General features: G+C 60.9%; 57 protein-coding genes. 28 read left to right on the forward strand and 29 right to left on the reverse strand.

The genetic code is table 11. The features are described 5' to 3' along the window. Nucleotides 1-85: 85 nt before the first annotated feature. Nucleotides 86-982, reverse strand: a complete 897-nt coding sequence (locus CAG46_RS15875) for a LysR family transcriptional regulator (protein ID WP_085616145.1) — start codon at nucleotides 980-982, stop codon at nucleotides 86-88. Between the two features lie 118 nt (nucleotides 983-1,100). Here CAG46_RS15875 and CAG46_RS15880 point away from each other — a divergent pair, with 118 nt between their 5' ends. After that, a complete protein-coding gene (locus CAG46_RS15880) occupies nucleotides 1,101-2,027 on the forward strand; it encodes a transporter (RefSeq protein WP_085616147.1) in 927 nt (308 codons plus the stop codon). A gap of 243 nt (nucleotides 2,028-2,270) precedes the next feature. Here the strand turns inward: CAG46_RS15880 and CAG46_RS15885 are convergent, their stop codons facing one another. Both CAG46_RS15885 and CAG46_RS15890 read right to left on the reverse strand, forming a co-directional pair. After that, nucleotides 2,271-3,059 (reverse strand): formate/nitrite transporter family protein, encoded by a 789-nt coding sequence (locus CAG46_RS15885; protein WP_085616149.1) that lies wholly within the window; start codon nucleotides 3,057-3,059, stop codon nucleotides 2,271-2,273. A gap of 213 nt (nucleotides 3,060-3,272) precedes the next feature. Beyond that, nucleotides 3,273-4,994, reverse strand: coding sequence for an amidohydrolase (locus tag CAG46_RS15890; RefSeq protein WP_085616151.1), 1,722 nt, complete (start codon nucleotides 4,992-4,994; stop codon nucleotides 3,273-3,275). Between the two features lie 245 nt (nucleotides 4,995-5,239). Here CAG46_RS15890 and CAG46_RS15895 point away from each other — a divergent pair, with 245 nt between their 5' ends. From CAG46_RS15895 to CAG46_RS15910, 4 genes are all read left to right on the forward strand, one after another. Further along, on the forward strand, nucleotides 5,240-6,169 hold the full coding sequence (locus CAG46_RS15895) for a LysR family transcriptional regulator (protein WP_085616154.1): 930 nt from the start codon (nucleotides 5,240-5,242) through the stop codon (nucleotides 6,167-6,169). A 117-nt stretch (nucleotides 6,170-6,286) separates the two neighbouring features. Further along, nucleotides 6,287-7,357, forward strand: coding sequence for a C45 family peptidase (locus CAG46_RS15900; RefSeq protein ID WP_085616156.1), 1,071 nt, complete (start codon nucleotides 6,287-6,289; stop codon nucleotides 7,355-7,357). 53 nt (nucleotides 7,358-7,410) lie between these two features. Continuing rightward, nucleotides 7,411-8,745 (forward strand): MFS transporter, encoded by a 1,335-nt coding sequence (locus CAG46_RS15905; protein ID WP_085616159.1) that lies wholly within the window; start codon nucleotides 7,411-7,413, stop codon nucleotides 8,743-8,745. 667 nt (nucleotides 8,746-9,412) lie between these two features. Then, nucleotides 9,413-10,027 carry a hypothetical protein gene (locus CAG46_RS15910; protein ID WP_085588354.1) on the forward strand — a complete coding sequence of 205 codons (615 nt, stop codon included), beginning with the start codon at nucleotides 9,413-9,415 and terminating at the stop codon, nucleotides 10,025-10,027. A 387-nt stretch (nucleotides 10,028-10,414) separates the two neighbouring features. Here the strand turns inward: CAG46_RS15910 and CAG46_RS15915 are convergent, their stop codons facing one another. After that, nucleotides 10,415-10,645 carry a hypothetical protein gene (locus tag CAG46_RS15915; RefSeq protein WP_003257675.1) on the reverse strand — a complete coding sequence of 77 codons (231 nt, stop codon included), beginning with the start codon at nucleotides 10,643-10,645 and terminating at the stop codon, nucleotides 10,415-10,417. A 292-nt stretch (nucleotides 10,646-10,937) separates the two neighbouring features. On the opposite strand from CAG46_RS15915, the gene CAG46_RS15920 reads away from it, so the two are divergent. Together CAG46_RS15920 and xth are read left to right on the forward strand one after the other, a co-directional pair. Next, nucleotides 10,938-11,180 (forward strand): hypothetical protein, encoded by a 243-nt coding sequence (locus tag CAG46_RS15920; protein WP_003257678.1) that lies wholly within the window; start codon nucleotides 10,938-10,940, stop codon nucleotides 11,178-11,180. Continuing rightward, nucleotides 11,177-11,971, forward strand: a complete 795-nt coding sequence (gene xth, locus CAG46_RS15925; protein ID WP_025339516.1) for an exodeoxyribonuclease III — start codon at nucleotides 11,177-11,179, stop codon at nucleotides 11,969-11,971. Before CAG46_RS15920 ends, xth begins: the two co-directional genes overlap by 4 nt. 18 nt (nucleotides 11,972-11,989) lie before the next feature. On the opposite strand, the gene CAG46_RS15930 is transcribed toward xth, so the two are convergent. The 8 genes from CAG46_RS15930 to CAG46_RS15960 form a co-directional block, all read right to left on the reverse strand. Next, nucleotides 11,990-12,325, reverse strand: a complete 336-nt coding sequence (locus CAG46_RS15930; protein WP_178080706.1) for a hypothetical protein — start codon at nucleotides 12,323-12,325, stop codon at nucleotides 11,990-11,992. A gap of 107 nt (nucleotides 12,326-12,432) precedes the next feature. After that, nucleotides 12,433-13,542, reverse strand: a complete 1,110-nt coding sequence (locus CAG46_RS15935; RefSeq protein WP_085616163.1) for a mechanosensitive ion channel family protein — start codon at nucleotides 13,540-13,542, stop codon at nucleotides 12,433-12,435. Nucleotides 13,543-13,628: 86 nt separating this feature from the next. Further along, nucleotides 13,629-13,772: a hypothetical protein gene (locus CAG46_RS28765; protein ID WP_158090797.1), complete on the reverse strand. Its 144-nt coding sequence runs from the start codon at nucleotides 13,770-13,772 to the stop codon at nucleotides 13,629-13,631. Between the two features lie 45 nt (nucleotides 13,773-13,817). Then, nucleotides 13,818-14,063, reverse strand: coding sequence for a hypothetical protein (locus CAG46_RS15940; protein ID WP_025339513.1), 246 nt, complete (start codon nucleotides 14,061-14,063; stop codon nucleotides 13,818-13,820). After that, nucleotides 14,063-14,527, reverse strand: coding sequence for a hemerythrin domain-containing protein (locus CAG46_RS15945; protein ID WP_025339512.1), 465 nt, complete (start codon nucleotides 14,525-14,527; stop codon nucleotides 14,063-14,065). The genes CAG46_RS15940 and CAG46_RS15945 overlap by 1 nt, the downstream gene beginning before the upstream one ends. Before the next feature lie 148 nt (nucleotides 14,528-14,675). Continuing rightward, on the reverse strand, nucleotides 14,676-15,119 hold the full coding sequence (locus CAG46_RS15950) for a DUF421 domain-containing protein (protein WP_025339511.1): 444 nt from the start codon (nucleotides 15,117-15,119) through the stop codon (nucleotides 14,676-14,678). Between the two features lie 9 nt (nucleotides 15,120-15,128). Then, a complete protein-coding gene (locus CAG46_RS15955) occupies nucleotides 15,129-15,635 on the reverse strand; it encodes a hypothetical protein (protein WP_075045506.1) in 507 nt (168 codons plus the stop codon). A gap of 35 nt (nucleotides 15,636-15,670) precedes the next feature. After that, nucleotides 15,671-16,174, reverse strand: a complete 504-nt coding sequence (locus tag CAG46_RS15960; protein ID WP_075045505.1) for a CinA family protein — start codon at nucleotides 16,172-16,174, stop codon at nucleotides 15,671-15,673. 186 nt (nucleotides 16,175-16,360) lie between these two features. On the opposite strand from CAG46_RS15960, the gene CAG46_RS15965 reads away from it, so the two are divergent. Next, nucleotides 16,361-16,594, forward strand: coding sequence for a PLDc N-terminal domain-containing protein (locus tag CAG46_RS15965; RefSeq protein ID WP_004376302.1), 234 nt, complete (start codon nucleotides 16,361-16,363; stop codon nucleotides 16,592-16,594). A gap of 288 nt (nucleotides 16,595-16,882) precedes the next feature. Here CAG46_RS15965 and CAG46_RS15970 read toward each other — a convergent pair whose 3' ends face one another. Continuing rightward, on the reverse strand, nucleotides 16,883-18,103 hold the full coding sequence (locus CAG46_RS15970) for a zinc-dependent alcohol dehydrogenase (protein ID WP_075045504.1): 1,221 nt from the start codon (nucleotides 18,101-18,103) through the stop codon (nucleotides 16,883-16,885). 84 nt (nucleotides 18,104-18,187) lie between these two features. Between CAG46_RS15970 and CAG46_RS15975 the strand changes: the two genes are divergently transcribed. Continuing rightward, nucleotides 18,188-19,009: a DUF2238 domain-containing protein gene (locus tag CAG46_RS15975; RefSeq protein ID WP_256575094.1), complete on the forward strand. Its 822-nt coding sequence runs from the start codon at nucleotides 18,188-18,190 to the stop codon at nucleotides 19,007-19,009. Between the two features lie 348 nt (nucleotides 19,010-19,357). Further along, nucleotides 19,358-19,843 (forward strand): glycine zipper domain-containing protein, encoded by a 486-nt coding sequence (locus tag CAG46_RS15985; RefSeq protein ID WP_025339507.1) that lies wholly within the window; start codon nucleotides 19,358-19,360, stop codon nucleotides 19,841-19,843. Between the two features lie 145 nt (nucleotides 19,844-19,988). On the opposite strand, the gene CAG46_RS15990 is transcribed toward CAG46_RS15985, so the two are convergent. The 7 genes from CAG46_RS15990 to CAG46_RS16020 all read right to left on the reverse strand — a co-directional run bounded on the left by CAG46_RS15990 (nucleotide 19,989) and on the right by CAG46_RS16020 (nucleotide 25,977). Continuing rightward, nucleotides 19,989-20,348: a cupin domain-containing protein gene (locus tag CAG46_RS15990; RefSeq protein WP_085588129.1), complete on the reverse strand. Its 360-nt coding sequence runs from the start codon at nucleotides 20,346-20,348 to the stop codon at nucleotides 19,989-19,991. Continuing rightward, nucleotides 20,345-20,938 (reverse strand): GNAT family N-acetyltransferase, encoded by a 594-nt coding sequence (locus CAG46_RS15995; protein ID WP_178080707.1) that lies wholly within the window; start codon nucleotides 20,936-20,938, stop codon nucleotides 20,345-20,347. The genes CAG46_RS15990 and CAG46_RS15995 overlap by 4 nt, the downstream gene beginning before the upstream one ends. A gap of 504 nt (nucleotides 20,939-21,442) precedes the next feature. Next, nucleotides 21,443-22,687, reverse strand: coding sequence for an organoarsenical effux MFS transporter ArsJ (arsJ, locus tag CAG46_RS16000; RefSeq protein WP_085616169.1), 1,245 nt, complete (start codon nucleotides 22,685-22,687; stop codon nucleotides 21,443-21,445). A 9-nt stretch (nucleotides 22,688-22,696) separates the two neighbouring features. After that, on the reverse strand, nucleotides 22,697-23,701 hold the full coding sequence (locus CAG46_RS16005; protein ID WP_085616171.1) for an ArsJ-associated glyceraldehyde-3-phosphate dehydrogenase: 1,005 nt from the start codon (nucleotides 23,699-23,701) through the stop codon (nucleotides 22,697-22,699). Between the two features lie 23 nt (nucleotides 23,702-23,724). After that, complete coding sequence (gene arsH / locus CAG46_RS16010) at nucleotides 23,725-24,441, reverse strand: arsenical resistance protein ArsH (protein WP_085588137.1); 717 nt, start codon at nucleotides 24,439-24,441, stop codon at nucleotides 23,725-23,727. 4 nt (nucleotides 24,442-24,445) lie between these two features. Next, the gene (gene arsB, locus CAG46_RS16015) at nucleotides 24,446-25,507 is read right to left on the reverse strand and encodes an ACR3 family arsenite efflux transporter (protein ID WP_085616173.1); all 1,062 of its coding nucleotides are present in this window, start codon (nucleotides 25,505-25,507) and stop codon (nucleotides 24,446-24,448) included. A gap of 113 nt (nucleotides 25,508-25,620) precedes the next feature. After that, entirely contained in the window at nucleotides 25,621-25,977 is a 357-nt protein-coding gene (locus CAG46_RS16020; protein WP_085616175.1) for a metalloregulator ArsR/SmtB family transcription factor, read from the reverse strand. A 384-nt stretch (nucleotides 25,978-26,361) separates the two neighbouring features. Between CAG46_RS16020 and CAG46_RS16025 the strand changes: the two genes are divergently transcribed. The 3 genes from CAG46_RS16025 to tcuB all read left to right on the forward strand — a co-directional run bounded on the left by CAG46_RS16025 (nucleotide 26,362) and on the right by tcuB (nucleotide 30,047). Then, nucleotides 26,362-27,282, forward strand: a complete 921-nt coding sequence (locus tag CAG46_RS16025; protein ID WP_025339500.1) for a LysR family transcriptional regulator — start codon at nucleotides 26,362-26,364, stop codon at nucleotides 27,280-27,282. A gap of 148 nt (nucleotides 27,283-27,430) precedes the next feature. Then, nucleotides 27,431-28,885 carry an FAD-dependent tricarballylate dehydrogenase TcuA gene (tcuA, locus tag CAG46_RS16030; RefSeq protein ID WP_085616177.1) on the forward strand — a complete coding sequence of 485 codons (1,455 nt, stop codon included), beginning with the start codon at nucleotides 27,431-27,433 and terminating at the stop codon, nucleotides 28,883-28,885. Continuing rightward, nucleotides 28,866-30,047, forward strand: a complete 1,182-nt coding sequence (gene tcuB, locus CAG46_RS16035) for a tricarballylate utilization 4Fe-4S protein TcuB (protein WP_085616179.1) — start codon at nucleotides 28,866-28,868, stop codon at nucleotides 30,045-30,047. Before tcuA ends, tcuB begins: the two co-directional genes overlap by 20 nt. A gap of 60 nt (nucleotides 30,048-30,107) precedes the next feature. Here the strand turns inward: tcuB and CAG46_RS16040 are convergent, their stop codons facing one another. Continuing rightward, nucleotides 30,108-31,001 carry a LysR family transcriptional regulator gene (locus tag CAG46_RS16040; protein WP_013972231.1) on the reverse strand — a complete coding sequence of 298 codons (894 nt, stop codon included), beginning with the start codon at nucleotides 30,999-31,001 and terminating at the stop codon, nucleotides 30,108-30,110. Nucleotides 31,002-31,148: 147 nt separating this feature from the next. On the opposite strand from CAG46_RS16040, the gene CAG46_RS16045 reads away from it, so the two are divergent. The 4 genes from CAG46_RS16045 (at nucleotide 31,149) to CAG46_RS16060 (ending at nucleotide 36,355) form a co-directional block, all read left to right on the forward strand. After that, on the forward strand, nucleotides 31,149-32,228 hold the full coding sequence (locus CAG46_RS16045; protein ID WP_085616181.1) for a 4-oxalomesaconate tautomerase: 1,080 nt from the start codon (nucleotides 31,149-31,151) through the stop codon (nucleotides 32,226-32,228). A 73-nt stretch (nucleotides 32,229-32,301) separates the two neighbouring features. Then, a complete protein-coding gene (gene dctA / locus CAG46_RS16050) occupies nucleotides 32,302-33,615 on the forward strand; it encodes a C4-dicarboxylate transporter DctA (protein ID WP_025339496.1) in 1,314 nt (437 codons plus the stop codon). A 123-nt stretch (nucleotides 33,616-33,738) separates the two neighbouring features. Further along, complete coding sequence (locus CAG46_RS16055) at nucleotides 33,739-35,043, forward strand: CitMHS family transporter (RefSeq protein WP_085616183.1); 1,305 nt, start codon at nucleotides 33,739-33,741, stop codon at nucleotides 35,041-35,043. A gap of 58 nt (nucleotides 35,044-35,101) precedes the next feature. Further along, nucleotides 35,102-36,355 (forward strand): OprD family porin, encoded by a 1,254-nt coding sequence (locus tag CAG46_RS16060; protein WP_085616185.1) that lies wholly within the window; start codon nucleotides 35,102-35,104, stop codon nucleotides 36,353-36,355. Nucleotides 36,356-36,403: 48 nt separating this feature from the next. Here the strand turns inward: CAG46_RS16060 and CAG46_RS16065 are convergent, their stop codons facing one another. The 3 genes from CAG46_RS16065 to CAG46_RS16075 form a co-directional block, all read right to left on the reverse strand. Then, on the reverse strand, nucleotides 36,404-37,303 hold the full coding sequence (locus CAG46_RS16065) for a DMT family transporter (protein ID WP_085616187.1): 900 nt from the start codon (nucleotides 37,301-37,303) through the stop codon (nucleotides 36,404-36,406). A gap of 23 nt (nucleotides 37,304-37,326) precedes the next feature. Continuing rightward, the gene (locus CAG46_RS16070) at nucleotides 37,327-38,838 is read right to left on the reverse strand and encodes a sensor domain-containing diguanylate cyclase (RefSeq protein WP_178080708.1); all 1,512 of its coding nucleotides are present in this window, start codon (nucleotides 38,836-38,838) and stop codon (nucleotides 37,327-37,329) included. A gap of 160 nt (nucleotides 38,839-38,998) precedes the next feature. Then, entirely contained in the window at nucleotides 38,999-40,099 is a 1,101-nt protein-coding gene (locus CAG46_RS16075; protein WP_085616191.1) for an SDR family oxidoreductase, read from the reverse strand. A 73-nt stretch (nucleotides 40,100-40,172) separates the two neighbouring features. On the opposite strand from CAG46_RS16075, the gene CAG46_RS16080 reads away from it, so the two are divergent. The 9 genes from CAG46_RS16080 to CAG46_RS16120 all read left to right on the forward strand — a co-directional run bounded on the left by CAG46_RS16080 (nucleotide 40,173) and on the right by CAG46_RS16120 (nucleotide 49,045). Beyond that, entirely contained in the window at nucleotides 40,173-40,559 is a 387-nt protein-coding gene (locus CAG46_RS16080; protein WP_085616193.1) for a MerR family transcriptional regulator, read from the forward strand. A gap of 92 nt (nucleotides 40,560-40,651) precedes the next feature. Further along, entirely contained in the window at nucleotides 40,652-41,176 is a 525-nt protein-coding gene (locus CAG46_RS16085; protein ID WP_085616195.1) for an RNA polymerase sigma factor, read from the forward strand. Continuing rightward, complete coding sequence (locus tag CAG46_RS16090; protein WP_085616197.1) at nucleotides 41,173-42,009, forward strand: FecR family protein; 837 nt, start codon at nucleotides 41,173-41,175, stop codon at nucleotides 42,007-42,009. The genes CAG46_RS16085 and CAG46_RS16090 overlap by 4 nt, the downstream gene beginning before the upstream one ends. 77 nt (nucleotides 42,010-42,086) lie before the next feature. After that, on the forward strand, nucleotides 42,087-44,525 hold the full coding sequence (locus CAG46_RS16095; RefSeq protein ID WP_085616199.1) for a TonB-dependent receptor: 2,439 nt from the start codon (nucleotides 42,087-42,089) through the stop codon (nucleotides 44,523-44,525). A gap of 273 nt (nucleotides 44,526-44,798) precedes the next feature. Continuing rightward, nucleotides 44,799-45,344 (forward strand): GNAT family N-acetyltransferase, encoded by a 546-nt coding sequence (locus CAG46_RS16100; RefSeq protein WP_085616201.1) that lies wholly within the window; start codon nucleotides 44,799-44,801, stop codon nucleotides 45,342-45,344. 70 nt (nucleotides 45,345-45,414) lie between these two features. After that, nucleotides 45,415-46,401 (forward strand): GNAT family N-acetyltransferase, encoded by a 987-nt coding sequence (locus tag CAG46_RS28770; RefSeq protein ID WP_218191806.1) that lies wholly within the window; start codon nucleotides 45,415-45,417, stop codon nucleotides 46,399-46,401. A gap of 136 nt (nucleotides 46,402-46,537) precedes the next feature. Next, nucleotides 46,538-47,617, forward strand: a complete 1,080-nt coding sequence (locus CAG46_RS16110) for a DUF3592 domain-containing protein (protein ID WP_085616205.1) — start codon at nucleotides 46,538-46,540, stop codon at nucleotides 47,615-47,617. 183 nt (nucleotides 47,618-47,800) lie between these two features. Then, entirely contained in the window at nucleotides 47,801-48,286 is a 486-nt protein-coding gene (locus tag CAG46_RS16115) for a DUF2165 domain-containing protein (protein WP_085616207.1), read from the forward strand. 42 nt (nucleotides 48,287-48,328) lie between these two features. Then, on the forward strand, nucleotides 48,329-49,045 hold the full coding sequence (locus tag CAG46_RS16120; protein WP_085616209.1) for an SDR family oxidoreductase: 717 nt from the start codon (nucleotides 48,329-48,331) through the stop codon (nucleotides 49,043-49,045). Between the two features lie 22 nt (nucleotides 49,046-49,067). Here CAG46_RS16120 and CAG46_RS16125 read toward each other — a convergent pair whose 3' ends face one another. Further along, complete coding sequence (locus tag CAG46_RS16125; protein ID WP_085616211.1) at nucleotides 49,068-50,072, reverse strand: AraC family transcriptional regulator; 1,005 nt, start codon at nucleotides 50,070-50,072, stop codon at nucleotides 49,068-49,070. A 78-nt stretch (nucleotides 50,073-50,150) separates the two neighbouring features. Continuing rightward, nucleotides 50,151-50,933, reverse strand: coding sequence for an SDR family oxidoreductase (locus tag CAG46_RS16130; protein ID WP_075045483.1), 783 nt, complete (start codon nucleotides 50,931-50,933; stop codon nucleotides 50,151-50,153). Nucleotides 50,934-51,180: 247 nt separating this feature from the next. On the opposite strand from CAG46_RS16130, the gene CAG46_RS16135 reads away from it, so the two are divergent. After that, a complete protein-coding gene (locus CAG46_RS16135; protein WP_025339481.1) occupies nucleotides 51,181-51,687 on the forward strand; it encodes a GNAT family N-acetyltransferase in 507 nt (168 codons plus the stop codon). A gap of 276 nt (nucleotides 51,688-51,963) precedes the next feature. On the opposite strand, the gene CAG46_RS16140 is transcribed toward CAG46_RS16135, so the two are convergent. Further along, on the reverse strand, nucleotides 51,964-52,584 hold the full coding sequence (locus tag CAG46_RS16140; protein WP_085616213.1) for a tyrosine-type recombinase/integrase: 621 nt from the start codon (nucleotides 52,582-52,584) through the stop codon (nucleotides 51,964-51,966). A 226-nt stretch (nucleotides 52,585-52,810) separates the two neighbouring features. Further along, the gene (locus CAG46_RS16145) at nucleotides 52,811-53,101 is read right to left on the reverse strand and encodes a YceK/YidQ family lipoprotein (RefSeq protein ID WP_075046995.1); all 291 of its coding nucleotides are present in this window, start codon (nucleotides 53,099-53,101) and stop codon (nucleotides 52,811-52,813) included. Nucleotides 53,102-53,252: 151 nt separating this feature from the next. Here CAG46_RS16145 and CAG46_RS16150 point away from each other — a divergent pair, with 151 nt between their 5' ends. Then, nucleotides 53,253-54,245 (forward strand): hypothetical protein, encoded by a 993-nt coding sequence (locus tag CAG46_RS16150; protein WP_085616216.1) that lies wholly within the window; start codon nucleotides 53,253-53,255, stop codon nucleotides 54,243-54,245. Between the two features lie 64 nt (nucleotides 54,246-54,309). On the opposite strand, the gene CAG46_RS16155 is transcribed toward CAG46_RS16150, so the two are convergent. Continuing rightward, nucleotides 54,310-54,645, reverse strand: coding sequence for a hypothetical protein (locus tag CAG46_RS16155; RefSeq protein ID WP_075045479.1), 336 nt, complete (start codon nucleotides 54,643-54,645; stop codon nucleotides 54,310-54,312). Nucleotides 54,646-54,747 lie beyond the last annotated feature (102 nt).

Below are 54,747 nucleotides of genomic sequence, written 5' to 3' on the forward strand. Positions count from 1 at the left end.
GCCGAACTTGTGGGAGCGGGCGTGCCCGCGAAGGGCCGCAAGGCGGCCCCGGCCTGACATCGGCCAGGCGCCGACATAGCGCCGGTCATTCCCAAATATGTTCGGCCAGAAAGTCGATCAGGCTGCGCACTGAGGGCAACAGGCCGCGGCGGGAAGGGAACACCGCATGGACGATGCCGCAGCGCGGTTCCCATTGCGGGTTGAGCTCCACCAAGCGGCCGTTCTCCAGGTCCTGGTCAACCACCATGAACGGCAATTGCACGATGCCTACACCGTCAAGCGCCGCCTGCCGCAGTGCGCTCATGTCATCGGTGATGTAGCGCGGCGTGTGGCGGATTTCGGCATGCGCGCCGTCGGGCCCTTCAAGTTGCCAGATGTGGTCCCTGGGTGGCCCCCAATCCAGGCTCGGCTGCTCACCCAGCTGCTCTGGTTCGACGGGCAGCTGCAGCGCCAGCCGCTCCACCAGCGAGGGGCTTGCGACCAGCCGCTGCGGGCTCCTGGCCAGTGTGCGCATGACCAGGTCGCTGTCCTCCAGCGGCGGGAAGCGCACCCGCAGCGCCAGGTCGAGGCCTTCGCCCAATACATCCACACGGCGGTTGGTGGGTTCCAGGTGCACCTTCACTTTCGGGTTTTCGGCCATGAATCGACTGACCAGCCCGCCAACCCGGTAATGCAGCAGGGTTGTCGGGCAGCTCATGCGGACGGTGCCCTGGGGCTCGGCGCGGGTGCGCTCGACCACCCATCGGGCCGCTTCCGCTTCCACCAGCATGGCCCTGCAATGCTGGAAGAACTCCTGGCCCGTCTCGGTCACCGAAAAGTGTCGGGTGGAACGCTGGAGCAGGCGTACGCCCAGGCGCTCCTCCAGCTGCAGGACGCGCCGGCTGAGTGTCGATTTCGGGATGTTCAGTGCCCGCCCGGCCGGCGCGAAACCGCCGTGCTCGACGACTTGGGCGAAGTAATACAGATCGTTCAGGTCTTCCATGTTCGATCGTTCACCAGATGGAACTCTGTGGCCAATCTATCAGCTCTAGCGCATGCAGGGTGAGAGCACTAACGTTTCCAGATTGGCGTTGAAACATGAATGCCCACAGGAGATTTGGATGAGGCCTTATAGAAAGTCCGCTGCACTGTTGTCGCTGGCGACGACACTGGGCAGCGCAGAAGTCGTGGCCGATGCTGTCAGCCTGCCGCCGTTGCCGCTGGGCAACACCAGCTTCCTGGATGGGGTCGTACGGCCAGGCATGCTGTTCGAACTGCCGATCCAGCACTATCGCGCCCAGGACGCCACGGACAGCCACGGCAGTGCGGTGCCGGGGCGTCAGAAAGTGCACAGCACCACGGTGCTGCCGCACCTGGCCTACATCACCGAGCACAAGCTGCTGGGCGCCAACTACGGTATGGAAGTGCTGTTGCCGCTGGTGCACCTGGAAGTCGATATCGACAACGGCCCGGACGGTTCACGCACGCGCCAGGGCGACCTGATCTTCAGCCCGTTGCTCCTGCAATGGGCGCCGGTGCAACTGTTCGGGCGCCCGTACTGGCAGCGTTTGAACCTGGTAATCACCGCGCCCACCGGGGATTACGACCGTGATGCCAGCATCAACGTCGGCAGCAACGTTTGGGTGGTCAGCCCGCATTACGCCTTTACCTGGGAGCTGACCGACCGGCTCGAGGTCAGTGGGCGCCTTCATTACGCCTGGTCGAGCCGCAACGAAGACCCTGCCAGGCGATTGCAGGCCGACGACATCCAGCCCGGCGAGGCGGTGCACAGCAACTTCTCGGTGTCTTACACAATCTCCGATGCCTGGCGGGTGGGCCTTGCCGGTTATCACCTGGAGCAGATATCGGCCGACCGGATCGACGGCCACCGGCAGTCAGCGTCCAAGGAGCGCGTGCTGGCCCTGGGGCCTGGCGTGATGTACACCAGAGGCAAGCAGGCGTTCTACGCCAACTTCTATGTAGAGCAAGGTGCAAGGAACCGATCCGAGGGCAATCAGCTGACGTTGCGCTACCTGTTGCCCTTCTAGATCGGCACTGGTACGCCCGAATGAAAACCTGTGGGAGCGGGCAAGCCCGCGAAGGGCCGCAAAGCGGCCCCAATTGCCTAAACGACCGGCATTAGGCTACAGCCCGACTGCGTCAGCAACGGTAGGCGATACGCGCAGCTTGCAGAACCGCGCCTGGCGCAAGGCTTGCGCTGTACCTGTGGGAGCGGCTTCAGCCGCGAACACCGGCCAAGCCGGTGCCAGACACCGCGGTTGCGCAATGCCTCACTGCACCTCGCACGCTTCCTGCGAAGGCACACCGTAGGACACGTAGTACGCCAACCCCACGAAGATCGCCCCACCCACCGCATTCCCCAGGAACACGGCCACCAGGTTCTCCACCAACTGCCCCCAGCTCAGGTAGCCGGCAAAGATCGCTGCGGGAATCAGGAACATGTTGGCAACCACGTGCTGGAAACCGATGGCGACGAACGCCATGATCGGGAACCAGATGCCGAGAATCTTGCCGCTCATTTCACGGCTGGCATACGACAGCCACACTGCCAGGCACACCAGCCAGTTGCAGCCGATTCCGGACACGAAGGCGTGGAGGAAGTCGGCGTTGGTCTTGCTGGTCGCAGCCGCCAACATCTTGTTCAGGTAGGCCCCCTCGGTCAGGCCCAGCAGGTGCCCGAAGCACCCGGCAACGAACAGTGCACCCAACAGGTTGGCGACGGTCACCAGCAGCCAGTTGCGCGCCACGGCGCCTGGGCCGATACGCCGGGCGAACATCGCCAAGGGCAGGCTCATCATGTTGCCGGTGAGCAGTTCGCCACCGGCCAGGATCACCAGGATCAGGCCGATGGGAAATACCGCGGCGCCCAGCAGTGTGCCGAACGAGGCCCACTGTATCGGGATCATAGTGCTGACGTGGATAGCCAGGAGAAACCCCAGCGAAATGAATGCACCTGCGAGAAACCCCAGGACCAGTGTCGCATGGGTGGATAGATGGGCTTTTTTGACGCCGCTCTCGATGACGAGCTCGGTGATACGGGTGGGGCTGTTGACGGACATTTTGCAAACTCGAACACAGTGACGGCGACGCAACTGGCAGGCACGCCGTGGTGGGGCTTGATCAGTACGGGGTAGGCTGCGCAGCTGGCGCAAAGGTGTAACGCGCACCTTTGGGCCAGCGGCGAAGAGGGCGGCAAGCTACATGAGGCAATTTGACGCGGTCAAATCGATGGAATGGATGAGCTGATAGACCGCGTCGATGAGGCCCGCAGGTCAGCGCGCGTAGATCAGCTTCCCGGCAAACCAGGTCTGCAGCACTTGGGTATCGCGCAGCGTTTCGGCATCGACGTCGAGCACGTCGCGGTCAAGCACGATCATGTCGGCTTGCTTGCCGACCTTGAGCGAACCGATCTGCTGCTCCAGGCGCATGGTGCGGGCGGCGTTGAGTGTATAGGCCTGGAACATCACCTGGCGGTCGATGGCTTCAGCAGCGTTGAGCACACCTTTGGGCCCCTTGCGGCTGATGGCCTGGTAGATCGCCTGCCAAGGGTCCGGTGTGGTGATCGGCCAGTCGCTGGCGCCGGCAAGGGTGGCGCCATGCTTGAGCAGCGAACGGGCCGGGAAGGTGTGCATGAAGGCCATGGCGTTCACGTACGGCTTGACCAGCTCCATGTTCGATTGGTCGGCGCTGGCCCAGTACAGCTGCATTGCTGCAATCACGTCAAGCTGCTTGAAACGGGCGTATTCCGTGGGGTTGACCATCTGCAAGTGGGTGATGGAATGGGGGATGCCGCTGTGGCGATCACGCCGTGCCTGCTCGATGCCGTTGAGCGCCTCGCGCACGGCGCGGTCGCCGATGGCATGCACGTGCACCAGCCAGCCACGGGCGTCGGCGGCACTGACCAGCTCGCCAAAGTGCTTCGGGTCCAGCAGCAGTTCGCCGTGCTTGCCAGAGTTGCTGTAGGGCTCGAGCATCGCCGCCGTTTGCGCTGGCGCTTCGGCAACGCCGTCGGCAAACACCTTGATGCCTGGCAGGGTGAGGTTGTGCACGCCGAGAAATTGCCGGCGTACCTTGTCCAGTTCGTCCAGGTCGGCAGGGCGTGCCCTGGAATCGGCCATCAGCAGGGCGGCGACGTGGGCGGTCAGCTCGCCGCGCGCGGAGAGGTCCTTGTACACCGGCAGCACGCCCAGCGAATGGTTGTTCACATCGGCCCCCGGCAGCTCGTTGGCCAGCGGGTCCATCCAGCCGGTGACGCCCAGCTGCTTGTAATGGTCAAGGGCCATGCGCCCGGCGCTCAGCAGGGTGGCGTGGGGCAGCGCGGGCAGCAGGTCGGTCACCGGGTAGTAGCTGGCATCGGCGAGGAAACCGTTTGGGGTTCCGTCCGGGTGTTGGCCGATGGTGTTGCGTGCCTCGGCAGGCAGGGCAGCGATGGTGTCGGCATCGATTGCGGCGCGCTTGAGCATGGCCTGGTTGGCCCAGCCGGTGTGCATGTCGTTGGCGGCGAACAGGATCGGTTGCTCGGCCCATTCGCCGTGGTTGAAGCGCTGTTCCAGCGCCGGAATGTCATTCCAGTAGGTGCCCGGTACACCACCGACGACAAGGAACTCGCCGCGCACGGCCTTGCCGTCGCTGCGCCACTGGCGCAGGCGCCGTTCCAGTTCGTCCAGGGCAACCTGCTCGCCGGCGAGGTCGGCCAGCACCAGTTGCAGGCCACCCTTTATGGCATGCGAGTGGGCATCGAGCATGCCCGGCATCAGCACCTTGCCACCCAGGTCGATGACCCGGGTGCCTTCGGCCCTAAGGCGTAGCACGGCCTGATCTGAACCTACCGCGACGATTTTCTCGCCCTCGACAGCCACGGCCTGCTGCAAGGGCTGGCCGGGCTCGGCGGTGTAGACCTTGGCGTTGTGCAGGATCAGGTCCACTGCCGCGAAACCCGGCATGCAGGTGCAGGCCAGGCCGGCGCTGATTGCCATCTTCAGGAGCTGCTTCATGCTGTGCCTCGTTGTTGTCGTGATGGCGCCGCAGCCTAGCCAGGGGGGCCAGGGCGGATAAAGGCGAGGGCAGGCACAACTTTTTTCGTGATGAGGAAAGAATCCCGAGCCCGTATTTGCCAGGCTGCAAGCAGCGGACCTTGCCGTGCCTATTCAAATCGCCGGCATTTGCGGGTTTGATAGGAGGGGCAGATACTCGCCACCCTCGCATCACTCCCACCGTTTGTGCCGAACAGGAAGAAACCATGGACAAGATGATGGCCCTGACCATCTTCGTCGCTGCCGCCGAACACGGCAGCTTCAGCCGTGCGGCCGAGCAGCTGGGCAAGACGCCGTCTGCCATCACCAAGGCTGTTGCGCACCTGGAGAGCGAACTGGGCGTGCGCCTGTTCGAACGCACCACCCGGCGCATGGCGCTGACCGAGGCCGGTACCTTGTACCTGGAAGGCGCGCGCCAGGCGTTGATGCACCTGCAACGGGTGACCGAGGAAGTGGAGCAGTTGCAGCACGCGCTGCGCGGTACCCTGCGCATTACCGCGCCACCGTCGTTCGGCCCCGCGTTTCTCAACCAGGTGTGTTGCCGCTTCATGCGCGAGCACCCGCAGGTGCGCCTGGAGGTCAACCTCAACGATGCCAACGAAGACCTGATCGATGGCGGCTACGACCTGTCGCTGCGCGACGGCCCCACCGACCAGCCGGAGCTGATCGCCCAGCCGCTGATCGAGAACCGCGTGATCCTTTGCGCCAGCCCTGCCTACCTGGCCCGACACGGCGAGGCGATCACTCTGGAGAACTATGCCCAACACGACTGGCTGCTGTTGCGCCACCCGCTGCTCAACCGCAGCTTCTGGTGGATCGAACACGGCGGCCAGACGCTGCGTGTGCGTCAGCCCACCCCTCGACTGGTGAGCGATAACTTCGACTTCCTGCTGGCCTGCCTGCTCGATGGGCAGGGCTTGCAGTTCGTACCCACCTGGTGTGCCGCCCCCTACCTGGCCAACGGGCAGCTGGTGGAGGTGATGCCCGGCTACTGGCGGGCGCTGAGCGCGTTCGGCCCCTGGGTGCACGTGCTTTACCTGCCGCACCGGCGCAATACCCGCAAGGTGCAGGCGTTCATTGCCTTGCTGCATGTGCACCTGCACGGGCAGGGCGCGCAGGCGCTGGCACGGGGCTGAGTTTTTCCATCGGGGCACAAAAGTTGTGCGGGTTGTGGCGATGATCGATTGGGGGACGCCTCGTTAGGCTAGCGGTGCTTGCCTGACCACCGCGGCCTGTACCAGGAGTTCCCCGCCTTGAAGATCCACACCCATGTCAGCGACATCCGCAACCCCCTCGAGCGTGGCCACCAGATAGGTGCGCGCTTCGCCGAGCAGATCCGTACCACCACCGCACTGTACCTGGGCTTTTTCCCGCGGGTTGGCGTGCCCTTGAGTGAGGCGCAGCGCATCGGCGAAAACAGCTTGGCAGCCCTGGAAGCCTGGAGCCCGGGCCTGGCCGCTGAAGTGGTCGGCATGGCCAGCGGTGCCGAGCTGCCGCTGTGGCAGCTGGCGAGCCTGAACGCCCGCACTGAAGTACTGGCGGCCCGAACCCGCCACAGCGAATGCTCCACCACCGTGCATGCACCCCGTGGCGCACGTGCGCCGCAGACCCTGCAGACCTGGGATTGGCATGACAGCCTGTGCCCCCATGGTCTGATGCTGGCGCTGCACACCGAGCGCGGCATGAACGTCAAGCTGTTCTGCGAGTTCGGCATGCTCGCCAAGCTTGGTGTGAACAGCGCGGGCCTCGGCCTGCACTTCAATATCCTCCACCACACCAGTGACAACGACAGTGGTGGTGTGCCGGTGCACGCCATCGCCCGGCGTCTGCTGGAGGAGGCCAGCAGTGTCGAGGAGGCCATCGAGCTTGCCCGTTCGGCGCGGGTCAGTGCCTCCACCGTGCTGACAGTGTTCTCCCGCCAGGACCGCAGCCCGCGCGCGGCCAGCATCGAATTGAGCCCCGCGCGCACCGCCTTGGTCCTGCCACGGGAAGACGGCTGGCTGCTGCACACCAATCACTTCCTCGACCCAGAGCTGAGCCTGGGCGAGCAGGTCGTCGACCGTGCCGATACCCAATGCCGCCTGGGCCACCTCGAGCAGGTGGTCGGCCAGATGGCCAGCGCTGACCTGCGTGCCCGGGCCGAGGCCATGTGCGGCGCCGAGGGCGACAGGGCGCCGATCTGCTTCCACCCGGACATGGCCATGCCCGATACCGAGCGCTGGGAAACCTTGCTCAGCGTCGGCATCGACACCGAACGCTGTGCCCTGCAGTACGTGGCCGGTACGCCTGTGCAACTTGCCAAAGCCGGCTTCGACACTTTCTGAGCCAACCCGGTGCCGCCAGCTCAAGGCGGCGTCGCTGAACGAGAACAACAACAATGCATGCGCAACATTCCCGCCCTGCGTCATCCCGTTCCGCCTTGCGAACCTTCTGCGTCTCCGGACTGGGGACGGCGCTGGAATTCTATGACTTCATCATCTACGGCACCGCCGCCGCACTGGTGTTTCCCCAGGTGTTCTTCCCGCAGATGGACCACCTGACAGCCACGTTGGTGGCCTTCAGCGCTTTCGGTGCGGGCTTTCTTGCCCGACCGTTGGGTGGCCTGGTGTTCGGCCACTTCGGTGACCGCATCGGCCGGCAGAAGGTACTGGTTGCCACCTTGCTGCTGATGGGCATGAGCACCTTCCTCATCGGCTGCCTGCCCGGCCATGCCAGCGTCGGTGTGGCCGCGCCGATCCTGCTGGTGCTGCTGCGCCTGGTCCAGGGCTTTGCTGCTGGCGGGGAGTGGGGTGGTGCCGCGCTGTTCGGCATCGAGTCTGCGCCACCGGGGCGGCGCGGGCTGTGGGGTAGCTTCACAAGCATGGGGATTGGCGTGGGTGGCATCCTCGGGGCTGGGGTGTTCGCCATCGTCAGCGCGGCCTTTGACGACAACCTGGTCGATTTCGCCTGGCGCATCCCGTTCTGGCTGGGCGGCAGCTTGGTGCTGATCGGCCTGTACGCGCGCCTGAAGGCGCCGGCAGCGGCCACCACGCCCGTGACCAAACCTGAACATGCACCGTTGGCCGCGGCCCTGCGCCAACGTCCGCGGCAGCTGTTGCTGTGCACCGGGATCGCCTTCGGTTACTGCACCATCGCCTACATCGGCAGCACCTTCTTCCTGACTTACGCCACACAGGTGGGCTTTGGCAGCACCGAGGCGTTGATGTTCGACCTGGCGATGTCGGTCGCCATCGTGCTGTCTGCGCCGTTGTTCGGCTACCTGTCGGACCGTTTGGGGCGGCGCACGGTGATGTGCTTTGGCGCAGTGGCAATGGCCGTGGGGCTGTTCGTGTTCTTTTCCCTGGTGGGCATGAAGAGCTTCGCCATCGCCTTGTGCGCTTACAGCCTGACCGGCCTGCTAATGGGCGCGACCCAAGGGCCTATCCCGGCCTTCCTCGGCGAGCAGTTCCCGCGCAGCATGCGCTACTCGGGTATCTCGGCCAGCTACCAGATTGGCGCCGCGCTGGGCGGCGGCACCGCATCGAGCATCGCCACGGCAATCCTGATCCTCACCAACCATGACCCGTTGGGCGTGGCGCTGTATGGTGCGGGGGCACTGGTACTGGTCGCGGTGTGCTCGCTCATGCTGCGCGAGACATCGCGGTTGAGCATGGCGCAGATCGATGAGGAGGTGCCGGGGCGCGTGGCGTCTGCGGCATTGGGCAGTCATTGAGGGTATTTGCGCTGCCTGCCATCACCCAGGACAAATTTGAGGGTGTTGGCAGGCTGAAGGCGACAGACGGGCTGCTGGCCGCGCGAAGCGATCGGAATGGGTCTGGTCTTGGCCTGACTGATGGCACTTCAGCCACGGCCACCTGCAAAACGAGATCTGCGAAACTGCGGAATAGAGCATTCAAAGTCACTTGCGAAGTTTGGATCCAGTTGTCGATAAAACTTTCCACTCGGTCAAATTACAACAACTTAGCAAACTAACTAACTTGATTTAGTGTACCGCCTGTCGGTCGTTTTGCTCGAGAAATGAACGATTTGGGCGACGCTGACTCCTATTTGCCAGCAGGTGCCTTCAATGTGATTGCACCTCGCGCCTTTCCCCCAGAACTTATGGACGTTCAACCTCATCGGCATCGCAGGGATGCTCATGGGGCTTTTTTTTTCCTGAATAGTGGAGCAATGCCATGCCCAACCGAGGCTCTTCGGGTGAGCCACCGTGTGTATTGAATAATGATCTGCTTTTTCATTTAACGATTCGAATTTGGCTTTGCCGCTGCGATTAAATCGTTCGCACGCCTATTGCAAGGTCATCTAGCGCTAACGCATTACGTGGAGAAAACGTCGTGGAGATTAATACAATTATTAGCCTGTTCGGGCAGAAAGAATCCATGGAGCTGGTGCGGTTGTCGGTGATTTACGTTCATTTACTGGCCTGTTGCATTGCCATCGGCCTGGTATTCGCCAGTGACGCCGAGATGGTCAGGAACTTGTTGAAAGGCCATAAAGAGGCCGGGCATGACAGTAAGCATATGACGAGCTTGCAGAAGTCCGTGGCCAATGCCCTGATATTCTTGTGGCTCACGGGCGCCGCAGTGATTGGAATTGACTACCTTGATAAAGGTATGAACTATTTTGCCAATCCGAAACTTCAAGCGAAGGTCATTATTGTCATGTTGCTGACCTTCAATGGCATGCTGTTGCATCGTTATGTATTGCCTGCCCTGCTCAAAGCGGGCAACTTGCTGGACCTTAATTTTGGCGTGCGGATGTTCGCACTGTTCTCCGGCGCACTGTCGGGTGTGTCCTGGTTGTATGCGGCGATGCTGGGCGTTGGCCGGCCACTGGCCTGGAAATACTCGCTGACCGAGTTGCTGCTGGCTTATCCGGTACTGATCCTGCTCGGCTTTGCCATGATGGCTGCCCTGACCCAGTGGGCACGCAACCGCAGCCAGGCCGAACCGGTTCCGGCGCCTGTCTGGCGACTGGCTGGCATTCCTACCTGATTGCCTGAGTAACGCTTCAATTACGCCGCGAACCGGGAAACCTGGTTCGCGGCGAGCTCGTTTCATGCGCAGCGTCTGGGCGGTTCGACTGGCGGTTGGTAAAGGCCCGAAGTGATGTGTCGCCTGATCTGGCCTCTTCGCGGGCGCGCCCGCTCCCACAAGGTCCCGTGCAGTTCTGTGGGAGATCGCCCAGTCCTTTGGGCTGCGCTGTCGCGTAGAGAGCTGAATCCGCAAGCAGTACGCGTACCCTGTGGGAGCGGCTTTAGCCGCGAAGAATCCAACGCGGTGCATGGCACCGGCTGCGCCGGTGTTCGCGGCTAAAGCCGCTCCCACAGAGTCCCCGTTGATTCAATGAGTTATGTGCTGTTCTCCCCATCCGCTGACGGCTCAGGCGCGAACCAATAGAAATATCGCCGGTAGCAGTTGCCCATCGTCAGGCGGCAGGCCGCCTGCATTGGTTTTTTGCGCTCGTTGCAGCGTGGTGGCGATGGTGATTTCCGTTCGCGACTCGATACTCCGCGCCACACCTCCCACCGAGCCTTCACCGAAGCCCAGCAGCGAGCAGCCGTTGTTGATGAGCACGAAGAAAACGATCACCCAGAATGGGCCGCAGTTCATGGTGCAAGCCCCAGGGTGTCGATGGCCGCGCAAGAAACGATGGAAACGCTATCGCCAAGGTCCGCTGCATCAGCGCCTTGTCTCATTGAGTTGAAAATGGGGGAGGCCATGTACCCGCTCCAGATGTTGCTTGTGGAGCTAATGGTGACGGCGCGGTGATTCAATGAAAAACGATGCTCAGTGATCCAGGATATCGATCCGCTTGATCATTGAACGTAGCGATCAGCGTCGGATTTGAACGTCGCTGCATGGTTGAGGCTCTTAATGCAAAGGACATCGTGAGGGCTCCCTTATGAGCATTGAACGCAGCATCCCTGAGCTCGAGGCCTGGTACGCCCAGTACGACGACATCAGTTACCGCCGTGAGTCGCCGGATGCCTACCACCATGAACTGCTGCGCACCGCCGAGGCTTTGCGTGACGATGGCGCCATCGATTGGGACGACTGGCTGGCACTAAAGGCATTGGCCGATGACGCCCATGTGCGTGCTCTGGAAGATGCCGTGCAGGCCCACGTCAGCGACCCCGACGCATGAAAGCGCTGAAGATTGCCACGTTCAACATCAACGGCATTCGTAGCCGGCTGCCGGCACTGCTGGCTTGGCTGGAGCGGGAAAAGCCCGACATCGCCTGCCTGCAGGAACTCAAGGCGGCGGATCAGCAGTTTCCTCGCCAGGCGCTCGAAGCGGCGGGTTATGGTTGCCTCTACCAAGGGCAGCCTTCGTGGAATGGCGTGGCCATTCTGGCGCGGGGCAGCGAACCACTGGAAGTACGTCGTGGCCTGCCTGGCATGGAGGACGACAACCAGAGCCGCTACCTCGAGGCAGCGGTGCAGGGCGTGCTGGTGGCATGCCTGTATCTGCCGAACGGCAACCCGCAACCGGGGCCGAAATTCGATTACAAGCTCCGCTGGTTCGAAAGCCTGATCGCCCATGTGAAAGGGCTGCATGACAGTGGTCATCCCGCGGTGCTGGCGGGTGATTTCAATGTGGTGCCTACCGACATGGATATCTACAACACGCGCTCCTGGATGAAGGACGCGCTGCTGCAGCCTGAATCACGTGCGTGCTACCAGAAACTGCTGAATCAAGGCTGGGTCGATGCCATTCGTCATCTGTATCCGGACGAACGCATCTATACCTTTTGGGATTATTTCCGCAACCACTGGGCCCGCAACGCCGGGTTGCGTATCGACCACCTGCTGCTCAACCCCGAGCTCGCGCCTTACCTGAAGCGGGCTGGTGTCGATGCCTGGGTGCGTAACGAACCCAAGGCCAGCGACCATGCACCAGTCTGGATCGAGCTGAGCACGCGTCGTCGGCCGTAGGGCAGTTCGAGCGAACCTTCAACTACCGGAACTACCGCTGGAGCCCGAACCACCGGAGACTCCGGTCCCGTTGCCGCGTTCCGATCCATTGCTGTCACTACCCGATCGGTCGGTAGTGCCATCGCCACCGGTATTGTCAGTATCATTGCTATCGGTGCCGCCAGAGCCCGACCCCATGGCATCCGCAGGCGTGCCGGAGCCGGTCGCTCCGCCTTGGCCGTTCATGTGCCCACTGTCATGCGGCTGCGTGCCAGGAGCACGCTGATCGTTCAGGTCGGTGGCTGCCAGCACCACAGGTGCGCTGACCCCCAGGTACAGCGCGAGCAGTAACGAATGAGGCTTCATGATCTTCATGGCGATACTCCGTTGCGGGTTGGTCACCTTCTGTTCGGCCTGCATCACTCACGGCCGTGCCGTGAAAGCGACGGAATGCTTGGAGCGCCGACATGCACGGGGGCGGTTTACCCCACGTGAATACTTTGAGGCCCGCGCTTCGATTCCTCTGGCAAGGCCGTGACCTTGATCGCGCGTATCGGTACGGCGAATTTTGCACCCACCTTCGAGAAGCGCTCGAGCAGGTGGAAATTGATCGCTTGCTGGATGTCCATGTACAGGTTGTAGCCGGGGTCCTTGACGATATACACGCACTCGAATTCCAGCGCCTCCTTGCCGAAGCCGCGCAGGTGGGCACGGTCGAAGCGCACCTGCTGCTGTGCCTTGATCGCTTCCTCGACAATGGCGGGTGCTTTCTTCACGGCCTCGGTTGGCGTGTCGTAGGACAGGCCGAACTCGAACACGATCCGTCGTTCCTGCAGGCGCTTGTAGTTCTGGATGGTGCTGCTGATCATGCTGGCGTTGGCCATGACGATCTGCTCGCCGCCCAGGCTGCGGATGCGTGTGGTCTTCAGCCCCACGTGCTCCACCGTGCCGGCCAGCGGGCCGATGACGATGAAGTCGCCCACTTCGAACGGTTTGTCGACGGCGATGGATAGCGAGGCGAACAGGTCGCCGAGGATGTTCTGCACCGCCAGTGCAACGGCGATACCGCCTACCCCCAGGCTGGCGACGAAGGCGGTGATGTTCACGCCCAGGTTGGACAGCATTGCCAGCAGCACCACTGACCACAACAGCACCCGCGCGCCCCATGCCGACAGCGTGGCCAGCGCGCTACCCTGGTTCAAACCGTCGGTGCGATGCCGGGCGAAGTAGCGACTCAGGCCCAGGCCGATGGCGCGGTTGGCCCACAGCCCGATCTGCAACGCCGCGACCACGAACCACAGGCTACCGACGCGGGTCAGCCAGCGCTCGGGCAGGTCGAGCATGCTCAGGCCCACCAGCAGCGAGGCAAGGAACAGCAGAAAATTGCTGGTCCCGGCGAGCACCTTGGCCAGCACTTGGCTGAGCGCGCCGTCACGCTCGGACCAGCGCCTGACCCGATGCAGCATGAAACTGATGGCCGCCCGCGCCACGAGGAATGTCAGCAGCGCTACCGTCAGTGCCAGCAACAAATTGAGAACGGAAACTCCGAACAGTGTGGTATCGGTGAACAAGGCGATGATGCGATCACTCATGAGACACTTGCCTCCTTGCGCAGGATTGGGTGACTGGGGGAGCGGCATTGCCGGCGAAGCAGGCAACGCCACTCGTCAGGTGAGCCTCAGCCGTCGGACTGCTCCTCTGGCGGCACCTGGCCTTCGGGCCAGTCGGGCGCTTCCTGCTCCTGTTCCTGTTCAGGCACAGGCTCGCCTGGGTTGTGGGGTACTTCGTCCACGTACGGGTCGGGTGAGTTGGGTTCGATCATGGTCTGGCTCCTCGCCGTTGGGCTTTCAGGCATGGAACCGGGCTTTCAACCCGACTCCACGGCAGTGTTTTTCTTCCAGCCTCGCAGGTTCATGGCGCACAGGCAGCCCTGGAGGAGGATCAGCGCCCAGGCTTGCGCCTGCCACCCCCAGGCGGCCCACAGCACGTTGCTGGCAATGAAGCAGCAGAAACCCAGCTTGCGCCGGCCTGGGCGCCGTGAGCCGATGCACCAGGCGGCAAGTACCGTCAGGACCATGGCGGGCCATTCAAGAAAGTCGATCCAGGCCTCCATCACGCGGCACGCTGTTCGCCCTTGAGCAGTTTCTTCTGCGCTTCCATGGCCTGGCCGAGCTCATCCAGTTCCTGCTTGCCCAGCAGCTTGCGGGCGGTCGGGAACAGCTCGCTTTCTTCCTCCTCGATATGGTGTTCCAACAGTTCCTTCATCACCTTGACCCGCCCGGCGAACTCGACGGTACCGGTCTCGGTTTGCAGCAGGTCCGGCAACACCAGCGAGTCGACGGTGCGGTGCTCTTCCTTGGCTTCGTAATACATCTTCGCTTCTTCCTTGCCGCCGGCCTGCTTGATGGCCGGGTACAGGAGCTCTTCTTCCAGGGCGGTGTGGATGCTTACTTCCTGCTTGATGCGTTCGAGCAACTCGGCGCGCTTCTTCACTGCGCGCTCAGTGGTGGAGGACAACTCCTCCAGCAGCTTCTTCACCAGCTCATGGTCCTGGATCAACAAATCGATAGCGTTCATGCAACACCTCTTAGGGGCTGGAAAAATCACGATTGCCTTCGATGGAGTAGGGCCCGCGCGCCAAGGTTCAAAGCGGATGATCAACGTACTGGTTTCGCGAAAGGCTGCACCCACAAGGAACCACGCAGGTTGCACCGGCCCGGCAGGGTCACTCCTGCGGGATGATCGAGATCTTGCCGTTGCGCTCGACGATGGCGAACTTGATCTGCCCGACGCTTTCGATGCCCTGGCTGTCCCGCGCCGATTCGAGAATGTCGTCTTCGGTCAGCCGCGCCCGCCGCATTCGGTGGTGGAGAAAGCGCCCATGATCCACGACCAGTGTCGCGTGGCCGTCGACCAGCCGGGCCAGGCGCCTGGAGTTGAGCTTGGCCAGCGAAAGGCCGACATCCAGGACGATCAGTGTGGCGATCACCAGCATGGCGTTGGTGAACGAGAAGTCCTCGCCGAGCAATGCCTGCTGGGTTGCTTCGCCGATGATCAGCAGCAGGACGAAGTCGAAGGTGGTCAAGTCTGCCAGCGAGCGCCTGCCAGCCACGCGAAACAGCAGCATCAGCGCGATGTACATGCCTGTCGCACGGAGAATGGAGTCCATGTCGCGCTCCTACGGGTAAAGAAAGGTCGAGAAATGCACTGTGCTGTCCGGGCCCGCGCTGACAACACCTTCGAGAGTACCGACGTATTCGCTGCGCAGGGTCAGGTAAAGGGTGGCGATACCCTCCTTGCTGGTGCCGAGCTGGAGCAGAAGCGACCTGCCATGGGAACGCGACACTTGCGGCTCTGGCTGCAGCGTTTCGATGCTGGCTTCGCGTAGCAGGGTCCCCCCGAGCAACAACATCACAGGCTCCCCGGCAGTACCGCGAACCGTGATGCGCAGGTTGTCGGTGGTGCCGCTGCGGCTGAGGCGCTGATACTCCACATGCACCCGGCCGTCCTCACTCATGACCTGGGCGTCACTGAGCGGACCGTTGCCGAACAACCCGGCCAGGCCCAGCAGCACGACCAGCACCAGCGCGTACCATCCCACCCGTTCGAAACGCCAGACCCGCTGCTGCATTCGCATGTCTTCTTCGACGGGGTGGTGCCTTGAAGCCAGCTCGTCTTCGTCCATGCTCGTAGCCCCTCTCGTAGCCCCTCACGTAGCCCTCAGGCGCGCTCACCGCGCAGCCAGCGTTGGTGGTAATGGGCAAGGTGCGACAACCCGTAGAGCGCGCCTTGGCGGATTACCTCCGCGCGCTCGCCAAAAAAGCGCTGGCTGCGAGTGAACACGGCCAAGGGCTCGCCGGCAAAGGCCCAGGCAAAGCACACCGTGCCCGGGGCGATGGCACCCTGCGGCTCCGGCCCGGCAACACCCGTGCTGGCGATGGCGACTGTGGCGTCGCTGTCTTTCAAAGCGCCGAGCGCCATCTCCCAGGCTACCGCCTCGCTGGTCAGGCCGTAGCGCTCGATAGTCTGCGGGCTGACGCCGAGCAGACGTTTCTTGGCACTTGGCGAGTACACCACGTAGCCGCTTTCCAGAACCTCGCCGGTCCCCGGCACTGCTGCCAGCAGCGCAACCATGGCACCGGCCGTGCAGGATTCTGCGGTGGTCAGTACCAGCTTGTGGGCCTTGAGGTAATCAAGGGCCTCGAGTACGGGGTCGGTCGTCATGGCCGGTCACTCGTGCGTTGTTTTTTGGTGGACGTGTTTCCTGCGGGATTGGTTCATTGCTTGTGTGCCACCGATCAATGGCGGGGAAAGCTTCCTGAACTTTATTCCGCTTACTGGCTTCCTCTGGGTAGGAGGGTGGTAGCGCGGGCCACGCGCTGCGCCGGAACAACCGGAGGAGAAGTGATCATGACCGAGCCTGTGACGTATTTCTGGATCGCGGTGGCGGCGATTATTGTGTTGCTCGATCTGTGGGCCATCGTCAGTGTTTTCCGCAGTGACAAGAGCGACGTGACGAAGGCGATGTGGGCACTGTTGCTGTTGGCGCTGCCCATTGTCGGCCTTGCCATCTGGGGCGTGCTTGGGCCGCGTGGAATCAAACGCGGTACCGGGCCGTCGTCGCCTGAACATAGCAAGGGGTAGGAGGGGAAATGAAGAAAGGATCGGAGACACCTCGCAGCGGAACCCAAGGTGAAGAGGAACGGGACAATGACGCGCAGCGTCCTGATGGGTCAACTGGCACGCCCCATGATTCCACTGCGCAGAAAACAGCTCGTGATGAAACGCAACGCAAGCGGTCCGCGTAACCTGTGGGAGCGGCTTTAGCCGCGAAGAATTCAACGCGGTGCATGGCACTGGCTGCGCCGGTGTTCGCGGCTAAAGCCGCTCCCACAGGTTCCCTGCTAATTCAATGAGTCATGGGCAGTTCGATCATCGCTGTATCCCCCCGAATGCATGGTCAGGTCCCAATGTACCGGCGGCAGCGCCCGGCACGAGGATGACCTTGCGGCAGTCGTCCTGCTTCTGGTCGAACAACTTGTAACCCAACGCCGCTTCTTCCAGAGCCAGACGGTGGGTGACGATGAGTTCCGGCTCCAGGCGCCCGGCCTCGATATGTTCGAGCAGTTCAGGAAGGAATTTCTGCACGTGGGTCTGGCCCATCTTGAACGTCAGGCCCTTGTCGAAGGCATCACCGAACATGAAGGCGTGGATAAAACCCGCATAGACTCCAGGCACGCTGACCACGCCGCCCCGGCGCACCGCGGCGATGCTCTGGCGCAGCGCCTTGCCGCTGCTGCCCTCGATCTTCAGCGTGGTCAGTACCGTTTCGGTGGTACTGCCCTTGGCCTCGAAACCGACCGCATCGATGACGGCGTCCACGCCGCGCATGCCTGGGGTCAGGCGGATGATGCTGTCGGCCGGATCATCATCCTGCTCGAAGTTGATCGGCACCACACCGTAGGCGTCACGAGCGAACGCCAGGCGGTAGTCATTGTCGTCGACCATGAAAATGGTCTGGGCGCCCAGCATGCGCGCGCAGGCTGCGCTCAGCAGGCCGACTGGCCCGGCACCATAGATGGCTACTGTCGAGCCGGGGCCGACCTGCGCATTGGTAACGGCCTGCCAGGCTGTTGGCAGGATATCCGAGAGGAACAGCACCTTGTCGTCCGGCAGGGCGGTAGGCACCTTGAACGGGCCGACGTTGGCCTTGGGCACCCGCACGAAATCCGCCTGGCCGCCGGGCACGCCGCCATACAGATGGCTATAGCCGAACAGTGCGGCCCCGGGCGGGATGCCTTTCTTGTTGATGATTGCACCGCGGCCGGTGTTGGTGGTTTCGCAAGCGGCAAACTGGTCGAGTTGGCAAAAGAAGCAGCTGCCGCAGGCGATCACGAAGGGAATCACTACGCGGTCACCGACCTGCAGGTTGGTCACCCCGCGGCCGGTATCTTCGACGATGCCCATGAACTCGTGGCCGAAGATATCACCCGGCTCGGTCTGTGGAATCTTGCCATGGTAGAGGTGCAGGTCGGAGCCGCAGATGGCGGTAGCGGTGACCCGGAGGATGATGTCGTCCTCGTCCTGGATGATCGGGTCGGGGACATTGTCGACCCTGACGTCCTGGGTTCCGTGGTATGTCAGTGCTCTCATTGGTTCATCTCCTGCAGAGGCGGGTCCGGGTGGTCTATGCAGGGGAAGCCAAGGGGAGAGGTAAAGTTCAGCTGGAATCATCCAGTGGCAAGTTTCAGTGCTACTGGCCCCAGCCAACGTAACGAAGTCGTTGGGGTGACATGGCATCAGCTGAAAACAGCTACCGGAGGAAACTTTAGCTGCCCTGTCAGGCTCAACCGTGCTCAAGCCGAGCGTAAAGCCATGAACAATAATCCAGCGTCGCAAACAAGCTTTGCCCCGTCGGCCACGCCAAGGCAGGTTGCGGGCTTGCTGGCATCGGCCACGTTGATGGTGCTTGCTTCGGGGGTTGCGCCGCATGACCGTGCAGATTGGTGGCTGGAAAACGTTTTGCCGCTGGCACTCCTGCTCACCTTGGCTGCAACCAGCCGCTATTGGCGCTTTTCGTGGCATGCCTACCTGGCAATCGTGATGATGCTGGCGATTCATGAGCTAGGCGCGCATTTCACCTATGCCAAGGTTCCCTATGACGCTTGGCTGCGTGCGCTTACCGATCACTCTCTGAATGCCTGGATGGGCTGGCAACGCAACCAGTTCGATCGTCTGGTGCATCTGAGCTACGGCCTTCTGTTCGTCTTGCCGATCAGGGAACTGCTCCAGCGCCAGGCCCTTTTGCGGGGCGGCTGGTTGGCGTTGTGCGCTGTTTCTTTCGTGCTTGCGACATCGGCGCTGTACGAACTGCTGGAATGGATAGGCGGCCAATACCTGGGCGATGACCGGGCACAAGCCTTTCTCGCGACCCAGCAAGACCCTTGGGATGCGCAAAAGGACATGGCCTTGGCTTTGCTCGGCGCACTTTTCACCTTGTTGATCCAGTGGTTTGGGTCACGCAAGCTTTGGGGTAGAAAAGTAGTGTTTGTGGAGTAGAGGCACAGCTGACGGGGCAGGACTTATCGCTGTGTAGGAGCGGCCTTGTGTCGCGAAAGGGCTGCGAAGCAGCCCCAGGGTTTCGGTGCAGACGCATAAGTTGCTGGGGCTGCTTCGCAGCCCTTTCGCGACACAAGGCCGCTCCTACAGGGCCAGCAGGTAGCATCCAGCGCGACACTGGAAAGGCCTTTCGCAATCAGCCTGTGACCAGCGAAAATCCCTAAAGTTTCCGTTGGGAAAACAGTAACTTGGAGAATTTCTCCAAGTCGTGTCACTCGTCGGATTTCCATTGTAAGGCCCTGTGCAGAGCCTCAGGATCGCCTCCGTATCCCTCTGAGGCTTTCACATATGAAGTACTCCTCGATTCTCTTGTTGTCACTTGGCCTGCTGAGCGGCGTTGCGTCGGCAGGCGGCAATACCGAAGCAGGTATAGGTGGCGCATTGGGTGGAGTATTGGGCTCGGTAGTCGGCCAGTCGATCGGCGGCAGCACCGGCTCTGCAATCGGCGCCGGCCTGGGTGGCGCGGCCGGTGGTGCGGTGGGTGCCGACAAGCACAGCCGTGGCGAGGCGGCCATTGGCGGCGCACTGGGTGCAGCTGGCGGTAACGTGGTGGGTCGCAAGATGGGCGGCACCACTGGCAGCATGATCGGCGCAGCAGCCGGTGGCGGTGTGGGTGGTGCCTTGGGCAACCACATGGGCCGGGAATACGATGACGAGAGCGGGCATCGCTATCGTGATTATGACGACGATGACGATGATCGGGGCTGGCGCCGTCACCGCCACGACCGTGGCAATCACTACGGCTGGCGCAACAAACACCGCCACGACGACTGATCCCGCCGAGGCGGTTACGCTGTTTTCTTTACCTGCTTGGGGCCGCTTTGCGGCCCTTTCGCGACACAAGGCCGCTCCCACAAAGGCTTTGTTCCATGCGCGAGAGCGCAGCCATGAGGTAGAGGGCTGTTGTGGCCTGCCGCGCCTAGTTTGCGGGCAAGAGGATCACGAAGTTCTTTTTCATGTCTTCCAGCACAGTCCATTTGCCCTTGGCGCCCGGTTCGATGATGAACGTGTCGCCAGCGGCGAGTTTGACGGGGGCGCAACCCTCAAGCTCGATGACGCAGCATCCACTCAGGACATGGCAGAACTCCCAAACCTTGTAGTCGATGCGCCACGCTCCGGTGCTGGCTTCCCATTCTCCGGAAATGCGACCTTGCTGTTCATCGTGATAGTACTTGGACGTCAGCGTATGAGGGGTGCCTTCCACCACCTCTTCAAAAAAGGGAAGGTCGCGTATCGGTTGGATATCCAGTTCGCGGAACACGGTCAGTTTCTTGTTCATGGCTTTTTCTCGAGCACGTTTTGGTTAGGGCGATACATCAAATAGGCTTCACCGGTTACGCCCAGCATCGGGTGCGGAACGATCTGGCAGGTTTTAACAATTTGAAAACCGTGACGTTCGTAGAAGCGGCGTGCACCGTGGTTTTCTGCATAATCGATCAGGCATAGCCCATTCAGGCCCGACTCCTCGGCGCGCTGCTGGGCGTGGCGAAGAAACTGGACGCCCAGCCCCTGGCTGCGCCAGGCCTCATCCAGGGCCAGGCTGGATATGTACAAGGTGTCGGGTATTTCCATGTCGGAATAAGGCGCGAGGACCGGGTCTGTCTCGACAGGCCTGTCAGGGGTCTCGCGCAAGGCATAGCTATGCATCATGCCGATGACACGCCCTTCGAAAGTGGCCATCAGGCAGTTCTTGTAGGAAAAGTCGCCTTGTTCCCTGGCATAGCGAGACGCACCGACGCTCAGCAATGCTTCTCCAGGAGCGGCAAGCTTGCTCCATATGTAATCGGCCATGCCCTCCGATGTCAGTTGAAAGAAGCGCGCAATATCGTGCGCGTCCGAGGCTTGAGCGGGCCTGAAGTCGATAGGCATGTACAGTGCTCCCATGGGATCGGGTGGTTAGTTTTCAAGGATTACGCCTTTGGCAGGGAGGCAGGGTAGGCGGGTTGAACGGTGCCCATCATGCTGTGGGCGAACACCGTCAGCACGGTGTGCGACGCTGTCCCATGCGCAAAGACAGGTTGACGTCTGATGGCTCAGGCCTGGGGAATCGATCGTGCAGTTACCGGAGGTGGTTAGGCGAGAAACGGGCGATGTGTACGCCCATGGCGGGAGGGCCGGAAACAGAGCAGGAGGTGAACCCCGTATGGAGGTCGTATGTCACGAAAGACAGCTACCGACCCAGAGCAGACGCGAAAAAAACTGCTGTCGTGAGTGCTATGCGCACTCTGTGGGAGCGGGCGTGCCCGCGAACACCGGCGTAGCCGGTGCCAGTCTTCGCGTTTGATTCTTCGCGGGCGCGCCCGCTCCTACAAAGATTGCTGTTCGGCTCACCGGCAGCCAAGGATCGATTGTGGGCAGCTGTGGATCACCCCTTTACCTTTTCTCTTCGCTAGCCTGGAGCACCCCGGCAGCATGCCTTGGCAATGCGATAGAAATCAGGGCAGCCAGCAGAACAAACGCTGTGGAAATCCACAGGCAGGCTCCCAGCCCATAAGCCTGGAATACCCAACCGGAAAGCAGCGTACCGACCAGCCGCCCTAGCGCGTTGGACATGTAATAGAAGCCCACATCCAGCGATACCCCGTCTTCCTTGGCATAGCTGACGATCAGGTAGCTGTGCAGCGACGAATTCACGGCGAACAGCACGCCGAACAGCATCAGCCCGCCCAGCAGCACCACCTGCGCCGACCAGCCTGCCGACAGGCCCAGGGCGATAAGCGCCGGCAGCCCGGCAAGGGCAATCGCCCAGATGAAGGCTGCGCGACCGTCAGGCACATGGCCGCGTTTCTTGCCAGTGATGTGGGGCGCAAGCGACTGGACGATGCCGTAGCCGATTATCCATGCAGCCAGGAAGCCGCCGACCAGCCAGAAGTCCCAGCCAAAAGCCGTGCTCAGATATACCGGCAAAGCCACGACGAACCAGACGTCACGGGCGCCAAAGAGAAACAGCCGTGCGGCCGAGAGAATGTTGATGGCCCGGCTCTTGGACAGCATGTCGCGGAACTTCGGTTTGGCCTTGGCCTTGCCCAGGTCTTTCTTCAGCAGGATCAGGCTGCCGATCCAGATCAACGCCAGTACCGCCGCCATGGCCAGCACCGCCAGGGTGAAGCCGAGCAGGGCGAGCAGGGCACCACCAAGGAAGAAGCCCACACCCTTTAGCGCGTTTTTCGAACCGGTGAGAATGGCTACCCACTTGTACAGGGTGCCTTGCTGGCTATCCGGCACCAGAAGCTTGATGGAACTCTTGGCGCTCATCTTGTTCAGGTCCTTGGCGATGCCGGACAGCGCCTGTGCCGCCATCACCCAGGGCACTGTCAGCCAGGCTGCCGGCACCGTGAGCATCAGCAAGGCCAGCACCTGCATGCCCAGGCCGATGTTCATGGTGCGGTTGAGCCCCAGGCGGGCGCCGAGGTAGCCGCCCACCAGGTTGGTAATCACGCCGAACACCTCATAGAACAGGAACAGCGCAGCAATCTGCAGCGGCGTGTAGCCCAGCGTATGGAAGTGCAGTACCACCAACATGCGCAACGCACCGTCGGTGAGGGTGAAGGCCCAGTAGTTGCCGGTAACCAGCAGGTACTGACGCACTTGTGCAGGCAGGGCTGACAACGCCTTCATGATTGCCGGTTACTCCGCTGCGCCGACCAAGCGTGCCAGTTCAGCTGCACGGTTGGCGTAGCCCCACTCGTTGTCGTACCAGGCGTAGATCTTCACCTGGGTGCCATTGACCACCATGGTGGACAGCGCGTCGATGATCGAAGACCGTGGATCGGTGCGGTAGTCGATGGACACCAGAGGGCGTTCTTCGTAGCCCAGGATGTCCTTGAGCGGCCCTTCGGCAGCGGCTTTCAGCAGCGCATTGACCTCGTCAACCGTCGTCTCACGTTCCACCTCGAACACGCAGTCGGTGAGCGAGGCGTTGGCCAGCGGTACACGCACGGCGTGCCCATTCAGCTTGCCGCGCAGCTCGGGGAAGATCTCGGCGATTGCGGTAGCCGAACCCGTGGTGGTCGGGATCAGGCTCATGCCCGAGGCACGGGCGCGACGCAGGTCCTTGTGCGGCGTATCGAGGATGCTCTGGGTATTGGTCAGGTCGTGGATGGTGGTGATCGAGCCGTGACGGATGCCCAGGTGCTCGTGAATTACCTTGACCACCGGGGCCAGGCAATTGGTGGTGCAGGAAGCGGCGGTGACGATACGGTGTTGCGCCGGGTCGAACAGGTGCTGGTTGACGCCCATCACCACGTTCAGCGCGCCTTTCTCCTTTACTGGAGCGCAGACGACCACACGTTTGACGCCCTGATCCAGATAGGCCTGGAGCACGGCTACCGACTTCATCTTGCCGCTGGCTTCGATGACCAGATCACAGCCCGACCAGTCGGTGTCCGCGATGTTCTTGTTCGCGGTGACCTTGATGCGCTTGCCCTCGATCACCACCGAATCGCCTTCCGCCTCGGCTTCACGCTGCCAGCGGCCGTGGACCGAATCGAAGTTGATCAGGTGGGCGTGGGTCTCGGCGTCGCCGGCCGGGTCATTGATCTGGACGAATTCGAATTCCGGCCAGCCCCAGGACGCGCGCAGCGCCAGGCGACCGATACGACCAAACCCATTGATGCCTACTTTGATTGCCATGGTCTTGTTCTCGAGTTGTGACTTCAGATGGATCGTTGATTGACACGCCTGGACAGTTCCTCGGCCGACTCCTTGCGCTCGGAGTAGCGGTCGACGAGGTAGTCGGCGCGGTCGCGCAACAGCAGGGTGAACTTCACCAGCTCTTCCATGACATCGACGACACGGTCGTAGTACGGGGACGGTTTCATGCGGCCCGTTTCGTCGAACTCCAGGTAGGCCTTGGGTACGGACGACTGGTTGGGGATGGTGAACATGCGCATCCAGCGGCCAAGTACGCGCAACTGGTTGACCACGTTGAACGACTGCGAACCGCCGCATACCTGCATGACCGCGAGGGTCTTGCCCTGGGTCGGCCGTACGGCGCCCATGCTCAGGGGAATCCAGTCGATCTGCGACTTGAACACACCAGTCATCGCGCCATGACGTTCCGGGGAGCACCAGACCATGCCTTCCGACCACAGCACCAGGTCGCGCAGCTGCTTGACCATCGGATGGTCATCCGGCGCGTCATCCGCCAATGGCAGGCCGGACGGGTTGAAGATTCGCGTCTCGGCACCGAAGTGCTCCAGCAGGCGGGCGGCTTCTTCGGTCAGCAGGCGGCTGAAGGAGCGTTCGCGGGTCGAGCCGTACAGCAGCAAGATGCGAGGCTTGTGGGTGGACTGCTGCTCGATCGCCAGTTTCTCGGCTGTCGGCAGATCGACCAGGTCGTTGTCGATGTTGGGAATGGGGTGTTCGGTCATGGTTTCACTCCTGGGACAAGGCGCCAGATGGCTGATCGAACCAGCGACGCTTCAGCCACCAGGCCACGCCAACCAGCGAGATCAGTACCGGCACTTCCACCAAGGGCCCGATGACGGTGGCAAACGCGACCGGCGAGGCGAGGCCGAAGGTGGCGATGGCCACCGCAATGGCCAGTTCGAAATTGTTGCTTGCCGCAGTGAAGGCCAGCGCAGTGGTGCGGGGGTAGTCGGCCTCCAGCAGCTTGCCCATCCAGAAGCTGATGAAGAACATCACCACGAAATAGATGGTCAGCGGGATGGCGATGCGCAGCACGTCCAGCGGCAGTTGCAGCACCATGTCGCCTTTCAGGCTGAACATGGCAACGATGGTCAGCAGCAACGCCACGAGGGTCAGCGGGCTGATTTTCGGAATGAAGTGCTTCTGGTACCAGGTGGCGCCTTTACGGCTGATCAGGGTCTTGCGGGTCAGGAAACCGGCCAGGAACGGGATACCCAGGTAGATCAGCACCGATTGGGCTATTTCGAGGAAGCTGGTCTCGATGACGCTACCTTCCAGGCCGAACAGTGGCGGCAGCAGGCCCAGGAAGATCCAGGCGTACACGCTGAAGAACAGAATCTGGAAAATGCTGTTGAAGGCGACCAGGCCGGCCACGTACTGGTTATTGCCGCCGGCGATCTGGTTCCATACCAGCACCATGGCGATGCAACGCGCCAGGCCGATGAGTATCAGGCCGGTCATGTACTCGGGCTTGTCGGAAAGGAACACTACTGCCAGCCCGAACATCAGCACCGGGCCGATCACCCAGTTCTGGATCAGCGACAGGGCGAGGATGCGCTTGTCCTTGAAGACCTGTGGCAACTCCTCGTATTTCACCTTCATCAATGGCGGGTACATCATGACGATCAGGCCGATTGCGATGGGGATGTTCGTCGAGCCCACCGACAGACTGTGCAGCCACGCTGGCAACTCCTGGAACAGGCTGCCGAGAGCGATCCCCAGGCCCATGGCCAGGAAGATCCAGACCGTCAGGTAGCGGTCGAGGAATGAAAGCCGGCTTTTGCTCATGGTGTTTCTCCCTGAACGTCGGAGCGTTCCGATGATCGCCAGCTCGGCCTTGAGCCGGGCGGCATCCGGTTGTTCGAAAGGCAATGCGAGAAATGCCTTTTTCTCGGCAGTGGTCAGCAGCAGGCAGCGACGCGCTGAGGGCGGTCACCCATGGTGTCCAGTCGTTTGGCGCTGGTGCCCAACCATTCGCGATTGGCTTCCAGCGTGGTTACCAGGACATCGCGTACCCAGGCGGGCAGTTCTGGATGAAGGCGGTAGTAAACCCATTGGCCCTGCCTGCGGTCTTCAAGCAGGCCGCAGGTGCGCAGTTGTGCGAGGTGGCGAGAAACCTTGGGTTGGCTTTCTTCCAGGGCGCAGATCAGTTCACAGACGCACAGCTCTTCCTCACGAGTGATCAGCAGCATCATCCGAATGCGGTTCTCGTCGGCGAGGCATTTGAAGACCTGGGTCGGGGTCAGCGAGTCAGTCATGGGTGTTCTCGGTGCGGGCAGCTGGTGCCTATGGCGGGGTATTCAACGTATATGTTTTTTCGAATATACGGATTTTCGAATGTATTGCAAGGCCGCCGGATCTGTTCTGCGCACCTTGTGAAAGCAACGGCCTTGCTCAATTCCCAAAGCTGGCGCGATCCCTGTGGGAGCGGCCTTGTGTCGCGAAAGGGCTGCAAAGCAGCCCCAGCAATTTCAACTGTTGCGCATCAAACCTGGGGCCGCTTTGCGGCCCTTTCGCGACACAAGGCCGTTCCCACAGGGTCCCTGTCAACTTGATGAGGCACGGTAGCGTTCTGTCGATCAAGGCTGTGCAAATACGTTTAACATGCTCCAGGCCCGCCCCCATCGTTGAAAGAGATTCGCATGGAGTTACGTCAGCTTCGCTATTTCCTGAGTGTTCTGGAGTACGGCAGCCTTGGCAGGGCTGCGGTCGAGCTAGGGGTTGGCGCCTCGGCACTGAGCCAGCAGTTGTCGAAGCTGGAGAGCGAGGTGAGTACCCGGCTTTTGACACGTTCGAGCACCGGCGTCGCGCCGACGGCGGCTGGGCTGGCCTTCGAATACCATGCGCGCCTGGCGCTTCGTCAGGCGGAGCATGCTGTCCTGGCGGCACAAAGTGGTCGCATGAGCGGCTATGCCAGCGTGGGGCTGGCCCCGACCACTGCATCGATCCTTGGCTTGGCGTTGATCGACAGGATGCGCGAACGCTATCCCGACATCCGGCTGCACCTGGTGGAAATGCTGTCTGGTTATCTGATGAACCAACTCAATGCCCGGCACCTCGACCTGGCGGTGCTGTTCCAGGCAGAGACGGGGCCGCGGCTGGAGGTACGGGCGCTTCTGACGGAGCGGCTGTTCGTGCTGGTTCCCGCGCCACTGGTCAAGGATGGCTGGGGCGAGTCGCTCACGTTGCAACAGATCGCGACGCTGCCGTTGGTTATGCCAAGCACTCAACACGGTCTGCGAACGACGTTGCGCTCGATTTTCGAGCGGGCAGGGCTGGAGGCCAGCATCGTCATGGAAGTCGATGGTTTGTCGCTGTTGATGGATTGCGTGTGTGCGGGCCATGCCGCCACCATCCAGCCCGGCGCGACGGTGGCCCGGGCGCATCAGGCGGGCCTGCGCGTGTTTGCCATCGATGAAGCACAGGCGCAGCGTCGCAACGTAATTGTCAGCCTGACCGATGACGAGCTCTCGCCGGCAGCGTTGGCAACACGAATCGTACTGCAGGAGGTCGCCCGGGATCTGGTGGAACAGGGCCGATGGCCTGGGGCCCGGCTGCTTTGACCCGGATTCTGGGTACGCTCATCCAGCCCCTTTAGAAAAACTGAATGCCTCCCCTCGACGATCGCGTTTCGCGCCCTCCAGGCTCTCATTAAAGTCCCTTGTCACGAGGAGCAGCCGAACATTCGGCTCTTCGTGATCTGGAGGCGAAATGATCGATGTGCTAGTCATCGGAGGGGGCAATGCCGCCCTCTGTGCCGCGCTGATGGCGCGAGAGGCCGGAGCCAGCGTGCTGCTGCTCGAGGCCGCACCCCGCGCCTGGCGTGGTGGCAACTCACAACACACGCGTAACCTGCGGTGCATGCATGATGGCCCCCAGGACGTACTGCTCGAGGCGTACCCGGAAGAGGAGTTCTGGCAGGACCTGCTGAAGGTCACCGGTGGCCAGACCAACGAAAAGCTTGCGCGCCTGGTGATTCGCGCATCCTCCAGCTGCCGTGGGTGGATGCGCCGGCATGGCGTGCATTTCCAGCCCTCATTGTCTGGTGCGCTGCACACCGCACGGACCAATGCCTTCTTCATGGGCGGCGGCAAGGCGCTGGTCAATGCCTACTTCCGCAGCGCCGAAAACCTTGGCGTACAGATACGCTACGACACACCGGTAGCCGACATTGAACTGCGGGACGGACGCTTCGTTGCGGCCCATGTGCCGGCACGCGAGGTTCAGGGGCGACACCTGCCCGCCGAGCGCATCGAGGCGCGTACCTGTGTGCTTGCCGCCGGTGGTTTCGAGTCCAACCGCCAATGGTTGCGCGAGGCGTGGGGGCAGAACGAGCGAGGGGAGTGGCCTTCGGACAACTTCCTTATCCGTGGTACGCGTTTCAATGATGGTGTGCTGTTGCGCCGCATGATCGAACAGGGCGCCGACACGATTGGCGACCCGACCCAGGCACATATGGTGGCGATCGATGCCCGCGCACCGCTATACGACGGCGGCATCTGCACGCGCATCGATTGTGTGTCGCTGGGCGTGGTGGTCAACCGCGATGGCCAGCGCTTCTACGATGAAGGCGAGGATTTCTGGCCCAAGCGCTATGCCATCTGGGGGCGCCTGGTGGCGCATCAGCCAGGGCAGGAGGGGTTTTCGATCATCGACCGGAAAGCCCTCGGGCGCTTCATGCCACCGGTTTTCCCGGGCGCCACCGCCGATAGCCTTGAGGTGTTGGCCGGCCTGCTCGGTTTGCCTGTGCAGGCCTTCCTCGAAACCGTGCATGCCTACAACCGAGCCTGCCAGGTGGGCACTTTCGACCACACCCGGCTGGACGACTGCCACACCGTTGGCCTGGAACCGGTGAAAAGCCACTGGGCGCGCCCGATCGATACACCTCCCTACTACGGCTACCCGCTGCGCCCTGGCGTGACTTTCACCTACCTGGGGCTGCGCACCGATGAAACCGCCGCCGTCCATTTCGACGGGCGTCCCAGCCCGAACCTGTTCGTTGCCGGTGAAATGATGGCGGGCAATGTACTGGGCAAGGGCTACACCGCAGGTGTCGGCATGTCCATCGGCACCGCTTTCGGCCGTATCGCCGGGACCAGCGCCGCTGCAGCGGCGGGTTACGAACATCCAGAAAAAGAGAATCGCCATGACTGCGCAACTGCCTGAACCACGCCAGCCTGATGCGGCCGGGGCGGCCCTCGAACTGATCCCGGTGTTGAACGTCGAGGAGCGGGAAGTGGACCGGCAAATGCGGATATGCAACGCCTGTCGCTACTGCGAGAGCTTTTGCGCAGTTTTCCCGGCAATGACCCGCAGGCTGGAGTTCGGCAAGGCCGACATCCATTACCTGGCCAACCTGTGCCACAACTGCGGCGCTTGCCTGCATGCCTGCCAGTACGCTCAGCCCCACGAATTCGCCGTCAACGTGCCGCAGGCGATGGCCAAGGTGCGCGGGCAGACCTACGCCGAGTACGCATGGCCGGCCCTGTTCGGCCGGCTGTATCGGCACAACGGCGCCTATGTTGCCAGTGCCTTGGCAGTGGCCTTGTCGCTGTTCCTGCTGCTGGCGTTGTGGGTCAATGGCACGCTGCTACCTGGTCGGCTGGCGGGCAATTTCTATGCGGTCTTCCCGCACAACACCCTGGCGCTGATGTTCGGTAGCGTCTTTGTCGCTGCAGGCTTGGCTCTGGCGGTGGCGGTACGTCGCTTCTGGCGTTCGGTCTCGCCTGCCGAGGCGCTGGCGCAACCGGCAAAAGGGGCTGTGCTTGAGGCATCAAGCGCGGCCTTGACCCTGAAATACCTGGACGGCGGGCACGGCCAAGGTTGCAACAACGCCGATGATCGCTACACGCTCTGGCGCCGTCGCTTCCATCACTTCACCTTCTACGGCTTCATGCTGTGCTTTGCCGCCACGGTGGTCGCCACCGGGTATCACTATCTGCTGGGCCAGCAGGCGCCGTACCCGCTGCTGAGCGCACCGGTGTTGCTCGGAACCCTGGGCGGAATTGGCTTGATTGTCGGGCCGGCCGGGTTGCTGGCGCTGAACCTGCGCAGGGCGCCGGAGCAGGGCGATGTGGCCCAGCGCCCCATGGACCGGGCCTTCATCCTGCTTCTGCTGTTGGTCAGCGCCACAGGCCTTGCCCTGCTGGGGCTGCGTGATACCGCAGCGATGGCGATCGTGCTGGCGCTTCACCTGGGGACGGTGATGGCGCTGTTCATCACGCTGCCCTATGGCAAGTTTGCCCATGGCCTGTTCCGCAGCGCGGCACTGCTCAAGTTTGCAATCGAGAAGCGCCGCCCCAACAAGCTGGGCCTGGGCGGGGAGTGAACCATGAACTCAGCCCGTATTTCCCCCGCGCCGTGCCGAGCCGGAAGCAAGGCATTTCGTTCAGCGGTTGGGCCACTTGTCCAGCAGGATCGACACGAACTTCTCCGCTGCCGGCGACAGCGACGCCCCTCTGCGGTAGACCAAACCAAGGGTACGGGTTACCTGGGGTTCGATCAGCGGCACGCTGACCAGCGTCGGGTGGTCGGCGCTGGGCATGGCCAGGCTGGGCATGGCCGACACGCCCAGCCCGGCCTCGACCATGCCCAGCGAGGTGGACAGGTGCTGAACCTCGTAGAACCACTTGGGCCGCAGGTTGAGACCGGACAGGGCATGGTCCAGCAGCATCCGGTTACCGCTAAGCCGGCCTACGCCAATCAGGCGGTAGTCGGCCAGTTCTGTCCAGGTGACGGCTTCACGGTTCGCCAGCTTGTGGTCCCTGCGGCAGGCCAGGACGAAATGTTCCTGTACCAGGGAGACGAACTCGATGTCCGGGTGCTGGCCGCTCATCATGTTGATGCCGAAATCGGCTTCACCGCGCAGTACGGCTTCGAGCCCGTCGTTGGCACTGAGGTCCAGCAGACGAATGCGGATCTTGGGGTATTGCTCGTTGTAGTCACGGATCACCGACGGCAGGAAATAGAACGCTGCAGTCGGAATACAGGCGAGGGTTACCTGACCGGTCTGTCGTTCTGCGAGTTCGCGAATGCTCAGGATCGAGTCTTCGAAGTCATCCAGCAGGCGCCTTGCCTTGGGCAGGAAGTCCCGCCCGACGCTGGTCAGGCTGACGCGACGAGTAGTGCGTTCCAGCAACGAAGTGCCCAAGCCTTCCTCGAGCTTCTTGATCCGCCGGCTCAAGGCGGGCTGCGACAGGTGCAACGCTTCTGCGGCTTCGTGGAAGCTGCCGAGTTCGGCGATTTTCACGAAAGATCGTATGTCTTGCAGCTCATATTCCATCTCGGATCGCTCTTGGCAGTCAGTTCTGAATTGATGCTTGGATCGCAATAATAGCTACGATATTTGCATTGGATTGATTTATCCATCCCTGTCAATCTTTTGTCCACAGCATCAATGATGTCCATTGATCAACAAGAGTGCGAAATCATGCAACGAATTCCTTGCGTACTCATGCGCGGTGGCACCTCCAAGGGCCCCTTTTTCCACGCATGGGACCTTCCTGCCAATGTGGTCGAACGCGACGAATTGCTGATCAACCTGATGGGTTCCGGGCATGAACTGGAAATCGACGGCATCGGTGGCGGTAGCCCGCAGACCAGCAAGGTAGCGATTGTCAGCCCCTCGCTGCATGCCGACGCCGACGTCGACTACCTGTTCGTGCAGGTCATGGTCGCCCAGCGCCGGGTCGATACCGCGCCCAACTGCGGCAACATGCTGTGCGCCGTTGGCCCGTTCGCCATCGAGCAAGGTCTTGTCGAAGGTCAGGACGGCAAGACGCTGGTGCGTATTCGCAACCTCAACACCGGCACTTTCGTCAATTCGCTGGTGGAAACCCCCGGCGGCATCGTGCGCTATGAAGGCCGCACGGCGATCGATGGCGTACCGGGCACTGCCGCTCCGGTGCACCTGACCTTCCTCGATGCGGTCGGCAGCAAGACCGGCAAGCTGTTCCCGACTGGCAAGGCCAAGGATGTGATCGACGGCGTTGCGGTCACCTGCATCGACATGGCCATGCCGATGATGGTGGTGGAGGCCAGCCAGCTGGGCGTCACCGGCTCGGAATCCCCGGCCGAACTCGACGCCAACGGCGAACTGCTCGAGCGCCTCGAGGCGTTGCGGCTGAAAGCCGGCAAGGCCATGGGCCTGGGTGATGTCAGCGGTATGGTCATCCCCAAGCCTGTTCTGGTGTCCAAGCCCCGTTATGACGGCACGTTGCAGGTCCGCTACTTCATGCCGCACAACTGCCACCGCGCCTTGGCCATCACCGGAGCGATAGGGCTGGCGACTGCCTGCGTCAGCCCAGGTACGGTGATCGGCGAACTGCTGGGCGAGGGCGCCGAGCAACTGGCCGAGGTACGCCTGGAACACCCAAGCGGCGGTATCGATGTCGCGCTGTCACGCAGCGGCGCCGATGGCAAGACGATTCAGGCCTCTGTGGTGCGAACCGCCCGGCGGCTGTTCTCAGGCTTCGTTTACGCGCCTACATTCCGCAGGTTGGCGGGGTAGGCCCAGGCGGTAGTCCAGACCTGTACATTCGCAACAAGCGCATCCGCACAATTTCAACAATGGGTGATGCCTCATGAGACTCGCCAAATCGCTGTACTTCCAGATCCTCTGCGCCGTCCTGCTGGGCGTGGTGGTCGGTCACTTCTGGGCGCAACAGGCCGTTGCGCTCAAGCCCCTGGGTGATGCGTTCATCAAGCTGATCAAGATGATGATCGCGCCGGTGGTCTTCTGCACCATCGTCACCGGTATCGCCGGGATGACCGACAAGCGCTCCCTCGGGCGTTTGATGAGCAAGACCTTGCTGCTGTTCCTGGTATTGACCGTCATCAGCCTGATGATCGGCCTGGCAGCGGTTTACCTGTTCCGCCCAGGTGTCGGCATGAACATCGACCCTGCCACGCTAAGCACCGCGGGGCTCGGCCAGTACGCCGCGTCTGCGGCAAAGCTCAGCGTGGTCGACTTCTTCATGCACATCATTCCCGACACCTTCATCGGGGCGTTCAACAAGGGCGAAGTGTTGCCGGTGCTGTTCATCGCGGTGCTCAGCGGTTTTGCCCTGTCGTCCATGGGCGAGAAGGGCAAGCCGGTACTCGATGTGCTGGAATCTGCCTCGACCATGGTGTTTCGCATCTTTGGCTACCTGATGCGCTTCGCCCCGGTCGGTGCCTTCGGTGCGCTGGCCTTTACCGTCGGGCAGTACGGCGTGACGTCCCTGGGGGCACTGGCCAAGCTGGTCGGTACGCTCTACATCGCCTGTGCGTTCTTCGTGCTGGTGGTGCTCGGTGGTATCTGCCGTGCCCATGGTTTCAGCCTGTGGAAGCTGCTGCGCTATTTCCGCGAGGAGTTTCTGGTGGTGCTCGGCACCTCGTCCACCGAGCCCGTGCTGCCACGCATGCTGGAGAAACTGGAGAAATTGGGCTGCAAGAAAGGCGTGGTCGGGTTGGTATTGCCAACCGGTTACTCCTTCAACCTCGACGGTACAGCCATCTACCTGTCGTTGGCGGCAGTCTTCATCGCTCAAGCCTGCAACATCGACCTGAGCCTGGGCCAGACGGTGACGATGCTGGCGATCATGCTGTTGTCGTCAAAAGGCGCAGCGGGTGTGACCGGCAGTGGCTTCGTTGCACTGGCTTCGACCTTGACCGTGATTCACGACATTCCGTTGGCAGGGCTTGCCTTGCTGATCGGCATCGATCGCTTCATGTCCGAGGCGCGTGCCCTGACCAGCCTGGCCAGCAACGCCGTGGCCACCGTGGTCATCTCGCTGTCGGAGAATGCCTGTGAACGGGAAACCTTGCTGCGCCGCCTGAACGGCATTCCGGCTGCACCGGACGAGGCGGATATTGCGCAGGCCGACTGGTCTGCCGAGCCTCGGCATCACAGCTGAAAGCCTCTTCCATCTCCCATTGTTGACTTAAAATTCCACTCAGCATCCTGGCGATGCCGAGTGGGGTAGGGGGCCGTCTGCCTTGCCGATGGCCGCAATAGAATAAAAACAAGAGAAAAGACCATGCTCGCACTCCTGGGCCTGATCATGGTGGTGACCTTCACCTACCTGATCATGAGCAAACGCCTGTCGCCAATCGTTGCGCTCACCGTGGTACCCATTGTCTTCGCTGTGATCGGTGGCTTCGCCCCCGAACTGGGCAAGATGATGCTCGATGGCTTGAAAATGGTGGCGCCCTCGGCAGCGCTGTTGCTGTTCGCCATCCTGTTCTTCGGCCTGATGATCGATGCCGGCCTGTTCGACCCGCTGATCCGCAAGATCCTCAAGCGCGTCAATGGCGACCCGGTCAAGATCGCCATCGGTACCGCGCTGCTGTCGCTGCTGGTGGCGCTCGACGGTGACGGCACCACCACCTACATGATTACCTGCGCGGCCATGCTGCCGCTGTACAAGCGCATCGGCATGAACCCGATGATCCTGGCCACGGTATCCATGCTGTCGTTGAGCATCATGAGTGGCATGAGCCCTTGGGGTGGGCCGGCCACCCGGGCCATTGCCGCGCTCGGGCTGGATGCGACCGAGTACTTCATACCGATGCTGCCGACCGTGATCGGCGGTGCGGCCTGGGTGGTGTTCACCGCCTTCCTGCTGGGCCGTGCCGAGCGCCGACGCATCGGCAACATTGCCCTGGAGTCGGGTGGCGGCAACTGCTACATCAACGAAATCCTCGGCGACAACCCGCACAAGCGCCCACGCCTGGCGTATGTGAACCTGGTGCTGGTGATTGCCGTCATGACGGCGCTGGTGATGGGCGTCATGCACTCTGCTCTGTTGTTCATGATCGGTTTCGTCGCAGCGCTGATGATCAACTACCCGCAACTGGATCTGCAGAAAGAGCGCATCCTCGCCCACTCCGGCAACGCCATGACAGTGGTACTGCTGGTATTCGCCGCAGGCATCTTCGCGGGGATCTTCTCGGGCACCAAGATGGTCGATGCACTGGCGCAGACCCTGGTCGACTGGATTCCCGAGGCTTGGAGCCACTGGTTCCCGCTGGTGGTGGCGCTGACCAGCATGCCGCTGACCTTCGTACTGTCCAACGACGCTTACTACTTTGGCGTGGTGCCGATCCTTGCCAACGCTGCGGCCGCCTACGGCATCGACCCGGTTGAAATCGCCCGCGCCTCGGTGCTGGGGCAGCCGGTGCACCTGATGAGCCCGCTGGTGGCCTCGACCTTGCTGCTGGTGGGCATGGTCGATCGCGACATCGGCGACTTCCAGAAGGCCACCGTGAAATGGGCGGTGCTGACATCACTGGTCATCACCGCACTGGCCTTGGTCACGGGTGCCTTGTCCTTCTTCGTCTGATCTGCCTCGGGCGCTGCTGGCGCCCACCTCATCCAAGAACAACAACAGAGTATCGAAAATGTCCCGAACTGTTTTCCGTGGGGCCACCTGTGGCCTGCTCTGCGGCTGGCTGCCTGTGGCCGGCGCTGCCGGATTCATCGACGACGGCAAGCTCAAGCTGCAGCTGCGCAACGTTTACTTCAACGAAAACTTCCGCGACGAACAAGGCATGAGCGCCCGCGCTGCTGCAACTGCAAAGAGCGAGCGTGTGGAATGGGCACAGGGTTTTCTGCTCGACTACCAATCAGGGTTCACCCAAGGCCTGCTGGGGCTGGGGCTCGATGCCCTGGGGCTTGTAGGCGTACGGCTCGATTCGGGCCGCGGGCGCAGCGGTACCGGCTTGCTGCCGGTGCATGACGATGGCCGTGCCGCGGACGAGTTCGCCAGTGCCGGTGTGACGGCCAAGGCGCGACTGGGGCAGACCATCGTCAAGCATGGCACCTTGCTGCCCAAGACACCGGTGCTGGTGTACAACGATGCGCGATTGCTGCCGCAGACCTACCAGGGTACGCAGCTGACCAGTACTGATGTCGATGGCCTGACCCTGACCGCCGGCCACCTGGACCGTTTCAAGCAGCGGGACTCCTCCGACAGCACCGGCCTGTTCCTGGATGGTTACAGTGGCAGCGAGTCTGGCGATTTCAGCTTTGCCGGGGCCGAATATGCCGCCAGCAAGCAGCTGCGCTTGAGCTATTTCCACGGCCAGCTCGAACACTTCTATCGCCAGGACTACCTAGGTCTGGTCCACGACCTGCCGTTGGCCGGCGGTGTATTGACCACCGACTTGCGCTATTTCAAGAGCCGCGACAGCGGGGCCGCTCATGGTGGTCAGATAGACAATGACATGTTCAGTGGGCAGCTGTCCTATACCCACTCCGGGCACACTGTCGGTGCCGGTTACCAGGTGCTCGACGGCGAGGCAGGGCTGCCATACATCAGCGGCGCGACGGTCTACTCGTTCAGTAACGTTGGCATCGGCAAGTTCATCGAGGAGGAAGAGAAAACCTGGATGGCCAGCTATGCCTACAACTTTGCTGCGGCCGGTGTCCCCGGGCTGACCTTCATGGCGCGCTACCTGAGCGGGGACAACGGTCGCTCGGCTGATGCCGGGCTCAGCGAGTGGGAGCGTGACGTGGAGCTTGCCTATGTTGTGCAATCCGGGCCTGTGAAAGGTCTGGGTGTGAAGCTTCGCAACTACGTCTACCGCTCTGACTTTTCCCGAGGGCGCGACAGCAACCGGATCTACCTGACCTACGATATTGCGATCTGGTAATGCGGCCGTGCGAGCATGCATGCCTTGAGGTGCTTGCTCGCACGCGTTTCATGCTTTGGACGGCTGTGGCGCTTTCTTGCCCAGCCGGATCAGCTCATTGGAGAAGCACAGGCCGAAGAGAATCAGCCCGGCCCCCAGGTACAACGTGTCCCGCGGTACTTCATTGAGCACCACGAACGCCAGCAGTGCGGCAAACAGCGGCTCGGTCAGCTCCAGCGCCTGGACTTGCGAGGGTTTCAGGTATTCGATGGCCTTGGTGGTACAGAAGAAGCCGAGGATGGTCGGCAACGCGGCCAGCGCCAGCAGTGCCATGACCGCCACCAGCGACAGCTCGCCAATGTTGAACCCATCGGTTGCAGCCGGCATCAGCAGGTAGAGGCTGCCAAAAAACAATAGTTGCCGGGTGAAATGCAGTCCCCCGGAAACGCCCATGCGCTTCATGGCAACCGAAAATGCGCCATAACCGCAGCCTCCGATCGAAGCGAGCACTGCACCTTGCAGCGTAAAGCCTTGTTCCAGGTCGGCGCCAAAAATCACGGCAATGCCAGCTATGGTCAAACCGGCGCCTACCGTCGCGTTGGCGGTGATCGGGTCCTTGAGAACTATTCGCCCCAGTAATATCGAAGATATGGACGCGCTTGCCATCAGGATCACCACGACGCCTGCCGCGGCGTAGTGGCTATAGGCCGAGGTTTCAAAGTGGAACAACACAAAAATGCCGAGAAATGCGCAAACGGCAGCATGGAACCACTTGGCCGTATGCAGGGGCCGCTTTAGAAACAGGAGCAATGCTGACAGCAACAGGCAGCCGAGGACTGTTTTTATCAGGGCGATGCTGCTGGAGCTGAATCCACTGTTCATCAACACTTTGCTGAGTACGCCGATCGTTGCATTCAATGCAGCGGCGCAAAGTGCAAAGAGTACGCCTTTGCCGAAATGAGATTGCATTTGTACATTCCTCGTTATTGGCTTTATGCCTTCGCCCGGTCGACATGCAGGCGATTGCGGCCCGCCTGCTTGGCGATATAGAGCGCCCGGTCGGCGCGTTCAATCAGCGATGGCGGGCTGTCCAGGGCCGTTCCGTCGGCGCAGGCGATGCCGATGCTGGCGGTCACATGCCCGAAAGGGCTGCCTTTGTGAGGGATAGGTTGCAAGGCCAGGCGCTCGAGCATCAGCCTGGCGACGACGACCGCTCCGTCGTTGTCGGTATCGGGCAGGATCACGGCCAGTTCCTCACCCCCGTAGCGTGCCAGCAGGTCGCGAGGGCGGCGGATGCAGGAAGAGAGCAGGGCAGCCATCTGCTGCAGGCAGGCGTCGCCAGCCGGATGCCCATAGGTGTCGTTGTAGCGTTTGAAATGATCGATGTCGATCATCAGCAAAGCCAGCGTGGTGCCGTTTCGATGGGCGGTGCGGATTTCCTGGGTCAGCGCCTCGTCAAAGCAGCGCCGGTTGGCAAGCCCCGTGAGCGCATCGTGCATCGCCAGGCTTTCGAGTTGTTGATTGCTCTCCAGCAACTGCTGCTGGGTCAGTCGAAGCTCGCTTTCGACCGCACTGCGCCGGCTCATGGCGCGAATCAGCAGCCAGCCAATGGCCCCGATCAGTGCCAGCAGCGCAGCGACCACCAGTGACGACAGCAGCGCCTCGAGCCGCCAGGCCGAGAGTGCTTCCTGCTTGCCCAGCGCGACCGTTGTCACCAGGGGTAGCTTGTCGCTCTTGCGAAACGCATAGAGGCGCTCCACGCCGTCCAGGCTGGAGGTGAACGATGCGGTGCCCGCTGGCTGGTCAACGAGATACTTGGTAAAGATGGGCGACTTCGAAAAGTTGCGCCCCATGTCCTGTTCCCGAAATGGGTAGCGCACCAGCATGGAACCGTCGGTGTAGGCCAGCCCGATGGCACCGTCATGGCCGACATCCAGTTTGCCGAAAAGCTGCAGGAAGTTCTCCACGCCAAGCGTCATGGCGACAACGCCGGCGAACTCGCCGTGGTCATCGTTGAACCGCCGGCTGATGGTGATCACCCATTCCTGGTTGACGCGGCTACGGATTGGCAGGCCGATGAAGGGGTCGCGGGATGGGTCGTCACGGTGGTGGATGAAAAAGGCTCGATCGCTGCTGTTGGCACCGACGGGTGTCGGCTGGTTGGACGACATCAGCCAGCGTCCGTCCCTGGCGTAGATCATGATGCCGCTCATCGGCGGCATCAATGGTTGCTGGCGCTTGACCAGCTGATCCAGACGTTCGATCTGCGCAGGCCCGGCGCCCTCGGTTTCCAGGCGCTCGACCAGGCCGAGCAGCAGCATCGAGCTCTGCCGGACGATACCTTCCGAATAGGTGGACAGTGCCTGGGTCAGGTTCAGGCCATGGACATTGACGTCTTCCAGGGCGCGCTCGCGAGAAGCCATGACCTTCCACAGCATTAACGAGGCGAGAGAGCAACCGATGACCGATAGCAGTAGCACAACGAGGTGGATGTCACGCTTCACGTCAATTCACACGCCTTTTTCCCTAAAGACCAAGTTGAGCGTCGACACGCTTTAACTAACCAGACGGTCAGGAAGTAACCATCCGGTTCATGCGCAATAATATAACACCGAAGTTGCTGGAGTGTTCGACAGAATTACGCGCTCTGTCAGAACCCGTTTGTTATCTTCCGCCAGGTTTTGCAGAAGTGTGAACATGACGAGAGGGCAAGTAACCCTGGACGTAGCGCACGGTCTTTTCCAACGTTCGCACCATGTCGGGATGTGCCAACTGATACTTTCGTTCCAGTTGCTGGCTGTCACTCATGTCGAAGCGCTGCGTCTGGATGAAGTTCAATGACTCGGCGCTGATCGACAATCGGGTGGCCAGGCCGGGAATCGCCAATAGCCACTTCAGCAACCCTATGGGTACATGGCGGCGGGGGGCCTTTATATCCAGCGTTTGTGCCAATTGCTCGAGCATACCCTGCAGGTTCGGGGTGTGCTCATACAGCGCCAGGACCTGCCGGTTGGCCATCGACGGGTCGAACGCCACGCAGGTCATCATCTTTACCAGGTAGTCGACGCTGACCAATGGCAACCAGTGCCTGGCGGAACCAGGGACAGCCTTGAACCGGCCCAGTGCCAGGTTTCGAATGAGGTCGGCCAGAGGTTGCCCTTGAGGGATATGCCCGCTCTCGCTATGGCCACACACCGTAGCAGGATGAACGATCGTGTAATCCGCGCCTGCCTCCTGCATGTAGCGGATGACTGCAAAATGGGACTCCAGCTTGCTGCCTTCGTAGCCACCCACACGACCGTAGACTGCGGGCCAATTGGTGTTTTCAGGGCGCTCGTGATCAACCCCGATACTTGAAAGATGAGTAAGGTTCTGCAGCATATAGCCGCCCACCATCAGCAAGCGAATACGCTGGCTCGCCGCGAGCCTGGCGACTCTCAGCGCACCTTGTACATTGACTGCGCGGGCCTGCTCCATTGTCAGGCCCCAGGTAAACTGCGCCGCGAGGTGGAAGACCACAGCGACTGAAGCTACGCATTGCCTGTCTGTTTCGCTGAGTCCAAGTCCATCCCTGCTGATGTCACCTTCAACTGCATTTATATATGCAGGGTTACCTCCCAGTTGGCCTACTTGCGCTTTGAGGCGTTCGATATTTTCAGGGTTGCGCATGAGCACCCAGGTCTTGTGCCCTGTCGCAGTAAGACGGGCCAGTAGGTGTTGGCCGACAAACCCACTGCCGCCGGTAACGAAGCATTCCACGCTCATATCTGAATCCTTGTCTGGATGATTGGCGCAGGCTAAGGTGTAGAGCGTACTCTACAGTCAAGGAATTTTTACTGTGAATGTTGGAGAGTTGGAGCGCCGCAGTGGCGTCGGCCGCCATACATTGCGTTATTACGAGCAACTCGGGCTTATCGTGGCCCATCGCCAAGCCAACAACTACCGTAGCTACAGCGACCAGACCGTTGTTGATCTGGCCTTTATTCAAAGCGCCCAGAGCGGCGGCTTCTCGCTCGCCGAGATCGGCGACATCCTTGCGGCCAAGCGGGGTAATACGATCGATTGCGCGCAAGGCGCGATGTTGGTAGCCAGCAAGATGGCCGACATTCAAGCGAAGATCACCACGCTGCAAGCCGCCTATGTCCTTCTGGAAGCGGAGCGTGCAAAGCTTGAAGCCAGTGCCATTGCCAACGGGCTGACCATTCCTCACCTTCCTGCGATTTAGCGTGGATCGACGCCGTAGCTTGTTTATTCGCAATTATTTCTCATTTACACTTGTGTCTTGTTTCGGGGCCTACCTCTTATTCAGGATGCATCGTGTCGTTCGATCCCGCCAAACCGACGCTGCTGTCTACATTGGTACGTCACTATGACGATCTGGTGGACCACATTCGCCGACGCTTCGGCGACAGAAGCATGGCGCGCGATGTAGTGCATGACGTGTGCGTGCAGTTGCTTGAGCGCGGTGAGAAAGACGACGTCCGAACCCCACTGGCCTTGCTACGAAAAATCTCCCACGACACCGCCGTGAGTCGCTATCGTAGCGATCGCCGCCGAGGCGCCTGGGTAGAGGCTATCTCCGAGCTGCCTGAGGTGGCCTGCCTGGCAGCCACCCCGATGACCAGGTATGACAGCGAGCGCGAGTTTCAACTGCTCGTCGACGCTATCACAGACCTCCCACCTCGCTGTCAGGCTGTTTTTGTCATGCACAAGATTCACGAAATCCCCCAGGCAGAAGTAGCCGTTCGCCTCGGTATCTCCATCAAGACAGTGGAAAAGCACCTGCGCCTGGGATTGGCGGCGTGCAGGCAACGGCTTGGGCGCGATGAGGTGCATCCATGACCAAGCAGCCCGAACAGGCGCCACTGGACGAGGCTCTGGGGCGACATCGTGAAGAGCTCAAGCAGCTGTTCCCCATGCCGCCGTCCAGGCCTGCGCCCTCGAAAGCGGTAAAGTCGGCAGGTATCACGCTAGCGCTTGCGATCGCCTTTGCAGCCCTGGCGTGGCTGAACCCGGCCTACAAGAGCGAGCGTTTCGCTACCGCCATTGGTGAGCGGCGCGCTGTGCTGCTGAGCGATGGAAGCAAGCTGCTGCTCGACAGTGGCACGCATGTCGATATCAGTTGGCGTCTGCTCAGCCGCGAAGTCGACCTGCGCGCAGGGCAGGCGCTTTTCGATGTGTCCTCGGCCGTGTACCGTCCCTTCGTGGTGTCCGCTGGCCTGGCGAAAGTCGAGGTGCTCGGTACGCTGTTCAATGTTCGCCGCCTGGATAACGACGCGGTGCGTGTGTCCTTGGCCCGTGGGCGCGTGGACGTCACCGCGGCGGCTGCAGCACAAGCGCCTGTCACCCTCAGGCCAGGGCAACAGGTCGACGCGATTGGCGGGCAACTGATGCCGGTTGCGAAGGCTGACGCCTCCAGGGCGATGGTATGGAAAGATGATCGCATCGTGTTCGAGCAGACGCCGCTGGATGAAGCGGTGTCGTTGCTGCGCCTCTATCGCAAGGCCCCCATCAAGCTGAGCGACCCAAGCCTGGCCGCACTCAAGGTGACGGGGGTGTTCGAGGCGCACAATGTCGACCTGCTACTGGACCTGCTGCCAAGCATCCTGCCCGTCGCCGTGCTGCGAGAAGGGGATGGCAGCGTCCGGATTCAACCCAAATCGACAAGAAAATAATTCTCAGGCGCAGGTAGGGTTTCTCGATCCCCATGGCGGCTACTGGAAAAGCCCAACCATAAAAAGGAACTCGAGAAGTGCATTTTCCCCTCCGCAGTCGCCAACTACGCCTGTCATTGCTCGCCAGTAGCCTGCTCATCGCAATGTCGGCCCAGGGCCGGGAAAAGGTGAACGTCGATCTCCCCGCCGCGCCGCTGGGCGAGGCCATCAACGCGCTCGCACAGCAGTCTTCGGTGCAGATCATCTTTGCCAGCGATCTCGGTGCAGGCCAAAAGGCGCCTGCGGTGAAGGGGCGGTTCACACCTGAGGAAGCACTTCAAACGCTTCTCAAGGACAGTGGCTTGCAGGTACAGGCCAAGGATGAGCGCACGTTCGTCATCGTCGCGCAGGGTGCCCCTGCATCCAGCCCCGCAACCCACAGCGTGCCCGTGGAAATGGCGCAGATGGAAATCACCGCCTCGCGCACCAGCAGCAGCCTGGTTTCCGCAACGCGGCAATCCACCGTTCTGGAGCATGAACAACTGCAGGAGCTGCGCCAGGGTTCAGAGAGCCTGGCCACGGTACTCGCCAAGGCGATTCCGGGCATGTCCGACTCCAGCCGCACCGTCACCGAGTATGGCCAGACCCTGCGCGGGCGCAGCATGCTGGTCATGGTCGACGGGGTGCCGCTCAATACCAACCGCGACTCTTCGCGCAACCTGGCCAACATCGACCCGGCACTGATCGAACGGGTCGAAGTCATCCGCGGCAGCAGCGCCATCTACGGCAGCGGCGCCACGGGGGGCATCATCTCCATCACCACACGGCCTGCTGGTGGCGAAAACCGTGCCGAAACCAGCCTGAGCGCCACCTCGCCACTCACCCGCCTGGGCAGCGATGGCCTGGGGGGGCAGTTCCAGCAGTATTTCGCAGGCTCTCAGGGCGCGGTGGACTACTCGTTCGACTTCGGTACCCGCCACATTGGTGCCTCGTACGATGCGCATGGCGACCGGATCGCCCCGGAGCCCAGTCAAGGCGACCTGTTCGATTCGAACATCTACAACATTGGCGGCAAGCTGGGGCTGCACATCGACGAGAACCAGCGAATCCAGCTTGCAGTCAGCCACTACGACGCCCGCCAGGACACAGACTACGCTACAGACCCAAGCGTCGCGAAACTCCCCGCAGGCTCTGTGCCGGCCAATGCCATCAAGGGCCTGGACCTCGACGAGCAGAACCGCATTCGCAACACGCTGGTGAACCTGGAGTACGAGAATCTCGACATTCTCGGAAGCCGGCTTTCTGCCCAGATGTACTACCGGGACTACTTCACCCGCTTTACCCCGTTCGACGCCCGGGCCGTTGCTACCCGCGGCGGCAACATCGATCAGATCATGCAGAACAGTGAAGTCTTCGGCAGCCGCCTGACCCTGCGCACGCCACTTGGCGACAGCGGCAGTACCGAGTTGGTGTGGGGTGGCGACTATAACCAGGAGCGCAGCGACATGCCGCTCGACGTCTTCGACCCGGCGGCTTATGACGCCAGTGGCGGCCTGGTATTCGACAAGACCGGCAAGCTCACCTACATGCCCCCGCTGAGGACGCGAAGCGCCGGAGCGTTCGCCCAGCTGCAGCATCGCTTCGACGAGCATTGGTCTATCGACGGCGGCCTGCGCTACGAATACTCCACCGCCGAGTTCGATGACTTCGTCCCGTTGTCTGAATCCACGGCTGCCTCCCCGGTGGCGGTGAAGGGTGGCGACATTCATTACGATGCGGTGCTGTCGAACCTGGGCATCGTCTACTCACCGGTACTCGGCCAGGAAATCTACGCCTCTTTCAGCCAGGGCTTCCAATTGCCCGATGTGGGCATTCAGTTGCGCAATGCGCGCCGTGGTTTTGACATCGACGCATCGAACCTGGAACCGGTCAAGACCAACAACTATGAGCTTGGCTGGCGAGGAGAGCTGGGCAGCAACACCCTCGGCACCTTGGCGCTGTTCTACACCACCTCCAAGCTGGGGGATGTGCAAAGTTTCAACAATGGCCTGATTCTGACCCGCACCAAGGAGCGCATCTACGGCGCTGAAGCCAGTGCCGATTGGCTATCGGACGATGCGGTGTGGGGCGCAGGGGGGAGTGCGACCTGGATGCGCGGGCGAGAAAAGCCGGACGGCAAAGGCTGGCAAGACATGACCGGCTATCGCGTTCCGCCGCTGAAGCTGACCGCCTACGTGCAATACAAGCCGACCCTGGATTGGAGCAACCGCTTGCAAGCCACGTTCTTCGACGCCAAGGACTACAGGCTCGATGGCGTGGACAGCTTTGGTCGACATCAGGTGAGCAGCTATACGACAGTCGACCTGGTCAGCCAGTACCAGATCACCACTGACGACAAGGTGAGCGTCGGCATCCAGAACCTGTTCAACCGCGACTACTACCCGCTCTACAGCCAATTGCTGCGCAATAACAACAACACCAGCCACTTGCCGGCACCCGGCACTGTGTTGACTGCCAGCTATACGCACAATTGGTAAGGTGCTGAGCAATCACCGGGCCGGTATCGAGCCCGGTGGTCATTTACATGTTTCGCTCTACCAGGCATGAGGAAGGTGGAGCGGGCTATCTATATTGGGCAGATAGCGCTCAGCGCCAATGCTGTCGGCCTGGGGACAGTGTTCAGACAGTTTGCGTTGCTGCTGTACAGGACAAGCCTGAGGGCTACCCGCTGAAAGCGGCAGTTGATCGTTGCATGCCTGGTGGCATGGCAGGTGCAGTAACTGTGTTGAATACTTTTGAGGCCTGATCACATGGAACCCGTCAGCCTGCTACCCAAGCTCCTTGTTCGCAAGCCCGTCAGCGCTGATGCCGCTGCCATTGCCATCCTTCATATCCGCAGTTGGCAGAGCGCCTATGAAGGGCTGTTGTCGAGCCGTTACCTGAGCGCCCTGGACAGCAGTGTGGAACGCCGTGTGGGTTTCCTGAGGCAGGCAATCGAGTCTGGCAATCCTTCCATTCGCGTAGCCGAATTGAATGGGCAGGTGGTTGGCTGGGTTTCCTTCGGCCCTAGCCGCGATCTGGACGCTGTGGATTGCACTGCCGAACTGATGGCGATCTATTTGGCCCCGACCTTCTGGGCGCATGGCATAGGTACGGCTCTGTGGGCAGAGGCCCTGCAGGCGATAAGGAACAATGGGTATCAGCAGGTCTGCGCATGGGTACTTGATGGCAACGAGCGCGCCAAACGCTTTTACCTCAAGCACGGTTTCACTGCGCAAGCTGCAAGCCAGCGCGTCTTTGAAGAGAACAGTGAGCCACTTGCGATAACCCGCTTTGGCTTGATGCTCGAACCCTGACGAGGCTTTTTCGCTCTGCGTGCTTCAGGCCAAATGGCACGAACGAATGGCGAATCGAAGGAGAGCGCACATGGACTTGCTCATTGCTCCGGCAGCCCCTGAGGACCTGGCAGGCATCGCGGCCGTGACGGTGAAGGCCTGGCAGACAACGTTTCAGGGCATCCTGCCGGATGCGTTTCTGGCCGGGTTGACCATCGAGGCTCAGCAACAACGGCATCAGGCCCTGTTCGCCGTTAGTGGAGTGAGCTACCACGTGGCCAAGGTAGCGGGCGAGATCGTCGGCTTCTGCTCGGGAGGGCCGAACCGAAGCCCGGGGTTCGGGGAGGCTAACGAGCTCTATGGTCTTTATCTGCTGCCGCATTGGCAAGGACAGGGCGTTGGGCGCCAGCTGCTGCTGGCCGTGGCGATGCAGCTGCAAGCGCCGGGCCGGCAAGGTTTGCTCGCCTGGGTGCTGACGGATAACCCGAATCGGTACTTCTACCGACGCTGCGGTGGCCGGGAAGCGTCTGTACGGTCCATTGAACTGGCAGGGCAATCACGGCCGCTGACGGGTTATCGTTGGTCGTCTGCCCCTCCAGCCGATACCCGAGTGTTCAATCCAGACTATTACCTTGAAACGCTCGGTGGGCGCGTGTTCAGCCAATCGCGCAACGCCGACGCTTGGCGGCTCACCCTGCTGGCGCTGGAGGCTGCGCTAACGCGCAGTGGCCCGAAAGCGCGATTGCTGTTGGTCGTGGGCATGCAAGCTGCGGGGAAAACCACCTGGATCGAGCAGCATCGTGGGGCAGAGGATGATAACGGCTGCCTGTATTTCGATGCAGCACTGCCGCGGCGCGTGCATCGTGCACCAATTCTGGCGTTGGCCGCGCGCGTTGGCGTGCCGGTCTCGGCGGTCTGGGTTCGTGCCTCGGTGGAGCAGGCACTGGCACGCAATGCGTTACGCCGCGCGGATCATCAAGTGCCGCGGGAGAGTATCGAGGCAGTTGCGGCTGCGTTCGAGCCGCCTTGCAGGTCAGAGGGGTTTGTCGAGGTTATCGAATCAAAGTCGCGCTGGTAAGCGGCAGAGCTCGGCCAAGAGCGGAAGTGCGGGAAGTTGCATTGCATTCGAGTATTCATGGACTAACCTCAGGGGGACTTGCTGCCAAGGTGTCATCTTCCGACCGGCCGCCATTTGACGTTGGTCAAGGAGCCTTATGAAGACGTTTTTGCTAAAGGCGGTCCTGTTCGTTGTTTTATTTATCTTTGCCTTGCTCTGCCTACTCGCGTGTCTTAATTTGTACAAGGAAGTAGATGAGACGAAGACTTGGTGGAAATTGAACGCCACTGTCGCAACTGCCTCCATTTCCGAGCAGGTGCACAGTAAGGGTACAACCTATTGCGCTCTGGTAAATGTGACCTTCGAGTTGGACGGACAGCAATATACGTATCCTCTCGAAACATCAAATCGGCCCTGCAGGAGCAGCCTGGAGTCGGTTGAAAGATCAATTGCAACATTCAGGGAAGGAAAAGTGATCGGGGTTCTTGTCGATCCAGCAAAGCCGGGCAGGGTCAAGCCTGGGTCTCTCTCACTAGGTGGAGCCTTCTACCTTGTCACCGTCTTGGGCGCGCTAGCCTCTATTGGGGCTGTCGCTATTCTGAGGTCTTCTGTCAGGAACTCTGTCAGGAAACCTGCCAGGAAACCTGCCAGGAAACCGGTCAGGTTGACTCAATCAGAAAGCGTTTCACAATCAGCCTTGAGCAAGAAAGAGGTTCAGAAAAAAGTTCGCGAGTTACTCGGCGCCAACATTGCAAAGTCGGAAGTGTTCTCACAACTCTCAGGGCAAGGTGTGAAAGACAGTCAACTTGCCTACTTTATCGCCTCGTATGCAGATCCTGTTCGCTGTGACGAGCATGATCGCAAGGTCAATATTCTCATTACAATCATGCTTGTTCAGGCTTTGATTGGATTTATTCTGGGAATGACTCTAGGCGCCGGGATCGGGCCAGCGGCCAAATGGATTGTGAGTATCTCAATGATCTTGATCCCCTTGCTCTGGGTCTGGGGGTTCTACAACCATCGCGTCGTTGCCTACAACGCGTACATACTCCTTGCGCTACCCCAATTCCCAACCACCCTTGCTGGGTTTGCATCCAATCCGGCAACAACCACTGTCTCATTGGTTATCAGTATTGTTATGCTGGCTTTTGTCTGGTACGTCCGAGGAAAAATCTTTCCGGACTTCGCCTTCGTCACCCCCAGGAAAGTCAAAGGCAAGTACTTCTTTACGGACTGACCCGTCATGCTGACGGAACTGTCCGAATGGCGGTCCAGGTCTGTGAGTTCAATGTTCAGTGGCTCGAGGACCTCGACCGGTTATTCGGATCCCGACGGTATTGACCTCAGGTTAAGTTTAGGTTCTAGAGTGTCGTCCGGACTCTCTCGCTACTTCCGGAAACGAACTCACAAAGGACCAGGAATGGACACTCCGACCTCACTGCTGATTTTCCAGATCACCTGCTGCATTGGCTTGAGCCTGTGGCTGAGTATCAGCCTGATCAACAACCTGCATGCCTTTGCCAGTTCGGCCGGGGCGATCGGGGCAACCATGTCGATGGCGCCGCTGGCCCAACCGCCCGCAATCAGCCTCCCACTGCTGGGGCGAGCGATGACTTCTCCCTCCCTCCATCGCCTGGCCCTGTCGATCATCGTGCTGATACAGGCAGCCGCGGCCCTCACGGCCTGGGTCGGGTGCTATGAACTGGTGCTTGGCGCCGGCCTGGAGGCTTCATTGCCCTGGTTGAACCTGGCCTTGAGCGCAACGCTCGGGTTCCTGCTTGCGATGCTGCTGGGCGGGATATGGTTCGGCTACTGGATCCGTCAGGAAGGGTTGCAACTGACCCATCTGCTGCTGATGGTCTGGGTCCTGCTGCACTTCGTTGTACTCAATGCCCGGTGGAGTTGATCGGTCGATGGATACTTGCAGGATGCCAGGAAGGAGCAACAGATGAAGACGATGATCGTAGGCGCCAGCAGAGGGTTGGGCCGTGCCTTGCTCGAAGGGCTCGGCAAGCCAGGGGACACGCTGATCGGCGTATCCCGCAAACAGCCGGTCGACCTGGCCCTTGCCTCGGGCATCGATCTGCACTGGATCGATGCCGACCTTGCCAAGCCAACGGCAGCTGTCGCACAGATCGCGGATCGGACACCTGCCGATCTGGATGTCCTGATCTGCAACGTCGGCATCTGGGAAGAACACGCCTTCAGCGAGCACTACGCATTCCTCGACGACAGCGACGAATCGATCACCAGGCTGGTCGAGGTGAACATCACCGCCACGCTGCTTCTGCTCAAGCGGCTGGTGCCGAAGTTGCTGGGTGCGCCCCGGCCGCAGTTGATCCTCACCGGTTCGACCTCGGCCCTTCGCCAGAGCGGGCGCCCGGAGGTGGCGTTCGGTGCCTCCAAGTTCGCCCTCAACGGCATGGCTGATGCGCTACGCGAAGGCTTCAGGGATGACAACCTGGCGGTGACCGTGCTTCAACTGGGTTACCTGAATACCGACGACTCCCTGAGCACGCCATTGGCGCAAGCCGCAGCACGAGGCGAACGGCGCCAGGTACCGGTGCATGATGTGGTCACCATGGTCGACGCGCTGTTGCGCTTGTCCGAGGCTTCGTTCGTAAGGGAGCTGATCTTGCCGGCGATCGGCGATGAGCGCTTCTGACGCCAAAGCTGCCATTCAGCACTCACGTTTGGTGGCTGTGCTGCCTCCGGTACTCGCCCGGTGTCATGCCTGTCCAGGCTTTGAAGGCGCGCAGGAAAGAATTGGCATCCATGAACCCGATCAGGAACGCAATTTCTCCTGGGGACAGGGTTGAGCGAGACAGGTAATGGCAAGCCAGGCCCTGACGCGTGTCATTGAGTATCTCCTGATAGTTCAGCGCCTCGTCTGCAAGATGACGCTGGAGTGAGCGCTTGCTCATCGCCAGACGACTGGAGACATCATGGATGCTGCTCCGCCCGCTCGGCAGCATATCGAGCAGCGCGCTGTGTACTCGTTCTTGGGTGGTGGCGCCGGCTTCGAGCTTTGAAAGCCGCGTCCGGAGTTCCGGCTCGAAGAATTGCCACATGGCAACGTTCTCGGTAAGGAAGGGGCGCGCAGCATCTTCTTTGGAGAAGCGAATACGATTGCAGTCGCCTTGTCGCAAGCTACATCCCAGGAACTCTTCGCACGGTTTTGCTGGTTCGGGCAGCGCAACCAGCTCTGCCTCCAGCGGGGCGATCGTTTGCCTTGTGGCGAGGCGCGCCAGGTGGGTAAGGAAAACCAGTTCCATCGCAAGGAGGCTGCGCGGGAGCGGACGGTCGTATCCGTAGCACTCGATAAAAACCTCGGTATAAGCGTCGTGGAAGACCACATCCAGTGCCAAGGGACCACACAGACGCTTGTACTCGGCAAGCCGGGTGAGCGCTACGTTGAAGTCCGGGCTGCACAGGCAAGCAAAAAGAGCCGGATCGAAGGCTTCGACTGAAACGGCACCACCGAGTCGCAGTGGTAGATGCGACTCTCCGACCAGCTGCTCAAGGCTTTCGAAAAGTCGAAAATACTCAGGTGGCGAGAGCACGGAGTCCTTGCGGCTGAATAGATCAGCCGGTAGCTCGGCCAAGGCCAGCAGGTCCCCAGGCGCTACTCCCAAATCAGCAATGATCACCTTCCACCCAGCATGCACGGCGAAGTTCTTGGCTTGTTTCATTATCGAGGCATCTCTTTGCAGCGCATTGCCTTGGCACGCAAGTCAGCAAGGCGAACGGGTAGGGCTTCTCTGGCGTTCTCAGGATGCCTTTTCCATTGCCTTGCGGGACATCCTGAGCACCAGTTTGCGAGGCAACAGCGGAACAATCCAGTCGAGCATGACGCGCAACTTGCCTTCATTGAACGCAACCAGTTCACCGCGCTCCATGGCCTGGTAACCGCATTGCGCCACGGATTGTGCCGTCCTGGCATTGTTCCAGGCATCCACACCCTGCAGATCACCTGCGGCGACGAAACCTGTTGCGACCGCGCCAGGGCACAGCGCAGTGGCGGTTACACCGTATTCCCGGGTTTCCTCGGCGATAGCCTGGGTGAAGGATGTCACGAATGCCTTGGTGGCGTAGTAAACCGCCTGCAGGGGGCCTGGTATGAACGAGGCGGTCGACGAGACGTTGAGAATACGCCCGCGTCGACGCAACACCATCGCCTTCAGATAATGATGGGTCAGAGCGGTAAGCGCGGCCATGTTCACTTGCATCATGGCTAGATCGGCAGCGATGTCGCGTTCGACGAACTTCCCGTGGCCACCGAACCCGGCGTTGTTGATCAGAACGTCGATGGACAACCCCAATGCTTCGGTGGCAGCGAATACCCGATCTGCTGCGCCAGGATCGGCCAGGTCTTCCACGATTACATACACTTTCACGCCGTATCGAGTCTGAAGTTCGTGCTTGATGGACTCCAGCTTGTCACGCGAGCGCGCTACCAGGACGACATCGCCACGCTTGGCCGCATGGAGGCGTGCCAGTTCCAGTCCGATGCCACCCGAGGCGCCAGTGATCAATGCGGTGTCAGTAACCATGTTTTCTCCTTGCTTGGTGCAATACGTTTGGGCAAGGAGATGCTACGGTGCGGGTTTGGGGATGGCACTAGCACAAGATGCCATGGCTAATTCCGATTGCGCCAAGCTGTGGTTCGCGCAACGCGAGCCAAGCGTTATCCATTACTTTCGACTGCTTTCTAGCCGAAGCAGACATCAGGTGTAGCCGCAGTCGAGCCGCAGCTGGCATGCTTGTTGATCGCTAGCGGGAAGACGCAGGGAGTCTACGATGGAACGGTCTTGCATTACTTATTACCTGGAAATGACCTCGGCTTCCGAGCTGCAGGAAAAACCACAGCGTCACGACCTTCAGATCATCGAATGTGAAGTGCCTCAGGCGGAATTCAATCGGTTTCTCTACAAGCTGGTAGGAACGCCCTGGGAGTGGGGCGATCTTGATAGCTGGAGCAGTTCCGAATGGCAGGCACTCGTTGAACAGGAGTGCCACCGTACCTGGGTTGCCTATCACCGCGGCGCGATAGCCGGCTATTACGAGCTTTATCGCCCCGATGGCTGTAACTGCGAAATCCGCTACTTCGGGTTGGCACCGCAGTTTCTCGGGTGTGGCTTCGGCGGGGCACTCTTGAGTCACGCTGTTCGATCTGCGTGGGAATGGCAAGGTACAGAACGGGTGTGGGTACACACATGCACGTTCGACCATCCTGCCGCGCTTGGAAATTATCAGGCGCGCGGATTTCGTGTTTTCAAGCAGGAGGAGACGCAGCCAAGCCAATGAGCGCTGGGACCAGGCTGCGAAAGCTCGCCATGGAAGAAGGCGGCCGTTCACGAGTGGCCGTTTTCGACCCCTTGCTGCCGGTGAGCCGAACAGCAATCTCTGTGGGAGCGGGCGCGCCCGCGAAGAATCAAACGCGGAGACTGGCACCGGCTGCGCCGGTGTTCGCGGGCACGCCCGCTCCCACAGAGTGCGCATGGCACTCACGACATCAGTTTTTTTCAGCGTCTGCTTTGGGTCGGTTAGCGACGGTCTGCCCTCGACCGTCGCTTTGGATGGTCAGACCTCCGTCTGCTCTGCCATCTCCAAGGCATCGTCGACCTCAATCCCCAGATATCTGACGATGCTTTCAAGCTTCGTATGGCCAAGCAAGAGTTGGACTGCCCTCAGATTCTTGGTTCTACGATAGATCAACGACGCCTTTGTTCTTCGCAGCGTGTGGGTGCCGTACAGCGCTGGATCAAGGCTAATGGCTGTCACCCAGGCTTTCACTATTCGAGCGTATTGCCTGGTGGAGAGATGAGCTGAACCGTGTAGCCAACTTGGAAACAGACAGTCCTCGCTACGGAGATGAGCCTGGTGCATCCAGGCTTCCAAAGCCATACGGGTTTGCTCGGTGATCTCAAATTGCACTGGATGGTGAGTTTTCTGCTGCATCACGATCGCTCGTGACGACAAATGCTCTCCATGGGCTACGTCCCGTACACGAAGCTTGGTTAAGTCGCAGGCTCGCAGCTTGCTGTCGATTGCCAAGTTGAACAACGCCAGATCCCTGGATTTCTCCGCGATCTGGAGCCTTACCCGGATGGCCCAGATATCTCTGAGTCGGAGCGGGGCTTTCTGCCCGACTAGCTTTCCCTTGTTCCATGGGCGATGGGTGTAGATAGCAGCGGTTTTCATGTGTTCTCCTCCGCGTTAGAGGAGGACAAGGGTGAACTCGATGCGATGGACGGTCGCTAACCGACCCGTTGCTGCCGGTGAGCCGAACAGCAATCTTTGGGGGAGAGACTGTCTTACTCAACTTTCGAAAGCAGGCTCGATCCGTGTGGGAGCGGGGTTCACCCGCGAAGCAGGCAACGCGTAGGATGGCACGGGCTTCGCCCGTGTTCGCGATTAAAGGGGCTGATTACATAATGACGTTCAACCCACCTTTGATCACGCATTCGCTTCGGTCGCCACCCATGCTATCAGGTAGAAAGGCCGTAAGGTCGTAGGGCAGCAAGAGGGTGTCCAGCGCAAAAGAAAACGGCGTATCGATCAGAAATGGCCAACTGCTCAATGTGTCTGGGTGATTTGCCCAGGCCCAGGATGCACGTGTGCCGTGATAAACGCAGCGTTCCCCACTCATGTGGCCAATAGTGCTGAAGCAGCCGCCTAGAGATAACACGATTACAAGCAGCAGAATTTTTGCAAGCATACATTCCCTTGTGATTTGGTTGTCGTCCGTGGCGATGAAGCTCAATCGGGGCGCACTGGCAGCATACATCCGATTTCAAGAGCCGGGCGTGGTGCATCAGTGTGAGCTGGTTTATTCTGCGCGGCCTGCATCAGGACTCACAAGGACGTCCATGATTCCTGTCGATATGCCGCTCATGTTGCTCGGCTACATGATCTACATCTTTTCCGAAGTTTTTCTCTGGCTTTTCATCGCCGGCCTGATCGCCCTGCTGATTCCGCGAAGCCGTCGTTATATGGTGGCGCGGCGCTGGAGGTTCGGTTTGTTGCTGATGTTGCTGGCAGGCGGCAGTGTGCCTTACATCGAGTCCACCAACAGCCTCTGGCAGGATTGGCGTTCGCACAATCCCCGTCTCAAACACGAGGAAGTGCTCGGTGACCTGGTGCTTCCGGCTGGTACGCAGGTCCACCTGCAAAACCTGGAGCCTTTCAATGACCTGTCCGGCGATCCCGTGCCCTATGGCATGCAGAGCCTGGATCATGCTGATTTCGACCGCACGCCAGGTAACATCATGGGCATGCCTGTGCGCCGTCTGAAACTGGCGCAGGGCCACGGTTTCGCGACGGTCGAGACGCTGTCGGCCCATGACCTGGCAGGATGGAAATGTGCGCCAGGGGAGGTAGAGTTCCGCTTTCCATTCGGTGCTCATTTCATGTTTTCCAAGTGGAAAATGCACCAATGCACGCTGGCGCCAGGTACCGAGCTGGGCGGTATTGTCTGGCCTGGCCCGGTAGAGGTGTTCTCAAGTACCACGGGTTGGGAGGCTAGGTCCGAGCAAAGCCCGGTCAAGCTACTGGGGATCGAACTGCGCTCACTGAGCATGATGCTGGATCGCCCATATGGGGACGGGCGCTGGTGGCGAGGCTCCGCAAACCAGCCCTTCAACTTCGGCGCTATTCACTATCCGGCCGATATCCAGGTCAGCTTTGATCAGGGCCAGATGCTGTTTAGCCTGCCACCGGACGCACAAGCTCAGGATCGACGTACTGGAACGCTCATCGAGGGCGGGCAGACGGTGGTGCAGAGCATGGCCGGTGGGGTGCTAGGAATACGTACCAACGACTCTATGGGAGTTTATTTCCCTGACGAACTCATCGTGCGCTGAGGCTGAATGAACTCAGGCGGGTCGCAGAGAGTGCCTCCGTTTTAGGCAGCACTCACTTGAGTTATCAGCAGCGCCGCCATAGGTAGGCGCCGCTCAAGGCAAAGCAGCCGGCCACCAGAAACGTCCATAGATTCAGCCAGCTAAGAACTACAAGCGTATCGGACACGCCCGATGCGTTGCTGCCGCTTATCCCGGCGCCACTAATGCCCAAGATGACCAATCCTACCAGCGGTGCAGTGATCAGGTAGAGCCAGCCAAGAAAGAGAAGTCGCCGCCGCGTCAGAAAGGCCCGAATGTCCTGGGATCGCCGCTTCATGCCGAAGATCTTGCACGGCAATGTGATAAGTGTCCCGATGGCGTAAAGCCACATGCCAAGAAGCACGATTGCTACACAGTCCATAGTGTTTATTTCTCCTGGGGCTACCGTGAGGGGCTGGCATCGGGATTCGTTTACCACGAGTGGCAGCTATGGGTCGTTAGCAGCCATCCGCGACCGACCGCT

This window comes from Pseudomonas sp. B23(2017) (assembly GCF_002113725.1).
Lineage (GTDB): Bacteria > Pseudomonadota > Gammaproteobacteria > Pseudomonadales > Pseudomonadaceae > Aquipseudomonas > Aquipseudomonas putida_Z.

Excerpts from the sequence above, each read along its gene's own strand:
- CAG46_RS15875 (WP_085616145.1), bottom strand. The coding sequence starts at position 982 with ATGGAAGACCTGAACGATCTGTATTACTTCGCCCAAGTCGTCGAGCAC.
- CAG46_RS15880 (WP_085616147.1), top strand. The coding sequence starts at position 1,101 with ATGAGGCCTTATAGAAAGTCCGCTGCACTGTTGTCGCTGGCGACGACA.
- CAG46_RS15885 (WP_085616149.1), bottom strand. The coding sequence starts at position 3,059 with ATGTCCGTCAACAGCCCCACCCGTATCACCGAGCTCGTCATCGAGAGC.
- CAG46_RS15890 (WP_085616151.1), bottom strand. The coding sequence starts at position 4,994 with ATGAAGCAGCTCCTGAAGATGGCAATCAGCGCCGGCCTGGCCTGCACC.
- CAG46_RS15895 (WP_085616154.1), top strand. The coding sequence starts at position 5,240 with ATGGACAAGATGATGGCCCTGACCATCTTCGTCGCTGCCGCCGAACAC.
- CAG46_RS15905 (WP_085616159.1), top strand. The coding sequence starts at position 7,411 with ATGCATGCGCAACATTCCCGCCCTGCGTCATCCCGTTCCGCCTTGCGA.
- CAG46_RS15910 (WP_085588354.1), top strand. The coding sequence starts at position 9,413 with ATGGAGCTGGTGCGGTTGTCGGTGATTTACGTTCATTTACTGGCCTGT.
- CAG46_RS15915 (WP_003257675.1), bottom strand. The coding sequence starts at position 10,645 with ATGAACTGCGGCCCATTCTGGGTGATCGTTTTCTTCGTGCTCATCAAC.
- CAG46_RS15920 (WP_003257678.1), top strand. The coding sequence starts at position 10,938 with ATGAGCATTGAACGCAGCATCCCTGAGCTCGAGGCCTGGTACGCCCAG.
- xth (WP_025339516.1), top strand. The coding sequence starts at position 11,177 with ATGAAAGCGCTGAAGATTGCCACGTTCAACATCAACGGCATTCGTAGC.
- CAG46_RS15930 (WP_178080706.1), bottom strand. The coding sequence starts at position 12,325 with ATGAAGATCATGAAGCCTCATTCGTTACTGCTCGCGCTGTACCTGGGG.
- CAG46_RS15935 (WP_085616163.1), bottom strand. The coding sequence starts at position 13,542 with ATGAGTGATCGCATCATCGCCTTGTTCACCGATACCACACTGTTCGGA.
- CAG46_RS28765 (WP_158090797.1), bottom strand. The coding sequence starts at position 13,772 with ATGATCGAACCCAACTCACCCGACCCGTACGTGGACGAAGTACCCCAC.
- CAG46_RS15940 (WP_025339513.1), bottom strand. The coding sequence starts at position 14,063 with ATGGAGGCCTGGATCGACTTTCTTGAATGGCCCGCCATGGTCCTGACG.
- CAG46_RS15945 (WP_025339512.1), bottom strand. The coding sequence starts at position 14,527 with ATGAACGCTATCGATTTGTTGATCCAGGACCATGAGCTGGTGAAGAAG.
- CAG46_RS15950 (WP_025339511.1), bottom strand. The coding sequence starts at position 15,119 with ATGGACTCCATTCTCCGTGCGACAGGCATGTACATCGCGCTGATGCTG.
- CAG46_RS15955 (WP_075045506.1), bottom strand. The coding sequence starts at position 15,635 with ATGGACGAAGACGAGCTGGCTTCAAGGCACCACCCCGTCGAAGAAGAC.
- CAG46_RS15960 (WP_075045505.1), bottom strand. The coding sequence starts at position 16,174 with ATGACGACCGACCCCGTACTCGAGGCCCTTGATTACCTCAAGGCCCAC.
- CAG46_RS15965 (WP_004376302.1), top strand. The coding sequence starts at position 16,361 with ATGACCGAGCCTGTGACGTATTTCTGGATCGCGGTGGCGGCGATTATT.
- CAG46_RS15970 (WP_075045504.1), bottom strand. The coding sequence starts at position 18,103 with ATGAGAGCACTGACATACCACGGAACCCAGGACGTCAGGGTCGACAAT.
- CAG46_RS15985 (WP_025339507.1), top strand. The coding sequence starts at position 19,358 with ATGAAGTACTCCTCGATTCTCTTGTTGTCACTTGGCCTGCTGAGCGGC.
- CAG46_RS15990 (WP_085588129.1), bottom strand. The coding sequence starts at position 20,348 with ATGAACAAGAAACTGACCGTGTTCCGCGAACTGGATATCCAACCGATA.
- CAG46_RS15995 (WP_178080707.1), bottom strand. The coding sequence starts at position 20,938 with ATGCCTATCGACTTCAGGCCCGCTCAAGCCTCGGACGCGCACGATATT.
- arsJ (WP_085616169.1), bottom strand. The coding sequence starts at position 22,687 with ATGAAGGCGTTGTCAGCCCTGCCTGCACAAGTGCGTCAGTACCTGCTG.
- CAG46_RS16005 (WP_085616171.1), bottom strand. The coding sequence starts at position 23,701 with ATGGCAATCAAAGTAGGCATCAATGGGTTTGGTCGTATCGGTCGCCTG.
- arsH (WP_085588137.1), bottom strand. The coding sequence starts at position 24,441 with ATGACCGAACACCCCATTCCCAACATCGACAACGACCTGGTCGATCTG.
- arsB (WP_085616173.1), bottom strand. The coding sequence starts at position 25,507 with ATGAGCAAAAGCCGGCTTTCATTCCTCGACCGCTACCTGACGGTCTGG.
- CAG46_RS16020 (WP_085616175.1), bottom strand. The coding sequence starts at position 25,977 with ATGACTGACTCGCTGACCCCGACCCAGGTCTTCAAATGCCTCGCCGAC.
- CAG46_RS16025 (WP_025339500.1), top strand. The coding sequence starts at position 26,362 with ATGGAGTTACGTCAGCTTCGCTATTTCCTGAGTGTTCTGGAGTACGGC.
- tcuA (WP_085616177.1), top strand. The coding sequence starts at position 27,431 with ATGATCGATGTGCTAGTCATCGGAGGGGGCAATGCCGCCCTCTGTGCC.
- tcuB (WP_085616179.1), top strand. The coding sequence starts at position 28,866 with ATGACTGCGCAACTGCCTGAACCACGCCAGCCTGATGCGGCCGGGGCG.
- CAG46_RS16040 (WP_013972231.1), bottom strand. The coding sequence starts at position 31,001 with ATGGAATATGAGCTGCAAGACATACGATCTTTCGTGAAAATCGCCGAA.
- CAG46_RS16045 (WP_085616181.1), top strand. The coding sequence starts at position 31,149 with ATGCAACGAATTCCTTGCGTACTCATGCGCGGTGGCACCTCCAAGGGC.
- dctA (WP_025339496.1), top strand. The coding sequence starts at position 32,302 with ATGAGACTCGCCAAATCGCTGTACTTCCAGATCCTCTGCGCCGTCCTG.
- CAG46_RS16055 (WP_085616183.1), top strand. The coding sequence starts at position 33,739 with ATGCTCGCACTCCTGGGCCTGATCATGGTGGTGACCTTCACCTACCTG.
- CAG46_RS16060 (WP_085616185.1), top strand. The coding sequence starts at position 35,102 with ATGTCCCGAACTGTTTTCCGTGGGGCCACCTGTGGCCTGCTCTGCGGC.
- CAG46_RS16065 (WP_085616187.1), bottom strand. The coding sequence starts at position 37,303 with ATGCAATCTCATTTCGGCAAAGGCGTACTCTTTGCACTTTGCGCCGCT.
- CAG46_RS16075 (WP_085616191.1), bottom strand. The coding sequence starts at position 40,099 with ATGAGCGTGGAATGCTTCGTTACCGGCGGCAGTGGGTTTGTCGGCCAA.
- CAG46_RS16090 (WP_085616197.1), top strand. The coding sequence starts at position 41,173 with ATGACCAAGCAGCCCGAACAGGCGCCACTGGACGAGGCTCTGGGGCGA.
- CAG46_RS16100 (WP_085616201.1), top strand. The coding sequence starts at position 44,799 with ATGGAACCCGTCAGCCTGCTACCCAAGCTCCTTGTTCGCAAGCCCGTC.
- CAG46_RS28770 (WP_218191806.1), top strand. The coding sequence starts at position 45,415 with ATGGACTTGCTCATTGCTCCGGCAGCCCCTGAGGACCTGGCAGGCATC.
- CAG46_RS16110 (WP_085616205.1), top strand. The coding sequence starts at position 46,538 with ATGAAGACGTTTTTGCTAAAGGCGGTCCTGTTCGTTGTTTTATTTATC.
- CAG46_RS16115 (WP_085616207.1), top strand. The coding sequence starts at position 47,801 with ATGGACACTCCGACCTCACTGCTGATTTTCCAGATCACCTGCTGCATT.
- CAG46_RS16120 (WP_085616209.1), top strand. The coding sequence starts at position 48,329 with ATGAAGACGATGATCGTAGGCGCCAGCAGAGGGTTGGGCCGTGCCTTG.
- CAG46_RS16125 (WP_085616211.1), bottom strand. The coding sequence starts at position 50,072 with ATGAAACAAGCCAAGAACTTCGCCGTGCATGCTGGGTGGAAGGTGATC.
- CAG46_RS16130 (WP_075045483.1), bottom strand. The coding sequence starts at position 50,933 with ATGGTTACTGACACCGCATTGATCACTGGCGCCTCGGGTGGCATCGGA.
- CAG46_RS16135 (WP_025339481.1), top strand. The coding sequence starts at position 51,181 with ATGGAACGGTCTTGCATTACTTATTACCTGGAAATGACCTCGGCTTCC.
- CAG46_RS16140 (WP_085616213.1), bottom strand. The coding sequence starts at position 52,584 with ATGAAAACCGCTGCTATCTACACCCATCGCCCATGGAACAAGGGAAAG.
- CAG46_RS16145 (WP_075046995.1), bottom strand. The coding sequence starts at position 53,101 with ATGCTTGCAAAAATTCTGCTGCTTGTAATCGTGTTATCTCTAGGCGGC.
- CAG46_RS16150 (WP_085616216.1), top strand. The coding sequence starts at position 53,253 with ATGATTCCTGTCGATATGCCGCTCATGTTGCTCGGCTACATGATCTAC.
- CAG46_RS16155 (WP_075045479.1), bottom strand. The coding sequence starts at position 54,645 with ATGGACTGTGTAGCAATCGTGCTTCTTGGCATGTGGCTTTACGCCATC.